This window comes from Grimontia indica, from assembly GCF_000333895.2.
In the GTDB taxonomy this organism is placed as follows: domain Bacteria; phylum Pseudomonadota; class Gammaproteobacteria; order Enterobacterales; family Vibrionaceae; genus Enterovibrio; species Enterovibrio indicus.
This window is the reverse complement of the sequence record NZ_ANFM02000032.1, coordinates 57,672-115,342: the sequence shown is the minus strand read 5'-3', so window position 1 is coordinate 115,342 and position 57,671 is coordinate 57,672. Positions and strand designations below refer to the sequence as shown.

General features: G+C 49.8%; 42 protein-coding genes and 1 other annotated feature (2 of these 43 cut by a window edge). Of the genes, 26 read left to right on the top strand and 16 right to left on the bottom strand.

Annotation, left to right across the window (positions count from 1 at the left end; all coding sequences use genetic code 11):
- The 4 genes from D515_RS17620 to gltB (D515_RS17605) form a co-directional block, all read right to left on the bottom strand.
- Positions 1–15, bottom strand: the 5' end (the start) of a protein-coding gene (locus D515_RS17620; RefSeq protein ID WP_002540424.1) for an FAD-dependent oxidoreductase. Its footprint begins 1,401 nt before the window's first position; 15 of the gene's 1,416 nt are visible here — the first part of the coding sequence; it begins with the start codon at positions 13–15; the stop codon falls past the left edge of the window.
- An 11-nt stretch (positions 16–26) separates the two neighbouring features.
- Positions 27–4,493 (bottom strand): glutamate synthase large subunit, encoded by a 4,467-nt coding sequence (gltB, locus tag D515_RS17615; RefSeq protein WP_002540422.1) that lies wholly within the window; start codon positions 4,491–4,493, stop codon positions 27–29.
- Between the two features lie 448 nt (positions 4,494–4,941).
- Positions 4,942–6,411 (bottom strand): glutamate synthase subunit beta, encoded by a 1,470-nt coding sequence (locus D515_RS17610; protein ID WP_002540420.1) that lies wholly within the window; start codon positions 6,409–6,411, stop codon positions 4,942–4,944.
- Entirely contained in the window at positions 6,404–10,951 is a 4,548-nt protein-coding gene (gene gltB, locus D515_RS17605; protein ID WP_002540419.1) for a glutamate synthase large subunit, read from the bottom strand. Before gltB (D515_RS17605) ends, D515_RS17610 begins: the two co-directional genes overlap by 8 nt.
- A gap of 573 nt (positions 10,952–11,524) precedes the next feature.
- Here gltB (D515_RS17605) and mnmL point away from each other — a divergent pair.
- The 3 genes from mnmL (at position 11,525) to arcB (ending at position 16,834) form a co-directional block, all read left to right on the top strand.
- Positions 11,525–12,451 carry a tRNA modification radical SAM protein MnmL/YtqA gene (gene mnmL / locus D515_RS17595; RefSeq protein ID WP_002540417.1) on the top strand — a complete coding sequence of 309 codons (927 nt, stop codon included), beginning with the start codon at positions 11,525–11,527 and terminating at the stop codon, positions 12,449–12,451.
- A gap of 131 nt (positions 12,452–12,582) precedes the next feature.
- Positions 12,583–14,343, top strand: coding sequence for a GGDEF domain-containing protein (locus tag D515_RS17590; protein ID WP_002540415.1), 1,761 nt, complete (start codon positions 12,583–12,585; stop codon positions 14,341–14,343).
- 139 nt (positions 14,344–14,482) lie between these two features.
- Positions 14,483–16,834 (top strand): aerobic respiration two-component sensor histidine kinase ArcB, encoded by a 2,352-nt coding sequence (gene arcB, locus D515_RS17585; protein WP_002540414.1) that lies wholly within the window; start codon positions 14,483–14,485, stop codon positions 16,832–16,834.
- 118 nt (positions 16,835–16,952) lie between these two features.
- On the opposite strand, the gene arcA is transcribed toward arcB, so the two are convergent.
- Entirely contained in the window at positions 16,953–17,672 is a 720-nt protein-coding gene (gene arcA / locus D515_RS17580) for a two-component system response regulator ArcA (RefSeq protein WP_002540413.1), read from the bottom strand.
- Positions 17,673–18,417: 745 nt separating this feature from the next.
- On the opposite strand from arcA, the gene D515_RS17570 reads away from it, so the two are divergent.
- Positions 18,418–18,912, top strand: a complete 495-nt coding sequence (locus D515_RS17570) for a putative 4-hydroxy-4-methyl-2-oxoglutarate aldolase (RefSeq protein ID WP_002540411.1) — start codon at positions 18,418–18,420, stop codon at positions 18,910–18,912.
- 66 nt (positions 18,913–18,978) lie between these two features.
- Here D515_RS17570 and D515_RS17565 read toward each other — a convergent pair whose 3' ends face one another.
- Complete coding sequence (locus tag D515_RS17565) at positions 18,979–19,452, bottom strand: hypothetical protein (protein ID WP_002540410.1); 474 nt, start codon at positions 19,450–19,452, stop codon at positions 18,979–18,981.
- A 248-nt stretch (positions 19,453–19,700) separates the two neighbouring features.
- The gene (aceK, locus tag D515_RS17560; protein WP_002540409.1) at positions 19,701–21,416 is read right to left on the bottom strand and encodes a bifunctional isocitrate dehydrogenase kinase/phosphatase; all 1,716 of its coding nucleotides are present in this window, start codon (positions 21,414–21,416) and stop codon (positions 19,701–19,703) included.
- A 242-nt stretch (positions 21,417–21,658) separates the two neighbouring features.
- Positions 21,659–21,776 (top strand) — a sequence feature (Thr leader region).
- A gap of 49 nt (positions 21,777–21,825) precedes the next feature.
- On the opposite strand from aceK, the gene thrA reads away from it, so the two are divergent.
- From thrA to thrC, 3 genes are read left to right on the top strand one after another with little or no spacing between them, the layout of a single operon-like run.
- Complete coding sequence (thrA, locus tag D515_RS17555; protein ID WP_002540408.1) at positions 21,826–24,285, top strand: bifunctional aspartate kinase/homoserine dehydrogenase I; 2,460 nt, start codon at positions 21,826–21,828, stop codon at positions 24,283–24,285.
- Position 24,286: 1 nt separating this feature from the next.
- A complete protein-coding gene (gene thrB, locus D515_RS17550) occupies positions 24,287–25,246 on the top strand; it encodes a homoserine kinase (protein WP_002540407.1) in 960 nt (319 codons plus the stop codon).
- A complete protein-coding gene (gene thrC / locus D515_RS17545) occupies positions 25,243–26,526 on the top strand; it encodes a threonine synthase (RefSeq protein WP_002540406.1) in 1,284 nt (427 codons plus the stop codon). The genes thrB and thrC overlap by 4 nt, the downstream gene beginning before the upstream one ends.
- 70 nt (positions 26,527–26,596) lie before the next feature.
- Here the strand turns inward: thrC and grcA are convergent, their stop codons facing one another.
- Complete coding sequence (gene grcA, locus D515_RS17540) at positions 26,597–26,974, bottom strand: autonomous glycyl radical cofactor GrcA (RefSeq protein ID WP_002540405.1); 378 nt, start codon at positions 26,972–26,974, stop codon at positions 26,597–26,599.
- Between the two features lie 404 nt (positions 26,975–27,378).
- On the opposite strand from grcA, the gene nfo reads away from it, so the two are divergent.
- The 3 genes from nfo (at position 27,379) to D515_RS17520 (ending at position 29,663) form a co-directional block, all read left to right on the top strand.
- Positions 27,379–28,245, top strand: a complete 867-nt coding sequence (nfo, locus tag D515_RS17530) for a deoxyribonuclease IV (RefSeq protein ID WP_002540404.1) — start codon at positions 27,379–27,381, stop codon at positions 28,243–28,245.
- Positions 28,246–28,284: 39 nt separating this feature from the next.
- Entirely contained in the window at positions 28,285–28,965 is a 681-nt protein-coding gene (ung, locus tag D515_RS17525; RefSeq protein WP_002540403.1) for a uracil-DNA glycosylase, read from the top strand.
- A 161-nt stretch (positions 28,966–29,126) separates the two neighbouring features.
- Entirely contained in the window at positions 29,127–29,663 is a 537-nt protein-coding gene (locus tag D515_RS17520; RefSeq protein ID WP_002540402.1) for a hemerythrin domain-containing protein, read from the top strand.
- Between the two features lie 100 nt (positions 29,664–29,763).
- Here D515_RS17520 and D515_RS17515 read toward each other — a convergent pair whose 3' ends face one another.
- Entirely contained in the window at positions 29,764–29,946 is a 183-nt protein-coding gene (locus D515_RS17515; RefSeq protein WP_002540400.1) for a DUF3545 family protein, read from the bottom strand.
- A 613-nt stretch (positions 29,947–30,559) separates the two neighbouring features.
- Here D515_RS17515 and D515_RS17510 point away from each other — a divergent pair.
- Positions 30,560–32,017 carry an alanine/glycine:cation symporter family protein gene (locus D515_RS17510; RefSeq protein ID WP_039850268.1) on the top strand — a complete coding sequence of 486 codons (1,458 nt, stop codon included), beginning with the start codon at positions 30,560–30,562 and terminating at the stop codon, positions 32,015–32,017.
- Between the two features lie 113 nt (positions 32,018–32,130).
- Complete coding sequence (gene yaaA, locus D515_RS17505) at positions 32,131–32,904, top strand: peroxide stress protein YaaA (protein WP_002540397.1); 774 nt, start codon at positions 32,131–32,133, stop codon at positions 32,902–32,904.
- A 70-nt stretch (positions 32,905–32,974) separates the two neighbouring features.
- On the opposite strand, the gene D515_RS17500 is transcribed toward yaaA, so the two are convergent.
- The 3 genes from D515_RS17500 to D515_RS17490 all read right to left on the bottom strand — a co-directional run bounded on the left by D515_RS17500 (position 32,975) and on the right by D515_RS17490 (position 36,800).
- Positions 32,975–34,516, bottom strand: a complete 1,542-nt coding sequence (locus D515_RS17500; RefSeq protein ID WP_002540396.1) for an alanine/glycine:cation symporter family protein — start codon at positions 34,514–34,516, stop codon at positions 32,975–32,977.
- 247 nt (positions 34,517–34,763) lie between these two features.
- On the bottom strand, positions 34,764–36,005 hold the full coding sequence (srmB, locus tag D515_RS17495) for an ATP-dependent RNA helicase SrmB (protein WP_002540395.1): 1,242 nt from the start codon (positions 36,003–36,005) through the stop codon (positions 34,764–34,766).
- Positions 36,006–36,065: 60 nt separating this feature from the next.
- Positions 36,066–36,800, bottom strand: a complete 735-nt coding sequence (locus D515_RS17490; protein WP_002540393.1) for a tRNA1(Val) (adenine(37)-N6)-methyltransferase — start codon at positions 36,798–36,800, stop codon at positions 36,066–36,068.
- Between the two features lie 279 nt (positions 36,801–37,079).
- Here D515_RS17490 and brnQ point away from each other — a divergent pair, with 279 nt between their 5' ends.
- Positions 37,080–38,384: a branched-chain amino acid transport system II carrier protein gene (gene brnQ, locus D515_RS17485; protein WP_082804422.1), complete on the top strand. Its 1,305-nt coding sequence runs from the start codon at positions 37,080–37,082 to the stop codon at positions 38,382–38,384.
- A gap of 77 nt (positions 38,385–38,461) precedes the next feature.
- On the opposite strand, the gene fldB is transcribed toward brnQ, so the two are convergent.
- Entirely contained in the window at positions 38,462–38,980 is a 519-nt protein-coding gene (gene fldB, locus D515_RS17480; RefSeq protein ID WP_002540390.1) for a flavodoxin FldB, read from the bottom strand.
- Positions 38,981–39,163: 183 nt separating this feature from the next.
- Between fldB and xerD the strand changes: the two genes are divergently transcribed.
- The 7 genes from xerD to D515_RS17445 all read left to right on the top strand — a co-directional run bounded on the left by xerD (position 39,164) and on the right by D515_RS17445 (position 49,022).
- Positions 39,164–40,060 (top strand): site-specific tyrosine recombinase XerD, encoded by an 897-nt coding sequence (gene xerD / locus D515_RS17475; RefSeq protein WP_002540388.1) that lies wholly within the window; start codon positions 39,164–39,166, stop codon positions 40,058–40,060.
- A 107-nt stretch (positions 40,061–40,167) separates the two neighbouring features.
- Positions 40,168–40,908, top strand: coding sequence for a bifunctional protein-disulfide isomerase/oxidoreductase DsbC (gene dsbC / locus D515_RS17470; protein WP_002540386.1), 741 nt, complete (start codon positions 40,168–40,170; stop codon positions 40,906–40,908).
- Between the two features lie 163 nt (positions 40,909–41,071).
- Entirely contained in the window at positions 41,072–42,799 is a 1,728-nt protein-coding gene (gene recJ, locus D515_RS17465; protein ID WP_002540385.1) for a single-stranded-DNA-specific exonuclease RecJ, read from the top strand.
- 227 nt (positions 42,800–43,026) lie between these two features.
- Positions 43,027–44,125 (top strand): peptide chain release factor 2 gene (prfB, locus tag D515_RS17460; protein ID WP_152442392.1). Its coding sequence is split into 2 segments (ribosomal slippage): positions 43,027–43,101 and positions 43,103–44,125, totalling 1,098 coding nucleotides; the frame shifts between segments, so codons are not numbered across the junction.
- A 27-nt stretch (positions 44,126–44,152) separates the two neighbouring features.
- Complete coding sequence (gene lysS / locus D515_RS17455; protein ID WP_002540382.1) at positions 44,153–45,667, top strand: lysine--tRNA ligase; 1,515 nt, start codon at positions 44,153–44,155, stop codon at positions 45,665–45,667.
- Between the two features lie 199 nt (positions 45,668–45,866).
- Positions 45,867–47,273, top strand: coding sequence for an amidohydrolase (locus D515_RS17450; RefSeq protein ID WP_002540381.1), 1,407 nt, complete (start codon positions 45,867–45,869; stop codon positions 47,271–47,273).
- A gap of 414 nt (positions 47,274–47,687) precedes the next feature.
- Positions 47,688–49,022: a sigma-54-dependent transcriptional regulator gene (locus D515_RS17445; protein ID WP_002540379.1), complete on the top strand. Its 1,335-nt coding sequence runs from the start codon at positions 47,688–47,690 to the stop codon at positions 49,020–49,022.
- Positions 49,023–49,078: 56 nt separating this feature from the next.
- On the opposite strand, the gene D515_RS17440 is transcribed toward D515_RS17445, so the two are convergent.
- The gene (locus tag D515_RS17440) at positions 49,079–49,507 is read right to left on the bottom strand and encodes a PACE efflux transporter (protein WP_002540377.1); all 429 of its coding nucleotides are present in this window, start codon (positions 49,505–49,507) and stop codon (positions 49,079–49,081) included.
- Positions 49,508–50,081: 574 nt separating this feature from the next.
- Between D515_RS17440 and D515_RS17435 the strand changes: the two genes are divergently transcribed.
- Entirely contained in the window at positions 50,082–50,333 is a 252-nt protein-coding gene (locus D515_RS17435; RefSeq protein WP_002540375.1) for a hypothetical protein, read from the top strand.
- A 107-nt stretch (positions 50,334–50,440) separates the two neighbouring features.
- On the opposite strand, the gene D515_RS17430 is transcribed toward D515_RS17435, so the two are convergent.
- On the bottom strand, positions 50,441–51,475 hold the full coding sequence (locus D515_RS17430; protein WP_002540373.1) for an NADP(H)-dependent aldo-keto reductase: 1,035 nt from the start codon (positions 51,473–51,475) through the stop codon (positions 50,441–50,443).
- Between the two features lie 256 nt (positions 51,476–51,731).
- Between D515_RS17430 and D515_RS17425 the strand changes: the two genes are divergently transcribed.
- Positions 51,732–52,031: a DUF6482 family protein gene (locus D515_RS17425; RefSeq protein WP_002540372.1), complete on the top strand. Its 300-nt coding sequence runs from the start codon at positions 51,732–51,734 to the stop codon at positions 52,029–52,031.
- Between the two features lie 18 nt (positions 52,032–52,049).
- On the opposite strand, the gene mutH is transcribed toward D515_RS17425, so the two are convergent.
- Complete coding sequence (gene mutH / locus D515_RS17420) at positions 52,050–52,733, bottom strand: DNA mismatch repair endonuclease MutH (RefSeq protein WP_039850266.1); 684 nt, start codon at positions 52,731–52,733, stop codon at positions 52,050–52,052.
- A 601-nt stretch (positions 52,734–53,334) separates the two neighbouring features.
- Here mutH and rppH point away from each other — a divergent pair.
- The 4 genes from rppH to lgt all read left to right on the top strand — a co-directional run.
- Positions 53,335–53,859, top strand: a complete 525-nt coding sequence (gene rppH / locus D515_RS17415; RefSeq protein WP_002540369.1) for an RNA pyrophosphohydrolase — start codon at positions 53,335–53,337, stop codon at positions 53,857–53,859.
- Positions 53,860–53,880: 21 nt separating this feature from the next.
- Positions 53,881–56,139 carry a phosphoenolpyruvate--protein phosphotransferase gene (gene ptsP, locus D515_RS17410; RefSeq protein ID WP_039850265.1) on the top strand — a complete coding sequence of 753 codons (2,259 nt, stop codon included), beginning with the start codon at positions 53,881–53,883 and terminating at the stop codon, positions 56,137–56,139.
- 87 nt (positions 56,140–56,226) lie between these two features.
- The gene (locus D515_RS17405; RefSeq protein ID WP_002540367.1) at positions 56,227–57,033 is read left to right on the top strand and encodes a sulfite exporter TauE/SafE family protein; all 807 of its coding nucleotides are present in this window, start codon (positions 56,227–56,229) and stop codon (positions 57,031–57,033) included.
- Between the two features lie 13 nt (positions 57,034–57,046).
- Positions 57,047–57,671: the 5' portion of a prolipoprotein diacylglyceryl transferase gene (gene lgt, locus D515_RS17400; RefSeq protein WP_002540365.1), read on the top strand. The gene runs 176 nt beyond the window's last position; only the first 625 of its 801 coding nucleotides appear in the window; its start codon is at positions 57,047–57,049; its stop codon lies off the right edge, out of view.

Here is a 57,671-nt window from a genome sequence, read left to right as displayed (position 1 = left end):
TACGTTCTGGCTCATAGGGTCCTCCGTTACTGCGCCTGAACACGCAGCTCCGCTGCGCTTCGGCTTTGGTGACCCAGCAGGGAACGCACGTCCGCTGATTTCGGTTTCACCAGATAGAATTTACTGATCCATTGTTCAAAGTCCGCGATAATTTCCTGAGCGCGGCTGGAGCCGGTCAGTTCGAGGTGTTGATCAATCAGACCACGGAGGTGTTCCTGATGGATAGCCAAATTGTCGAGTGACAAGGCTTCGACCAGTTCTGGATTGACGCGACCGGCAAAGTCTCCCGCTTCATCAAGCACATAAGCAAAACCGCCTGTCATGCCTGCGCCAAAGTTCACGCCGGTATGGCCAAGAATGGCCACGATGCCACCCGTCATGTATTCACAAGCGTTATCACCTGCGCCTTCGACGACGGCTTGAGCGCCAGAGTTACGCACCGCAAAACGCTCACCGGCTTTACCTGCTGCAAAGAGCTTGCCGCCCGTTGCGCCGTAAAGACAGGTGTTGCCTACGATGGTAGATGCGTGGCAATCGAAGGCTGAACCAACTGGCGGCTTGATCACGATATTACCGCCTGCCATACCTTTTCCGACATAGTCGTTGGCATCGCCGGTCAGGGTGAGGTTAACGCCACCGGCATTCCAGACCCCGAAGGACTGGCCAGCCGTACCCTGAAGGTTGATTTCAAGTGGTGATGCCGCCATGCCCTGGTTGCCATAACGTTTAGCAATAGCACCGGAGAGTGATGCGCCCACCGAGCGGTCAGTATTTCGGATGTCGAGATACGCGCTGGCTGAGCGGCGCTCTTCAATCGCCTTTTCAAAGGTTTCCAGCAGCTTCTGGTTAAGCTCCGCTTTATCAAACGGTGCGTTTGGCTCACTCCAGAACACGCTTTTACCCGGTTTTGGCTGCGGGCTTTCCAGAATGTCTGAAAGATCCAGCTTGAGCTGTTTGGCGGTGAAACCGTCGACCGCTTCGAGCAAGTCGGTGCGGCCAATCAGGTCAGTGAGTTTCTCAACGCCAAGCTCTGCCATCAGTTCACGCACTTCTTCGCCGAGGCCTTTGAAGAAGTTCATCACCTGCTCTGGCAAGCCTTTGAAGTATTCGCGGCGCAGGGTATCGTCCTGCGTTGCTACACCGGTCGCACAGTTGTTGAGGTGACAGATACGCAGGTACTTACAACCCAGCGCAACCATTGGTGCGGTACCAAAACCGAAGCTTTCAGCCCCCAGAATAGTCGCTTTGATGATATCCAGACCGGTTTTCAGACCGCCATCAACCTGAAGGCGGATCTTGTGGCGAAGGCCATTGGTGACCAATGCCTGCTGGGTTTCAGCAAGGCCAAGCTCCCAAGGGCTACCCGCGTATTTCACGGAAGTTAGTGGGCTTGCGCCGGTACCTCCGTCGTAACCAGAGATAGTGATAAGATCCGCATACGCTTTCGCAACACCGACTGCGATGGTGCCCACGCCAGGTTCAGAAACCAGCTTGACGGAAACCAGTGCGTCAGGGTTTACCTGCTTCAAATCGAAAATCAGCTGCGCCAAGTCTTCAATCGAATAGATGTCATGGTGCGGCGGTGGTGAAATCAGGGTCACACCTTGCACCGAGTGGCGAAGACGCGCGATTTCAGCCGTGACTTTATGGCCAGGTAGCTGTCCACCTTCACCCGGCTTCGCACCTTGTGCCACTTTAATTTGCAGCACATCAGCGTTAGTGAGGTAGTGTGGTGTCACACCGAAACGACCTGAAGCGATTTGCTTGATGCGTGAGTTACGCTCTGAGTTAAAGCGACGTGGGTCTTCACCACCTTCACCTGAGTTGGAGTTACCACCCAGACGGTTCATCGCAATCGCCAGGGCTTCGTGCGCTTCTGGACTCAATGCACCAATTGACATGGCAGCCGAGTCAAAACGTTTGAAGAGCTCGGTTGCCGCCTCCACTTTCTCGAGAGAAATAGGCTTGTCGGCAGGTTTCAACGTCATCAAGTCGCGCAGTGACGAGACTGGACGGCTGTTGACAGTTTCTGCGTAGGTTTTGTAATCCATCGCTTCGCCGGAGCGAACCGCAGATTGAAGCGTATTGACCACATCCGGGTTGTAGGCGTGGTATTCACCGCCGTGGACATATTTCAGCAAACCGCCGTGTTCGACGGGCTTACGTTTTAGCCATGCTCTGCGCGCAAGGTTGTGTAAGTCCTGCTGGAAGTCAGAAAAATCTGCGCCTTGGATGCGGCTGGCGACGCCTTTAAAGCAAAGCTCAACCACATTATTGTTCAGGCCAACAGCTTCAAACAGCTGTGCACAGCGGTAAGAGGCCATGGTCGAAATACCCATCTTCGACATGATCTTGAACAGGCCTTTGTTGATGCCGTTTCTGAAATTCAGCATTGCATCTCCCATCGATTTCTCGATGACGCCTTTCTCGACCATCTTGCCAATGGATTCGTAAGCGAGGTACGGATATACCGCTGTCGCACCGAATCCAAGCAGCACTGCAAACTGGTGTGGGTCGCGGGCAGAGGCGGTCTCAATCACGATGTTGGCATCACAGCGAAGCTGTGCGTCCACCAGACGTTTCTGAGCTGCGCCCACTGCCATTGCCGCAGGAATAGGTAATTTGTCTTTCGAAATACCGCGGTCGGACAGAACAACAAGTACAGTGCCGTCGCGTACTACGCGCTCAACCTGATCGCACAGATCGACAATCGCTTGCTTGAGATCTTTCTCATTTGGGTCGAAGTTGATGTCGATGATGCTGTTGCGATAATGCTCATCATCCAGTTCCAACAGCTGAACCATATCGGAATACAGAAGCACCGGGCTCTTGAACGCAACACGTTGGGCGTGGCCATCGGTTTCTGAGAACACGTTCATTTCACGGCCGATACAGGTCGCCAGCGACATCACGTGATTTTCGCGTAGTGGATCGATGGGTGGGTTGGTGACCTGAGCGAACTTCTGACGGAAGTAGTCAGCGACATGGCGTTCTTTCGAAGAAAGCACTGCCATTGGGGTATCGTCACCCATGGAACCTGTGGCTTCCTGACCGATGTCACCTAGTACGCGAAGTACCTGATCCTGCTCCTCGCTCGAAACGCCAAACAGTTTCTGGAATACATGCAGCTCATCGTCATCCATGCCGCGCTGGCCGGAAGAGTCTTCTGCTTGCAGTTCTTCAAACGGTGTCAGGCGCTTAACATTTTTGTCCAGCCATTCTTTGTAAGGGTGGCGGCTTTTCAGATCGTTATCGATATCGGCAGAATGCCAGATCTCACCTTCGAAGGTGTCAATAACCAGCAGTTCGCCCGGTCCAACACGACCTTTTTCCGCTACTTCATCCGGGGCGTAATCCCAGATACCGACTTCGGATGCCAGCGTAATGAGTTTGTCTTTTGTCACCACATAGCGGGCAGGGCGAAGACCATTACGATCGAGGTTACAAGCGGCATAACGTCCGTCGGACATTACGATGCCAGCAGGGCCATCCCACGGCTCCATGTGCATGGAGTTAAAGTCGTAGAATGCGCGCAGATCCGGGTCCATGTCTGGGTGGTTCTGCCATGCAGGTGGCACCAGCATTCGCATCGCGCGGAAGAGATCCATACCGCCGGCGAGGAAAACTTCCAACATGTTGTCGAGGCTGGAGCTGTCAGAGCCGGTTTCATTCACAAATGGGGCGGCCTGTTTCAGATCAGGCAGCAATGGTGAATTGAACTTGTATGCACGGGCGCGCGCCCATTGACGGTTACCTTCAATGGTATTGATTTCGCCGTTGTGGGCGAGATAACGGAAAGGCTGTGCCAGCGGCCACTTCGGGGTGGTATTGGTTGAAAAACGCTGGTGGAACAGACAGATAGACGCCTCAAGACGTAAGTCTGCCAAGTCTAAATAGAATCTCGGCAGGTCTGCTGGCATGCATAAACCTTTGTAAACAATGGTGCGCGTAGACAGACTGGTGATGTAGAAATCCGGGTCGTCTGCGAGCGCTTTCTCAGCGCGACGACGGGCGATGTAGAGACGACGCTCCAAATCGCGGGCACGCCAACCTGCTGGGCCATTGATGAACACTTGCTCGATGTTCGGTACAGAACTGGCGGCGATTTCACCCAGCACGTCTTCGTTGGTTGGCACTTCACGCCAGCCCACGATAGAAAGGGTTTCGGCTGCAATTTCCTGTTCAAAGATCTCTTTAGCGCGCTTCGCTTTAGCAGGATCTTTGCTCAGAAAAATCATGCCTACACCGTAGAGCTTACTGAGGGTCCAGTTGTTCTCTTCAGCGATGATTCGGAAAAAGTTATCGGGCTTTTGAAGTAATAAGCCGCAACCGTCACCGGTTTTCCCATCAGCGTTAATTGCGCCTCGGTGGGTCATCCGGTCCAGTGCGGAAATTGCGGTTCGGACAAGTTTGTGGCTGGCTTCACCCTCGGTATGAGCGATCAGGCCAAAGCCGCAGTTGTCTTTCTCCAGCATTGGGTCATACAGCGACATTGCAATTCTCCCTTGCGACTGCGTTACGCAGCGACTGCAGTTTTTCATGCCGTCCTGGCATCTGATTTTCAGTGGCCTCCCTTCCTGGGAGTGTGTTTTACCGAAAAATCAGTCTCGATTTTACGTATACCCATATGGCCTGAACTTTGTTGCGTCAGGTCACATGGGTATGCGAGCCAATCAACTTATCCGTTAATGATGAAGAGGTCAAATTTCGTCACATTACATTAACTTTGGCGATTAACAGCTATATATGTCGAAAGCACTGCCTACATGCAGCATTTTATGGCGGTTTTTTTAAGTCTGTCGCAGAGATTAACTTGGTCTATCTGGGGGCTTATTTATGAAAAGCTTTCAATTTTTGGTCGGTGAAGCTTTTAAGTGGGCTCAAAACGAAAAAAGCCAGCCGCAGAGGGCTGGCAAAACTGGAAGATAACACTCGTTATTTTTATGCGGAGAGCATCAGTGAGTCCGCTTTGGCCTCGAGGTTGGTGCCGCCCATCAGATATGCATCGATAGAGCGGGCACATTCACGGCCTTCATTGATACAACGTACGACCAGTGACTGGCCTGTACGCATATCGCCTGCAGCGAATACACCTTTCTGGTTGGTCTGGAAGTCCTGTGTTGCAACATTGCCGCGGTCATCCAGTGCCACATCAAGTTGTGCCAGCACGCCGTGTGGTTCTGGGTGCAAGAAGCCCATCGCCAGGAATGCCAGATCACAAGGGATTTCACGCTCAGAGCCTGCAACTTCTTCGAAGGTTGGACGCTCACCAGGTGCTGCGTCTTTCCATACGATGTCAGCCATGCGCAGTGCTTTCACGTTGCCGTTTTCGTCGCTGATAAACTCTTTGGTCAGAATGTTCCAGTGACGTTCACAGCCTTCTTCGTGAGAAGTCGACGTGCGCAGGATCATCGGGTACTGAGGCCACGGCATGTTCGCAGGGCGCTTCTCTGGTGGGATCGGCATGATTTCCACCTGCGTAATGCTTGCCGCACCATGACGGTTTGATGTGCCCACACAGTCAGAGCCTGTATCACCACCGCCGATAACCACAACGTGTTTGCCTTTGGCGTGGATTTCCTCAGTTTTCAGATCCATACCGTTTGCACGGCGGTTGTTCTGACCCAGAAATTCCATTGCAAAGTGCACGCCTTTGAGCTCACGGCCCGGGATTGGCAGGTTGCGTGGCACAGTAGAACCACCTGTCAGGAGTACTACATCGTAGTCCTGACGGATTTGCTGAGCGTTAACATCAACGCCAACATGGGCGTTGACTTTAAACTCGATACCCGCTTCTGCCATCAGGCTGATTTTACGGTCAATCACGTCCATACCCAGCTTGAAGTCTGGGATACCAAAACGCAGTAGGCCACCGACTTTTTCATCACGCTCAAACACAGTCACAGAGTGACCAGCGCTGTTGAGCTGCTCAGCCGCTGCAAGACCTGCAGGACCTGAACCGATGATCGCCACTTTCTTACCTGTGCGGGCCGTCGGGGTTTTTGGCTTGGCATAACCTTCGCGGTATGCTGTTTCCACGATGGTTTTTTCAATGTTGCAGATGGTGATTGGATCCTGGTTAATACCCAAGACACAAGAGCTTTCACATGGAGCCGGGCAAACCCGGCCAGTGAACTCTGGGAAGTTGTTCGTTGAGCTCAGGATGTTCCAGGCTTCTTCCCAGCTGTCGCGGTAAACCGCATCGTTAAACTCAGGAATAATGTTCCCGATTGGACAGCCGTTGTGACAGAAAGGCACACCACAGTCCATACAGCGGGAAGATTGCTCATTAATTTTTTCGCCAAACTCGTCGTTCAGTACAAATTCCTTATTGTCCTGAATACGAACGGCAGGGTCTTTTTTGGCCGGCAGTTCACGGCCAAATTCTAGAAATCCGGTTGGCTTACCCATTTACAGCCTCCACTTCTTCCTTGTTAGCGGCTTCTTCTTTGCGTTTTTGCAACACAGCTTTGTAGTCGCGTGGCATGACTTTGACGATAGACTTAAGGTTCTCTTCAACATTCGCAAGGAATGTTTCTGCAACCGTACTGCCTGTCAGCGCATGGTGCTTGCTGATCATTTCTTTCAGCAGTGCGATGTCTTCTTCATCCAGCGGATCCAGGTCCACCAGCTCAGGGTTGAGTTTGGATTCGAAGTCATTGAACTGATCCCAAACGTAAGCCACACCACCACTCATACCCGCAGCGAAGTTACGGCCAGTTTGACCCAGAACAATGGCAATACCGCCGGTCATGTATTCACAACCGTGGTCACCGATACCTTCGACAACCACTTTCGCGCCTGAGTTACGTACACAGAAACGCTCACCGGCTACACCGCGGATGAAGGATTCGCCCGAGGTTGCACCGTAGAAACAGACGTTACCGACAACGATGTTGTCTTCAGCAATGATGTCGCTCTTCGCGTCTGGGTAAAGTACCAGCGTACCGCCAGACAGACCTTTACCCCAGTAGTCGTTTGCATCACCTTCAACGGTGAAGTTCACGCCTTTCGCGAGGAAGGCACCGAAGCTTTGACCTGCAGAACCTTTGAACTTCACGCTCATTGCTTCCGGCAGACCCTGATCTTTGTAGACTTTCGAAATTTCATTCGACAGCATGGTACCTGCGCTGCGGTCGGTGTTCACAATCGCGAACTCGGCATCAACTTTACGACCTTCTTTCAGCGCGCTGGATGCGGCTTCAATCAGGCGGCGGTCAAGCACGGTTTCCAGACCATGGTTTTGCTCGCGCTGGCAGTACATTGCATCGCCTTCACGTGGCTCTTCTTTGTAAAGAACAACGTTGAGATCCAGATTCTGGTATTTCCAGTGACCGACATCAGAGCGGACTTTCAGGTGCTGTGACTGACCAACCATCTCGTTGATAGAGCGGTAACCCAGCTCAGCCATGATTTCTCGCAGACCTTCAGCCATGTAGGTGAAGAAGGTGACGATGTCTTCTACGCGGCCATCGAAGCGCTCACGCAGCGTCTTGTTCTGGGTAGCGATACCGACAGGACAGGTATTGAGGTGACACTTACGCATCATGATACAGCCTTCAACAACCAGTGCTGCTGTTGCCACACCCCACTCTTCAGCACCCAACAGGGTAGCTACAGCAAGGTCACGAGGGGTTTTCATCTGGCCGTCAGACTGAACAACGATGCGGTTACGCAGGCCGTTTTTCAGCAGTGTCTGGTGCGTTTCAGCCAGACCCAGTTCCCATGGCAGACCTGCGTGCTTGATTGAAGACAGTGGTGATGCACCGGTACCGCCGTCGAAGCCAGCAATCAGAACCACGTCTGCTTTTGCTTTCGCTACGCCCGAAGCGATGGTGCCGACACCCGCTTCAGAAACCAGCTTCACGTTCACACGTGCTTTACGGTTTGCATTCTTCAGGTCATAAATCAGCTGTGCCAAGTCCTCGATAGAGTAGATATCGTGGTGTGGCGGTGGCGAAATCAGACCAACCCCTGGGGTGGAGTGACGGGTGCGACCAATCCAGTCATCAACTTTGTGACCTGGAAGCTGGCCACCTTCACCTGGCTTCGCGCCTTGCGCCATCTTGATCTGAATTTCATCAGCATTGGCAAGGTAGTAAGAAGTAACACCGAAGCGGCCAGAAGCTACCTGTTTGATAGCAGAACGTTCCCAATCACCATTTTCTTTCTTGTCAAAACGGACTGGGTCTTCACCGCCTTCACCGGAGTTAGACTTAGCGCCGATACGGTTCATGGCAATCGCCAGCGTAGAGTGCGCCTCATGAGAGATAGAACCAAAGCTCATTGCACCTGTCGCGAAACGCTTCAGGATGTTCTCAACTGGCTCAACTTCGTCCAGAGGGATGCTGCCAGCAGGGTTCTTCACGAAATCAAACTGGCTACGCAGAGTTGCTGCATCATCGCCTTGGCTGTCTACTGCATGGCAGTATTCTTTAAACTGCTTTTTGTCCTTGTTGCGGGTGGAGTTTTGCAGCAAGTGGATAGTTTCAGGGTTGAACAGGTGCTTCTCACCACGTTGTTTCCACTGATAAACCCCACCTACGTCCAGCATTTGGACAGGGATTTCACGCGTTGGGTAGCCCAGACGGTGACGAACCAATACTTCTTTCGCGATATCGTCAATCGACAGACCCTGAATACGGGAGACGGTGCCGGTGAAGTATTTGTCGACCACAGCTTTGCTGATACCCAGCGCTTCAAAAATTTGCGCGCCATGGTAAGACTGCAGGGTTGAGATACCCATCTTCGAGAAGATTTTCAAAAGGCCAGCGTTGATCGCTTTGCGGTACTGTTCAAACAGCACATCCACATCCGCTTCCGGATCCAGCTTCTTCTTACGCTGCAAATCCACCAGCGTTTCGTAGACGAGGTACGGGTTAACAGCATTCGCACCGTAGCCAACGAGTGTGGCGAAGTGATGGGTTTCACGCGCGTCACCGGTTTCAATCACGATGTCGGCTTTCGCACGCAGACCTTTACGGATCAGGTGGTGGTGAACCGCACCGACAGCCAGCATCGCTGGGATAGCAGCGTGGTTAGAGTTCACTGCACGGTCAGTCAGCAGGATGATGGAGTAGCCATCAACCACGGCATCTTCTGCGTATTGACAGATGCGCTTCAACGCACGCTCAAGTTTGCCTGGCTCACCGCTGGCACGGAATACGATATCCAGTGTTTTTGCTTGCAGGTGATCGTTGTCAACCGCACGCAGTTTTTCCAATTCAGCATTGCTCAGTACTGGCGATTCCAGCTCAACTTTGCGGCAGTGAATAGGCGATTCGGTCAGCAGGTTTTGATCTTTACCCAGATACGTTTTCAGCGACATCACCATGCGCTCACGGATTGGGTCGATTGGCGGGTTCGTGACCTGCGCAAACAACTGCTTGAAGTAGTTAGATAGATGCTGTGACTGGTGTGACAGTACTGCCAGTGGCCAGTCAGCACCCATAGCGCCTAGTGCTTCTTTGCCGTCTTTTGCCATAGGAACGATGATTTCGTTCACTTCTTCAGAGGTCACACCGAATGCTTGTTGATGATGCAGCAGACGCTCAGGAGATGGCTGGTGATGCTTGGTATCTGCTTCTGGCAGCTTATCAATGTGCAGCAGGTTCTTCTCAACCCACTCCTGATATGGTTGTGCAGAAGCGATTTCGTTCTTCACTTCTTCATCAGAAATGATGCGGCCTTGCTCAAGGTCCGCCACGAAGATACGGCCAGGCTGCAGGCGACCACGGAAGTGAATGTTTTCCGGCTCAATCTCTACCACACCTGACTCGGATGCCATGATGAGGTAATCGTCTTTGGTCACGGTATAGCGGCTTGGGCGCAGACCATTACGGTCAAGGGTCGCACCTACTTTTACGCCATCAGTGAAACAAACAGACGCCGGGCCATCCCACGGTTCCATTATGTTTGCGTGGTACTGATAGAAAGCACGCAGCTTTGGATCCAGGTTCGCATTCTCTTGCCACGCTTCCGGTACCATCATCATCAGTACGTGTGGCAGGCTTCGACCACTCAGAACCAGCAGTTCCAGCGCCATATCGAAGTTTGCAGAATCCGATGCTCCTTCCTGACACACAGGCAGCAGCATTTTCAGCTCTTGGTCAGTGAACAGCTCTGATTCCAGCAGAGCTTCACGCGCCTTCATCCAGTTAAGATTACCGCGAACGGTGTTGATTTCACCGTTGTGTGCGATATAGCGGAAAGGCTGTGCCAAACGCCAGCGAGGGAAGGTGTTGGTCGAGAAGCGCGAGTGAACCAGCGCCAGCGCCGTCACCATTGACGGGTTCTGCAGATCGAGAAAGTACTGAGGTACCTGCTCGGTCGTCAGCTGGCCTTTGTAAACCAGTGTCTTTGCAGAGAAAGAGTTGATATAGAAGTCGTCGCCAATGTTTGAGACGCTCTCCAGACACACGCGCACGGTGTAGTTACGCAGTACAAACAGTTTACGCTCAAGCTCGTCCAGAGACAGGCCGACACCGCCTGTAACAAAAGCATGCTCAAACTGAGGTTCTGTGCTCAGAGGGTCTGCGCCGATCATTGAGTTGTCGGTTGGCAGAACACGGTAGCCAATCACTTCGAGATCGAGACGTTTGGCATTACGCTCGAAGATTTCACGGCACTGCTGGCGTTTGTTCTCGTCTTTCGGGAACAGCATCACACCTACACCGTATTTGTCCGATGAAGGCAGTTGAATGCCTAGCTTGCGGGTTTCTTCGAGTAAGAATTCATGGGGTTTTTGTAAAAGAATACCTGCACCGTCACCACTACATGGGTCACAGCCCTGGCCGCCACGGTGTTCCATGCGCGCCAGCATATCAAGTGCCTGAGTAACAATCGCATGAGACTTTCTGTTCTTCAGGTGGGCAACGAAGCCGATACCACAGGCGTCGTGTTCCATTTCGGGCACATAAAGTCCCTCGGTGCGTAGCACTGAATCAGTCATGTTTACGTCCTTCCAGTTGACACAAATGCAGGGGGAGCATTTGTCTTCCCTTGCTGTACCTGTTGCGGGCACAGCTGAGCGGTCGCCAAGTTTGAATCCACAAAATGTGTTTATTCGCGGCAACCAAGCCCGATTACTGCCTAAAAGCAGTAACCATCTCCTTTTGCAATTCTATGCAGAAATGCTGCGCTTTTTGTAATTACCCATATAACACACTAAAACATGGCGCTATTTGGCGAATTTTATTGCTCACAATTTGGACGCAGCTGTAGCTATCCTACATTTTCGGAAAATTAATTACCATAAAAAGTTGCACTTTGATTGCTATGCAAACGGTTCCGTTAGACTGAATTTTTATTTCAAATGAATAAAAATTCGCCATAAGGGTGATTCGATGAATATGTAGGAGGTGGGTGAGAAGTGTGACTTTTCAATGTGTAAAAGAAATGTAATAAACTTTCAGTTTGTTGATGAAAACTTAATCCAATATTGATTTGATCGAGGTTTTCTCTTTTTGTCGGATGTTAGGATCGCGCGCTTTTTACCTCTATCCAACTTTTCGGGCGGTCGACGATGGAACTTCATCAACTGGTGAATACCTTTGGTCAGGATTTACAACGCAGGTATGGCGAAAAAGTTCACAAACTCACTCTGCATGGCGGTTTCAGTTGTCCTAATCGGGACGGTACGTTAGGAAGGGGCGGATGTACCTTCTGTAATGTGGCCTCGTTTGCCGATGAAACGGCACAACAGTTGTCTGTCACCACGCAGCTTGCTCAGCGAGCAACGGAAGTAAACAGAGCTAAGCGTTATCTGGCTTACTTTCAGGCTTACACCAGTACTTATGCGGAAGTGGAAAAGCTCAAAGCTATGTATGAGGAGGCGTTGAAAAGCGCAGACATCGTTGGCCTTTGTGTAGGAACCCGACCTGACTGTGTACCAGATGCCGTGCTTGATCTTCTTGCCCACTATAAAGAACAGGGGTTCGAGATTTGGTTGGAACTTGGTCTGCAAACAGCCAACGACAACACGTTAAAGCGCATCAATAGAGGTCACGATTTTGCCTGTTACGATGCGGTAACCCGAAAGGCGCGTGCATTAGGGTTAAATGTTTGTACGCATCTGATCGTCGGTTTGCCTGGAGATACCAAAGCCGATCACATCAATACGATTGATAAGGTGATTGAGACAGGAACCGATGGCATTAAACTTCACCCACTACATATAGTAGAGGGGTCTGTGATGGCAAAGGCTTGGCGGGCAGGGCGACTTGATGCAATTTCACTTGACGATTATGTCGAGAGTGCATCTGAAATGATTTTGCGCACACCAGCAGAGGTGGTTTATCACCGCGTTTCTGCTAATGCTCGCAAGCCTACCTTGCTGGCGCCAGAATGGTGTGAAAACCGCTGGCTCGCGATGACAGGTATTGCTCGAGCGCTCAATGTGAAAGGCGTTCAGGGTAGCTTGACGAGTCGGCGATTTCATTTTCCTCAATAATGTGACCAACGTTTGATACCTCGCAAAATCAATGAGGGCTATTCGTTTTCTTTCATAACCGTGTGGCAAGATGAAGCGTGATTTTTATTCAAAAAATGCTTCTTCAGGGATGACGGGCAAGAGGTGGAAGGATGATTGAGTGGTTACCGGTAGCCTCGTTATTGCTATTGGTAGGTTTTTTATTAGGAATGGTCTGGGTTTCCCATCGCCGTGTGATGTCGATGAAAACCTGGCAACTCTATCTAGCCAATCTCCATTCTCCAAAAGCAATTATTAACCATAAAGACGGAAGCATCTTGTATGCGAACCGCAGTTTTGTGCGTCTGTTTAATGTCGAATCGCGTGGACACAAGTTCCGTATTCGTGGAGAGCGCGAACAAGAAACCATTAACGCGCTATTGGCATCGCGCCGCTGGCCCCATCCTTTTGTTGAAATGACGGCAGATTTTCGCGCCGTTTCCGATCATCGTACTCCTCGTCATGCCCGTTTCTCCGGCCTGCCCGTTTGGTGTGGCGGACAGAGGATATGGATTGTCTCGCTGGAGCCCAAATCCGAAGCTGTGTATAGCGAGCCGTTTGCTGAAAACGACAGTCAGATATTCCGAAGTGTCATTAACTCTCTGTCTGAATTGATCTGTTTTCAGGATAAAGAAGGGCGAATTGTTGGCTCAAACCTGGCTTACGACAGGTTCTGGAAAGGGCGGGAACAGGAAGGCCTGATTTTCTCCGCTGACGGTAGCACTCGAGGAAGACGTACACAGCAAAGCTGGACGACGAATCCTAATGGTGACAGTTGTCTGCTGGAATCTAATCAGACCGTACTGCTTGATGACGAAAACAGCATATTCGGTACGCTGAGCATCAGCCATGATGTGACCAACTGGCACATGATGCGACAGTCGCTGGAGCAAGAGATTGAAGCTCGTCAGGAGGTTGAGCAGCAGCTCAAAAAACACAGTAATGTGCTGACCTCCATCTTTAAGGCCAGTCTGGACCCGATTGGCATCTACAACAAAAACTATGAGTTTCTGGGGGGGAATGCAGCCTTTGCAGAAGCAATGAGCGCCCCGCATGATGATCTTGAAGGCGAGAATGCTGAAGATCTGATGGAACCGGAAGTGCTTGCGCAACACCGTAAGATTGACGTTCCTGTGCTCGAAAATGGCGACACAGTGAAATACGAAGATTTGGTGATGAAGCGTGATGGCACCATGGTGTGGTATGAACTCACCAAAACCCAGTTCTGCGACCCGACTGATGACACCATTGGTGTGCTGGTGATTGCCCGTGATGTCACAGAACGTAAAGCTACTCAGCAGCAGCTGGCGGATGCCATCATGGAGCTGGAAGAGCTGAGCTTTGTCGATGGCCTGACCAAGGTGGCAAACCGACGCAGTTTTGACGAGCAACTGGTGAAGATGTGGCACTCGCACATCCGTGAACAAGAGCCACTTTCGCTGATCCTCTGTGATATCGACTACTTTAAGCCGTACAACGATAACTATGGTCATCAGCAGGGGGATGAAGCGCTACGACGGGTGGCTGATGTTTTCCAGCGTGTTATCCGTCGTCCATTGGATGCGGTGGCCCGTTATGGTGGGGAAGAATTCGCGATTCTTCTTCCCAACACTACTGAGCATGGCGCACTGGTGGTGGCTCAAAATATTGCTGACGAACTGACAGCCGCAGGACTTCCTCACGAGTTTTCCAAAGTGGCTGACAGAATCACCCTCAGCCAGGGGATTGCGACACTATACCCGGTTGCCGGACAGGACTATGGCGACTTAGTTTCTTTGGCCGACCGAGCACTGTATAGTGCGAAAAATGCCGGGAGAAACCAAGTGGCATCCAGCCAGTCACTGCAAGAAGCGCCGTTATCGGCCAATGCATAATTCTTAATACTAAATTTGTCGAAGGGGCGGATTAATCCGCCCCTTTTTCTTTAGCTTCTCCGCCCCCAGCGTTATTATTTTCCCAAGCTGATTCAAGGCCGATTCAGCCACTTCTTATTTCTGTTGATCTGGATGTTCAATGAAGCAAATTAAACTTTTAGCGCAGTATTACGTGGATCTGCTGGTCAAGCTTGGGCTGGTCAGGTTCAGTATGTTGCTTGCGCTGGCTCTTGTGGCTCTTGCGGTGATTGTGCAAGTCGGTATTACCCTTGTTTTGAACGGCACGGTGCATGACACAGATATCGTTCGCTCCGTTTTCTTTGGCTTGCTTATCACCCCTTGGGCGGTGTATTTCCTTTCTGTTGTCGTCGATCAGCTAGAAGAATCCCGGCAACGATTATCCAAACTGGTTTCCAAGCTCGAAGAAATGCGTGCCCGTGATATGGAGCTCAACCGCCAGCTAACCGAAAATATCACCCAGCTAAACTTGGAAATAGAGGAGCGTAAACGCGCAGAGGAAGCACGCGAAGAAGCGATGCAAGATTTGGAAAACGAGGTCTATCAGCGCGAAAAGGCGCAGGTGGAATTGGCAGAGCAAACCGCGCTGCTGCGCTCGTTCATTGATGCTTCGCCGGATTTGATTTACTACCGAAATGAAAAAGGCCAGTTCTCCGGTTGTAACCGCGCGATGGAAGATTTAACCGGTAAGAAAGAAAAAGATCTGGTGGGTCTGACGCCTTGGGATGTTTACCGTGAAGACATCGCCAGCAAAGTGGTGGAAACTGACCAACAAGTGTTTGATAACAATGTGTCTCTGACTTACGAGCAGTGGCTGGAATACAAAGACGGTCGCAAAGCTTACTTTGAACTGCGCAAACTACCTTTCTACTCACGTGATGGCAGACGCCTTGGCCTGGTAGGTTTTGGTCGTGAGATCACTGAGCGTAAGCGTTATCAGGATGCTCTCGAAAAGGCGAGCCGGGACAAAACCGCGTTTATCTCCACCATCAGTCACGAACTTCGTACGCCGCTGAACGGTATTGTAGGCCTCAGCCGAATGCTGCTTGAAACCCGCTTGTCTGAAGAGCAGTTGGGGTACCTCAGAACCATTCATGTCAGTGCGATTACGTTAGGCAATATCTTTAACGACATCATTGATATGGATAAGTCTGACCGAAGCCGTCTTGAGTTGATGCCACAGCCTTTGGATTTCCCAGACTTTGTCTCAGAGATTGAAAACATCAGTGCACTGATGGCGCAGCAAAATGGCCTTCGCTTTACGCTGGACAGGCTGACGGATCTGCCACCTGCGGTGAAAGTGGATGCCACACGTCTTCGTCAGATCCTTTGGAACCTTGTCGGCAATGCGGTGAAGTTTACCAAGCAGGGCGCTGTGAATGTCACAGTCAGTTGCGATATTGAAGACGATATGGCGCACTTGCAGTTTGATGTGGAAGACAGCGGCGTCGGTATACCGCAGGAAGAACAAGACAAGATCTTCGCCATGTATTACCAGGTGAAGCAGGGTGAGGATAATCTTCATGCTGTGGGTACTGGGATTGGTTTGGCGGTTTCCCGTAAATTAGCCCGACTGATGAACGGCGATATTACTGTCGACAGTGAGGTTGGGGAAGGCAGTAACTTCACCGTGACATTGTCTGTGCCTGTGTGCGCGCCAGTGTCGAATAAAGAGAAGGTGAACGCAGAGCAAAGTCCATTGCACATTCTGCTGGTGGAAGACATTGAGCTTAACATCACGGTCGCTACCAACCTGCTGGAAAGTCTGGGTCATTCGGTGGATGTTGCAAGGAGTGGGCAGGAAGCACTGAACATGTACCCGCAATCTGAGTACGATCTCCTTCTTCTTGATATCCAACTGCCTGACATGACGGGCTTTGATATTGCCCAGACGCTGAGAAACAGTGGTGATGCATTACCCCCTTTGGTGGCGTTGACCGCGAATGTCATTAAAGACAAAACCGAATACATCCGAAATGGCATGGACGATGCGATTAGCAAGCCGATCAGTGTCTCTGCAGTAGCAGAGGTGATAGAGCGGCTCGCGCTGCAATGTCCTGTCGCGACAGAAGCCGCGGAAGTGAAAAAGCGTAAGAAGCCGGGTAATGACATGTTGGATAAGCTTCTTGATCTGGAAATGCTGACCTCCTACGTTGATATCGTAGGTCCTGAGCCTGTGTTCCAGAGCATCAAGATGTTTGAAGACTTGATGCCGGAATACATCCATATCCTCGAAAGCAATATGACGGCGAAAGATCAGGATGGTATTGCCAGTGAAGCACACAAAATCAAAGGTGCAGCTGGGTCAATCGGTCTGAAACATATCCAGAAAGTGGCGCAGAAAGCGCAATCGCCAGAGTTGCCAGCTTGGTGGGAGAATATTGCTGACTGGGTCGATGAAATCAAAGAAGGCTATGTTCAGGATCTGGAAGTGCTCAAACAGTGGCTTGAGGATTATTCTAAAGAGGTTTAGCCGCTCACAAGTTAGGAGAAGGAGCCTAAATTTCGAGGTTCCTTTTCTTTAATAAAAGACTTTCAGATAACAAAAAGGCCTGCATTGCAGGCCTTTCTTATAAGCTTTCCGGAAGAAATTAGACTTCTTCCAGCTCACCACAGAAGCGGTAACCTTCACCGTGAATCGTCGCGATGATTTCCGGTGTGTCACCGAAAGACTCAAAGTGCTTACGGATACGACGGATAGTCACGTCAACAGTACGGTCGTGTGGTTTCAACTCACGTCCGGTCATCTTCTTCAGAAGATCTGCACGGGTTTGAATCTTGCCCGGGTTTTCACAGAAGTGCAGCAGGGCACGGAACTCAGAGCGTGGCAGTTTGAACTGCTCGCTGTCTGGGCTGATCAGTGAACGGCTGTTGATGTCCAGCGTCCAGCCATTGAACACATAACGGTCAACAGAACGCTTGTCTTCTGGCAGTGCGCCTTGGCTCATCGCGCGGGTCAGCAGGTTACGTGCACGGATAGTTAGTTCGCGTGGGTTAAATGGTTTGGTGATGTAGTCATCCGCACCGATTTCCAGACCCAGGATCTTGTCAACTTCGTTGTCACGACCAGTCAGGAACATCAGCGCCATATCACCTTGCTCACGCAGTTCACGAGCGAGCAGAAGACCGTTTTTACCAGGCAGGTTGATGTCCATGATAACCAGGTGAACCTGATTGTTAGAAAGCACTTGATGCATTTCTTCGCCATCGTTGGCTTCCAGAACGGTATAACCTTCTGCTTCGAAGATGCTTTTCAGCGTATTACGAGTTACGTGTTCGTCTTCAACAATCAGAATGTGAGGGGTTTGCATTGGCGTTACCTAATTTCTTTAAGGAATCTGGTACTGGGGACAGCGAAAAGGCGTCTCCCCAATCAACCACAGTGTCTTATCGACCCTGTGAAGAAAATTTACAAACAGGAAAAGTATATCAAACCGATTGATGCGCTTTACGAGCATACTTTCCTGATACAAACGCCATCCCTAGAGAAGCTGGTTGCAGTTGCGATTTTTCGCCCTGCATACTACTGGTCAACTCATTTTGACCAGCTAATCCTTTGGATAGCGCTGATTGTATTCATTTAACAGCGTGCTAACAATATTTAGTAATAAATCAACGCAACTTTTTTCAATCTTTATTGATATACGTCAATCTCGCCCTCTGTGGTCGCATTTGGTGGAATTCTGGTTTAAAAACTCCGCGGAATTTTACAAACTCGAATTAACTTTTTCGTACTATTACCACAGGTGTGAATATTGTGTAAAAACGCTTTTATCAGACCATTTTGTTGCATACCGGTCAACTATCTCCTGTTGAGAGCACTCTGCCAGTCACGCCTAAAAAGGAGAAAATTGCGTACCGTTACACACACGCTTTTTCCCTTTATATCTAAGAGTTACTTGGAATTATGCGTAAGTTTCCGAAATTGACCACAACTCAATCCCACTTTGTCACTAACACCAAAGTTTGAGTGAGCTATGCCAGCTTTATGGAAGTTGGGAAAGGCGAAGCGGGCGGATCTTGCTAGCTTGATACAGATACTTGAGAGGAGGAAGCATGGAAGACTTACTGCCTGATATCAGTGATGCACATGGCGATGAAGTGCAATGGGTACCTGTTCAGTGGCGAGATTTTGGTGGAAAGCACGTTTTCTTTGGCCGGGTGGAAACGCTTCGTTGCTATGAAGACAACTCCAAGGTGCGTGATATTCTGGGTAAGCCCGGTGCGGGTCGCGTTTTGGTCGTGGATGGACATGGCAATCTCAATAAAGCTTTACTGGGCGACTTGCTGGCCGAGCGAGCGGTAGAAAATGGTTGGGAAGGCATAGTGATCTATGGTGCTGTCCGTGATGCTGGTGCATTAAGTGAGATGGCGCTTGGTGTAAAAGCCTTGGGCGTTTGCCCGATCAAAACCGAAAAGCGTGGTCTGGGCGATGAAGATGTTCAGCTCCGTATTGAAGGGGTTCCCATCTCTCCAGGGGATTATCTGTTTGCTGATCTTAATGGTGTGATGATCAGTCAGCACCCGCTAGAGTTTGGCGAGCCATCTTAAAAGCTGTCTAAAGCCTGAAACGAAAAAACCGCCAACAGGCGGTTTTTCTCTTTGCAGCAGGTTGGGCTAGAAACGATAACCCACGCCGAGCTGATAATTGGCAGAGGCTGCTGGTGTCTGGTTGAGGTTGTAATCGAACTTGGCTTCCAGATTGAGCTTGTCTGTCAGACGTAACTGGCTGCTCATTCCCACCACACCGATGGTTTCTTCATTGACGCGTTCAGCCTGAACGGAACTGCCGATACTTAGCTTTTCGTTAAAGTTGTATTGGATGCCACTGAGCAACCCTTTGCTGCTAGCACTGTGATCAGTTTCAGTCGTGACTTCAGTTCCCAAATACACGTTCACGTTTTTCAACACCGGATAGTGATAACCGGAACTGATGGTCCAACTGTCATAGCTTTGATTGCCAGTTGTAATGGAGCTCGAAAACCAGGCTTTCTGGTTTCCGTCATCGTATTCATACAGCGGTAACGAACCCTGCGCGAATGCAAAAAACGCCACTGATTGCAGGGTAACGGCGAGCAGGATTTTTTTCATTATGCCACCTTCCCTGATTCGTTCTTATTAGACTGAGTTTTCAGTCTAGTTCACTTGTTTTGTTTTTGATAAAGAGAGATCGGTAAATTTCGGTTCCCCTCTCACCCTGCCTGTATATTCAGTCGGTTACGCCACCACATTGTGCATGTGGCAATTTTTCGTCGAATACGTTGGGCGGTTAATTATTAAGCAAGCGGCATGCCTAAATTGTGTTCGAAAATTGACGCCGATTGCTCAGCGTCTCATTTTTACTGATTCGTGAAACGACACTCATCGCTATAAGGGAATACGTCGTTAAATTGACCTTGTTTGATGTTCTCTTGCAGGTCTTTCCAGTAGCTTGCATCAAAGAGATCAGAATGAAGCTCATCGAACAGAGCTCGGATCTTTGGATTAATGAGTAGGAAAGTACGGAATTCTTCCGGGAAAACGTCAAACTCTCCCACGCTATACCAAGGCTCCGCAGCCATTTCGTCTTCAGGAAAGCGAGGTGGCGGAATTTTGCGGAAATTCACTTCGGTCAGATAAGAAATCTCATCGTAATCGTAGAAGATCACCCGGCTGTGACGCGACACACCAAAGTTCTTGAATAGCATGTCACCGGCAAAAATATTGGCCGCAGCCAGCTGTTTGATTGCGTCGCCATATTCCTGAACAGCATTTCTCAACTCATCGTCATCTGCCTGCTCAAGGTAGATATTAAGCGGGATCATCCTGCGTTCCATATAGAGGTGGCGAATATGAACTTCATTTTTGGTCAGTTTGATCAGTGATGGTGCAACCTCAAGTAACTCTTCAATCAACTCTTCGCTAAAACGTTCTCTCGGGAAAATGAAATTGCGATAATCCAGGGTATCGGCCATGCGTCCAACCCGGTCATGCTCTTTAACCAAGCGGTATTTCTCTTTGACTACCGCGTGGGTGATGTCTTTCTGCGGGGCGAATCTGTCTTTGATGATCTTAAAGACAAAGCCATAAGATGGAAGCGTGAACACCGACATGACCATCCCTTTGATCCCCGGTGCAATAACGAACTGATCATCAGAAGATTCGATATGGTGAAGGAACTCCCTGTAGAGCTCAGTCTTGCCGTGTTTCTGACATCCAATCGCCGTGTAGAGCTGGGCTGGCGTTTTATGGGGCATCAGAAGGTTAAGAAAATCAACCAACGCAGCGGGTGCAGGGGCGAACACCATAAAGTAAGAGCGGGCGAAGCCAAAGATCACACTGAGCTCGTCAGAGTCAGTAATACAGGCATCCACATACAACTCGCCTTTTGAGTTCACCAGAATGGGCAACACCAAGGGGCGAACCTGATTCGCCATATCTATGCGGCCAATCAGGTAGGCGGCTTTATTCCGGTAAAAAGGTTCGCGCACCATGTCGATGGTGACTTCTTCAGTTAATTGCGGGCCTAGCCTGCGTTGCATGGCTTCGACTATACGGTGAATGTCCCTTGCCTTGTTGACCCACGGCAGAGTGAAAGGGGTGTCATCCAGAACACGCTCAATGGTTTGGATCAGTTTTCTGTCGGAAGAGTAACGTTTGAGTAATGGCGTTGGGTACTTTGGAATGCGGCCACCTTGAGAGCTGTTTACAAACAACTTCTCACGGCGGATGTTGCGGTGATCGAACATCCGACAATAGACAGAGTTAAAAAAACTTTCCGCGATGTCATAACGCGGGTAATCATCCAGCAAACGGCTGTATTCCGCTTTTACCGCCATCAGGAAGGAGCGGGTGGCGTGTTGGCGCCCTAGCATGGTCTTGAGCTGCTGGCTGACAAGACCCACATGGTGGTCATAAAAGTTAATGCGGGTTTTCAGGGCTTTTTGCACGCTTTTCCAGTCGCGGGCCTCAAACCTTTCCTGTGCCCCAGCTGTGACATCTAAAAATCGGCCATACATGGCATCAGAGCCTTGCAATATGGTCTGGGCGACCAATTCCTCCATCGCAACTGCCATGGTTCCCTCCTTCGCGGTTGCTGATTTTCTGTCCAATTCAACTAACTATGTCTGCCTTAATCATTCTTAGCAAGGAAGATGCTGGTAAATGGTGCGGTTTCTCATCTTTTAAATTCGTTAGAAATACTTGCGAAATGAAGCGTTTTTTTGAGAGATAACTTAAATTTTTGTTGACCTTGATACCCTTGTTCGGTAAAGGTTATAAAAACGCAGCACGGAAGGTTAAAAAGCCATGCTTAAAACAGTCGGCACTACAACCATTATCACCATTATTACCAACACCATTGGTGCGGGTGCGGGCTGACATGCACAGAATTTTAAAAAGAAGCCCGTACCCAACAAGGTACGGGCTTTTTTTTAACCCCTTTATTATTGAATTTGCGAGTTCTGGAAGGAATTGGAGGAAAGGATGCGAGTATTAAAGTTTGGTGGTACTTCGCTGGCAAATGCTGAGAGATTCAGCCGCGCAGCAGAGATCATCACCAGCAATACCTGCCAAAGTGAGGTATCGGCGGTACTGTCCGCCCCTGCTAAGATCACTAACCTGTTGGTTGATGTGATTGATAACACAGTCAAACATGGCGAAGCCGAGATCCAGGTGGCTGAGATCAGGAAGATCTTTTCTGCTTTGTTTGACGGACTGGAAGAAATGGAGCCAAGCATCGATAAAGCTTCGCTCTATGACAAGCTAGAGCGCTCTGTGAACCAGTTAAAGCAATACATCCATGGTATTGCACTGTTGGGGCTCTGTCCTGACAACATATACTCTCGCATCATCAGCAAAGGTGAACGCCTTTCTATTGCAACCATGTCTGCGTTGCTTGAAGCCCGTGGCTACAACACTTTCGTTATCGATCCAGTTAAATACCTGCTGTCCAAAGGCGACTATGTAGAAGGTATCGTTGATATTGAAGTGTCTTCTGAGCGCTTCAAAAAAGAGCCAATTCCAGCCGGACATGTCGGTTTGATGCCTGGCTTTACCGCGTCTAACGAAAAAGGTGAGTTGGTTACCCTTGGCCGTAACGGTTCTGATTACTCTGCAGCCGTGTTGGCGGCGTGTGTCCGCGCTGAATGCTGTGAGATTTGGACGGATGTGGACGGCGTTTACAGCTGTGACCCACGTTTGGTGCCAGACGCGACACTGCTTAAATCTCTGAGCTATCAGGAAGCCATGGAGCTTTCTTACTTCGGTGCAAAAGTGCTTCACCCGAAAACCATTCTTCCAATCGCACGTTTCCATATTCCTTGTCTGATCAAAAACACCGCCAACCCGCAGGGTGCAGGTACTTTGATCGGCAATGACAGCGGTGAAGACAACCTGGCAGTGAAAGGGATCACTACCCTGAGCAAACTGAGCATGGTGAATGTGTCAGGTCCTGGCATGAAAGGCATGGTCGGCATGGCTGCTCGCGTTTTTGGTGCCATGTCTGCCGCCGGTGTTTCCGTTGTCCTGATCACCCAATCTTCTTCTGAATACAGCATCAGCTTCTGTATCGAAGCGGAAGACAAGCCAATGGCACAGCGTGTGCTGCAGGAAACTTTTGAACTGGAACTGAAAGACGGCTTGCTTGAGCCGGTTGAATTTGTAGATAACGTGGCGATTGTGTCGCTGGTGGGTGATGCGATGCGCACCTCGAAAGGCGTAGCATCCCAGTTCTTTACGTCACTGGCAGAAGTGAACGTGAATATTGTAGCAATTGCCCAAGGCTCATCTGAGCGCTCAATCTCTGCGGTAATCCCGGATGACAGCGTGTCTGAAGCGGTAAAAGCGTGTCACGAGAACCTCTTTAACTCTAACCACTACCTGGATGTCTTCATTGTGGGTGTGGGTGGTGTAGGCGGTGAACTGATTGAGCAGGTGAAACGCCAGCAGGCGAAATTGGCTGATCAGGGCATTGTTATCCGCGTGTGTGGTATGGCAAACAGCCGTGGCATGGTGCTGAACAGCAAAGGGATTGATTTGAACAGCTGGCGTGATGAGCTGGCGAAAGCCGATGAGCCTTTCAGCCTGCCTCGCATGGTACGTCTGGTTCAGCAAAACCACATCATCAACCCTGTGTTTATCGATTGTACTTCAGATCAGGCGATTGCCGATCAATACGCAGATTTCCTGTCAGCGGGCTTCCACGTTATTACTCCGAACAAGAAAGCTAACACGGCGGGCATGGCGTACTACCAGCAGCTACGTAAGTCTGCACGTGCGACCCGTCGTAAGTTCATGTACGACACCACGGTGGGCGCTGGTCTGCCAGTCATCGAAAACCTCCAAAACCTGATTGCTGCAGGTGACGAGCTCGAGAAGTTCACCGGCATCCTGTCGGGCTCTCTGTCTCACATCTTCGGTAAGCTCGACGAAGGTCAGAGCTTCTGTGAAGCAACGACAGCAGCGCGTGAGAGCGGGTTCACTGAACCGGATCCACGTGACGACCTGTCTGGCATGGATGTGGCGCGTAAGCTTCTTATCCTTGCCCGTGAAGCAGGTATGCACCTTGAGCTGGAAGATGTTGAAGTTGAGCCAGCACTGCCACCGGGCTTTGATGCCTCAGGCGATGTAGAAGCCTTTATGGCAAAACTGCCTGAAGCTGACGCTTACTTCGAGAAGTTAGCGAGCGATGCGCGTGCCGAAGGTAAAGTGCTGCGTTATGTGGGTAGCATCGAGAACGGCAAGTGCTCAGTGAAAATCCAGGCGGTGGATGCTGACGACCCTATGTTCAAAATCAAGGAAGGTGAGAACGCGCTGGCTTTCTACAGCCGTTACTACCAGCCGATCCCATTGGTACTGCGAGGCTACGGTGCAGGTACTGCCGTGACAGCGGCAGGTGTGTTCGCAGACTTGATGCGTACACTTGGCTGGAAACTGGGGGTATAAGATGAGCGTTGTTGTTTACGCACCGGCTTCAATCGGTAACGTCAGTGTAGGCTTTGATGTGTTGGGCGCCGCTGTGTCGCCCATCGATGGCACTTTGCTTGGCGATCGCGTGAAAGTGGAAGATGGCGGCGATGTACCCTTTACCCTGAACTGCGTTGGTAGCTTTGTTGATAAGCTGCCGAAAGATCAGGAAGAAAACATCGTTTATCAGAGCTTCGTGGTCTTCTCCCGTGAAATGGAAAAGCTGGGACAGCCTGTTCGTCACGTCACCATGACGCTCGAAAAGAACATGCCTATCGGTTCAGGCTTGGGTTCCAGTGCCTGTTCTATCGTTGCCGCACTGGATGCCCTGAACAAGTACCATGATGAAGCGTTGGATGAAACCACTTTGCTGGCGTTGATGGGCGAGATGGAAGCGGCGATTTCCGGCAGCCTCCACTATGACAATGTGGCGCCATGTTATCTTGGTGGCCTGCAGTTGATGGTTGAACAAATGGGAATCATCAGCCAGGAAGTGCCTTGTTTTGACGAGTGGTACTGGGTGATGGCGTACCCGGGTATCAAAGTACCGACGGCTGAGGCTCGCGCGATTTTGCCTGCACAATATCGTCGTCAGGATGTGATTAATCACGGTCGCCATCTGGCAGGCTTCATCCATGGCTGTTATTCTGGCCAGCCACAGCTTGCTGCGAGCATGATCAAAGACGTGGTCGCTGAACCTTACCGCGAGAAATTGTTGCCGGGCTTCGCCGAAGCAAGACATTACGCAGAGGATGCAGGCGCACTGGCGACCGGTATCTCAGGTTCAGGCCCGACGCTGTTTAGCATCACGGATGACAAAGCCGTGGCAGAGCGCGTAGCGAAGTGGCTAGAGGAAAATTACGTTCAGAACGAAGAAGGATTTGTCCACATCTGTCGATTGGATGTGAAAGGATCGACAGTGACAGGAAGTGAACTATGAAGCTTTACAACATCAAAGAAAACGACGAGCAGGTTTCGTTCGGTCAAGCGGTAAAACAGGGTCTTGGCCGTAATCAGGGTCTGTTCTTCCCAAGCGAACTGCCAAAATTTGAAGACGTTGATGCGCTGCTGGACAAAGATTTTGTCAGCCGCAGCAGCGACATTCTCTCTGCATTCATCGGTGACGAACTGTCGCCAGAAACCGTGCGCAGCATGGTGGAAAATGCCTTCCAATTCCCGGCGCCTGTCGAGAAAGTGACTGACCAAATCAGCGCACTTGAGCTGTTCCACGGCCCGACACTGGCGTTTAAAGACTTTGGTGGCCGTTTTATGGCGCAATCGCTGGCAGCAGTGTCTGATAGCGGCAAAGTAACCATTCTGACTGCTACTTCTGGTGATACCGGTGCCGCTGTTGCCCATGCGTTCTACGGCATGGAAAACATCAATGTGGTTATCCTGTATCCGAAAGGCAAGATCAGCCCACTGCAGGAAAAACTCTTCTGTACTCTGGGTGGCAACATCCACACTGTGGCCATCAACGGTACTTTCGATGACTGTCAGGCGATGGTGAAAAATGCCTTTGATGATGCAGAGCTTCGCGCAGCGATTGGCCTGAATTCAGCAAACTCGATCAACATCAGCCGACTGATGGCGCAAATCTGTTACTACTTTGAAGCTGCGTCGCAGCTGACCAAAGCACAACGCGAAAACCTGGTGGTTGCAGTGCCAAGTGGTAACTTCGGTAACCTGACTGCGGGTCTGTTGGCGAAAGCGATTGGCCTGCCAATCAAACGTTTTATCGCTGCAACCAACGTGAATGATACCGTGCCACGTTACCTGCAAACCGGTGAGTGGACGCCAGAGCCAACCATTCCAACGCTCTCAAATGCGATGGATGTGAGCCAGCCAAACAACTGGCCGCGCATTGAAGAGCTTTGTCAGCGTCAAGGCTGGGGTTTGAACGAGCTGGGCGCAGGTGCAGTCACTGACGAGCAAACGGCAGAAACGCTGAAAGCGATGTTTGATGGCGGTTACCTGTGTGAGCCACACGGTGCCATTGCTTACCGTGTGCTGGACGAGCAACTGCAGGATGGCGAATACGGCTTGTTCCTGTGTACCGCACACCCGGCGAAATTCAAAGAGTCTGTAGACGAGATCCTGGGTCAGGATATTCCGCTGCCAGGCCCTCTGGCAAAACACGCGGCGATGGAACTGCTGTCTGTTGAGCAGGATGCGGATTTCGCTCAGCTGCGTGAATACCTGATGAAGGTCGCTGGCTAATTTCACGCGGCAGAAAACAAAAAACCGGCCAATTGGCCGGTTTTTTTTGTTTCTGCTAACGCTGTGAATATTACAGAGTGTTAGTGAAAGTACGTGCGATAACGTCGCGCTGCTGTTCAACAGTCAGAGAGTTGAAACGCACAGCGTAGCCAGATACGCGGATAGTCAGCTGTGGGTATTTTTCTGGGTGCTTAGCAGCGTCTTCCAGTGTTTCACGCTTCAGAACGTTAACATTCAGGTGCTGACCACCTTCAATCTTTGCAGGTACTTCGATAGCGATTTCACGGCTTTCGTACTCGCCCAGATCTGCTGCAGGGATAACCTGATCCGCTTCGAAACCTGCTTTTGCTGCAACGCAACGTGCTTCGTTGGTTTCGCTGTCCAGCAGCCAGATAGAGTTCAGCAGGTCGTCGTTTGCCGCTTTAGTGATTTGAATACCAGTGATCATAATCCTTCCCCTTTTGATAGGCTTGGTGGTTTTAATTTTCCATCAATTGATGAGCTGGGTACTTGTATACCTTACTTTTTGTAAGGTTATTTTGATTTTAGTCAAAATACAATCAAAATATGCGAAATTTACGCCTTGGATTTTTTGTTTTGAATCAATAAAAGATCAAATATATGGTTTAAAACAAATTTTTAACAAGATGATATTCTGTGAAAAATTACAAATGTAATTTAATTACTACATTTAGAGCGTGTGACTTGCACTGCAATACATACGGATATCGCCCTAAGTCCATGTGATGGCACAGTCGGGTGGTGCTAGAGCGTTATGCAAATCAAAACGGACTTTTACGGTATGAGTAACTTAAAATGTTGTCGGTTACGGTTTCGGCCTGGAGAGAGAAGATGAAGTTTATCGGAGCGCATGTGTCGGCATCCGGCGGCGTAGAAAATGCGCCAGTTAACGCCGCGGCAATTGGTGCCAATGCGTTTGCACTGTTTACCAAGAATCAAAGGCAGTGGCAGGCAAAGCCACTTGAAGCGAAAAATATCTCGGCATTCAAAGCAAACTGCCAAAAGCACGGCTTCGTACCTGAAGCTGTTTTGCCGCACGATTCCTACCTCATCAATTTAGGGGCGCCTGAAGAAGAAAAGCTGGAAAAGTCCCGCGCGGCATTTATTGATGAGATGGAGCGCTGTCGAATCCTTGGATTACCCTTGCTGAACTTCCACCCCGGTAGCCATTTGAAGAAAATCAGTGAGGAAGCCTGCCTTTCCCTGATTGCTGAATCTATCAATCAGGCACATCAAGCCGTGCCAGAGGTCGTTGCTGTGATTGAAAACACGGCGGGTCAGGGGACCAATCTTGGATGGTCGTTTGAGCAACTGGCGGCGATTATCTCGCAAGTGGAAGATAAATCCCGTGTGGGTGTCTGTATTGATACCTGCCACGCCTTTGCGGCAGGGTATGATCTTCGCACGCACAGTGCGGCAGAAGCGACTTTTACGGAGTTTGATAACACAGTAGGTTTTCAGTATCTGCGTGGTATGCACCTCAACGATTCTAAAACGCCTTTTGGTAGCCGGGTTGATCGTCATCAGGCACTGGGGGAGGGCGAGATTGGTTTACCGTGTTTTGAGGTCATCATGCAAGACAATCGTTTCAATGGCATTCCATTGATTCTGGAGACCATTAAACCGGAAGCGTGGGCGGATGAAATCCGTTTGTTACGTCAGTTTGAAGTCACAGCATCTGAGCGTGTTTCTGCGTAGAATAGCGGACGCTGAAAAATAGAGAGGATTGGGGAAAGCATGACACAGGCGATGACTTGGCACGATGTGATTGGCCAGGAAAAGGAACAGGACTATTTCAAACACACTATGGCTTATGTGGCGGAAGCCCGTGAGAAAGGCACAGTGATTTACCCGCCTAAGGAAGACGTATTTAATGCTTTCCGCTTTACAGAGCTGGAAGATGTGAAAGTGGTGATTCTGGGGCAGGACCCTTACCACGGTCCTAATCAGGCGCATGGTCTTTGTTTTTCAGTCCTGCCCGGTATCAAAACGCCACCCTCGCTGGTGAACATGTATAAAGAGCTGGCTCAGGATATTCCAGGTTTCACCATTCCACAGCATGGATACCTCAAAAGCTGGGCGGATCAGGGCGTGTTGCTCCTTAATACCGTTCTGACGGTCGAGCAGGGTAACGCACACTCTCATGCCCACTTAGGATGGGAAACCTTTACTGATCGCGTGATAGAAGCCGTAAACCAACATTGTGAAGGGGTCGTGTTCCTGCTTTGGGGCTCCCACGCCCGCAAGAAAGGCCGTGTGATTGATCGTAACCGTCACCATGTGTTGGAAGCGCCACACCCATCTCCACTTTCCGCGCATCGTGGATTTTTGGGCTGCAAACATTTTTCTACCACAAACACACTGCTTACCCAGTCTGGTAAAGCGCCGATTAAATGGCAGCCAGAACTCTACGGATAGATTCGTTTCATTGATTTTAGAAAGCCCGTGATTTTCATCGCGGGCTTTTTGTTTGTATGTACTGCAAAGGTGAAACTGAACAAAAAATGACCTTGCGCAATTTGTGAACAGTCCGGTTCGATAGACTGATCTCGTGGTGTGAATGAAGAAAGGGAGGAGCTATGTTAGTAACCAGCATTCATAGAGATCACCGGAACATCAGCCGACTGCTTAAACTGTTGTCGAAAAAGCTGACGGCCATTCAGCAGGAAAGGCCCGTTAACTACAGCCTGATTAAGGACACGGTTAGTTACCTGCAAGAGTACGCTGAAAAGTATCACCATCCAAAAGAAGACCTTATCTACCACTATTACTTACAGCATTACCCTGATTCAGAGGGGGTGGCCAGATTGGATGATGAGCACGAAGCACTGGCAGGTTTAACCGCTGAGTTTGCGGATACCGTCGACATGATATTGATGGACGCTGTCATTCCGCTCGATCTCTTTGCCAATAAACTCAACCGGTTTGTAGGCTGTCAGAAAGAACATCTGGACTTGGAAGAGAAAACCATCCTGCCTGTGTTGGAGCAAACCCTGACGACTGAAGATTGGGAGTACCTGCAGACACAATGGGAGGAAGAGGATATTGATCCGCTGTTTGGTGAGCAGGTGGCAGACAGGTTCAAAGAGCTTTCTGCTGCTCTCAAAGGCCCATAGTGACAAACAAAAAAAGGCACCCCTTGTCGGGTGCCTTTTCTTTAAAATTCCAATGTTATGTTGTCAGTAAATTGACGATTTAAACCAGTGAGTACGCTACTTAAAAATCGAAATCGCTGTCGTTGAAGTCACCGAGCATATCGATATCTTGCAGCTCTTTGCGCAGGCGCTGTCTGTCTTTTAACGCCTCAATTTCTCTCCACTTACGTTTTGCTTGTTTGGTTCGTCCACCGCGTTGTGGTCGCTCTTGATCGAATACATCATCAAAGGCAAAGCTATCCATAAATTCACCTCGTTTTACCGTTGCGGTCGCTAATTAAGTATCAAACCTCCGACAAAATAAAATTGAAGTGTTTCTCATTTGTTGCACCTCAGTGAAGTTTTTATGAGAACGCAATCACCTTTATTCCGTCGCTGGGCAAAATGTGTGCAGTTGCAGTGCCTTAAGTTGTCTCACAGCTACAACATCAAATTTATCTGGGGAGGTGTCCCCCAAGCCCCTGTCACAGCAAAAGACCGGGGAAATATCGAATTTGGTCACACATTGAATAAAATGCATAAAGGGTGCCAGACAAGGTGAACACGATGTTCTATTCCTGTTATGGAAAAGCAGTAACGCAAACGCTTGGTCTTGATGTGTGGGTATTTTTTGCTCATAAAATATGAAATTGAATTCATATTGATTTTTATCGTGGCTGATAGCATCATCTCGCGGCAATTTGCGGGATCTGCCGCAAAACCGACACATTTTGGGGTTCTTGTGACGCTTTCTTGCCGACGAGACCTGCATCATTATCGGCAGACGCTAGGCTTGCGTCAGTCGCATCAAATCGCATTTTCTCCGCATCGGAGAACAACGACACTGCGAATCAGTTTATGCGTACAGAGAGGTAGGCGTGGTAAGTCTCATCAACTTTTTAAACGACCTGATCTGGGGATCGGTGCTCATCTATCTTCTGATCGGTGGCGGCATTTTCTTTACGCTGCGTCTTGGGTTTATTCAAATTCGTCACTTTGGACACATGTTCAAGGTGATGAAAAACAGCCGTAAATCAGACAAAGAGGGTATCTCCTCGTTTCAGGCATTGTGTACCAGCCTTGCGGCGCGCGTGGGCACGGGCAATATGGCGGGCATTGCTGTTGCGTTAACTCTTGGTGGTCCAGGTGCGATTTTCTGGATGTGGTTGATAGCCGTGCTGGGAATGGCTACGGCTTTTGCCGAGAGCACGCTGGCGCAGCTTTACAAAACCCGTGATGACGATGGCAACTTCCGTGGTGGCCCAGCGTATTACATGGAAAAAGGCCTCGGCATGCGCTGGATGGGCGTGGTCTTCTCCGTGCTGCTTATTATCGCCTTTGGCTTAGTGTTCAACTCGGTACAGGCTAATTCCATTACTCAGGCAGCTTACGTCGCTTTTGGCTTTGATCCTCTCCATGTTGGAGCTGTGCTGGTGGTACTTGCCGCCTTTGTTATTTTTGGTGGCATTCGAAAAATTGCCCGCACCGCTGAGTTGATTGTGCCGGTGATGGCGCTGCTTTATCTGGCGCTTGCCATGTACATCATGCTGACCAATTTGGAAAAAGTGCCTGATGTGCTGTCGCTGATTTTCCGCAGTGCTTTCGGTCTGGAAGAGGCCGCTTCGGGCGCGTTGGGTTACACAGTGGCACAGGGCATGGTGCAAGGCATTAAGCGTGGCCTGTTTTCCAACGAGGCGGGCATGGGATCGGCGCCGAATGCGGCAGCCAGTGCAACGCCGTACCCGCCACACCCAGCTTCTCAGGGATATGTGCAGATGCTGGGCGTGTTTGTGGACACCATCGTTATCTGTTCAGCCACCGTGGCAATTATCCTGATGTCCGGCGAATACATGCCGGGCAGTGAAATCACCGGCATTGAACTGACCCAGCGTGCGCTTTCTAACGAAGTGGGTGACTGGGGCGGCATTTTTGTGGCGGTCGCGATTTTCTTCTTCGCGTTTACCTCGATCATTGCCAACTACTCGTACGCGGAAACTAACCTGATATTCCTTGAGCACAACCACAAGGCCGGTTTGAACCTGTTCCGTTGCGTGGTGCTTGGCATGGTGATGTTTGGTGCGATGGCGGAACTGCCTGTGGTTTGGATCATGGCGGATACCTCAATGGGCTTGATGGCGATCGTCAATATGATTGCAATCCTGCTGCTGTCCGGCACTGTGGTGACACTGGCGAAGGACTACAACCAGCAGGTGAAACAGGGCAAAGTGCCTTCGTTCAATAGCCGCAATCACCCTGACATGCTCAACCAGATTGAGCCAGGCGTTTGGGGTAAACCGCAAGTCACAGAATCGGAAAATCGCTCGTCTACGCGGTGAGTCATTCGGTTTCATCTATGGCAGTTATCGGAAAAAGCCACGCTTGATCGCGTGGCTTTTTTGATGGTCAGTGTTACTCTTTGCGCTAATAAGAGATTGAAAGGAATGACACTATGTTGATTGTGGTTTCTCCGGCAAAAACCTTGGATTACCAATCGCCGCTCGCGACGGAGCGTTATACGCAACCGATGCTGACCGAGCACTCTGAAGCGCTGATTGATGTGTGCCGTAAACTGACACCGGCGGATATCTCGAGCCTGATGAAGGTGAGTGACAAGATTGCAGGTTTGAACGCGGCACGCTTTGCTGAGTGGTCGTCGGAGTTCACGACCGACAATGCCCGCCCTGCGGTTTTGGCATTCAAAGGCGACGTGTACACAGGCCTTGAAGCGGAAACTTTCAGTGAAGAGGACTTTGATTGGGCGCAGAATCACCTGCGAATGCTGTCAGGTCTCTATGGTCTGTTGCGTCCTCTTGATTTGATGCAGCCTTACCGCTTGGAAATGGGCACGAAGCTTGCGAACCCACGCGGTACCAATCTTTATCAGTTCTGGGGCGACATCATCACGGATGAGCTGAATCAGGCACTGGCCGCGCAGGGCGACAAGGTACTGGTTAACCTCGCCTCGAACGAGTACTTCAAATCAGTCAAACCGAAGCAATTGGACGGGCAGATCATCACGCCAGTGTTCAAAGACCAGAAAAACGGCCAGTACAAAGTCATCAGCTTCTTCGCCAAGAAAGCACGCGGCATGATGGCGCGTTACATCATTGACAACCGCATTGATTCGGTTGACGCGTTGAAGCAGTTTGATACGGCGGGATACTGGTTCAGCGCAGAAGAGTCGAGCGACAAGGAACTGGTGTTTAAGCGCGAAGAGCAGTAATCGCCATTTAAAATCAGAAAAAAGAAAAGGTTAGCCGAGGCTAACCTTTTATGTATCTCAATAATCTCGATTAAGCAGTCGGATTGATCGGCTTACCGGAGACTTCATCCGAAGCTTCGCTGTCTTGGGTACGACGTGCCAGGCGACGCTCCCAATAGTCAGCATTCTTGATACCAAGCTTCACAGGATCGAAGGTGTATTCTTCCACGCCTTCTTTCTGCTGGCGCTCGTAATCGTGTAGCGCTTTAAGGGCAGGTTTGCTCAGGAAGAAGATGATCACTAGGCCTACAATATTCAGCCAAGCCATCAGACCCACACCCACGTCACCCATCGCCCACGCGAGGTTGGCGGTTTTCACGGTACCGTAGAATACCGCTGCCATCAGAATCACTTTCAGCACAAACATCATGCCTGGCAGTTTGATGGTACGGCGCAGATAGGCCACGTTGGTTTCTGCGATGTAGTAGTAAGCCAGAATCGTGGTGAACGCGAAGAAGAACAGTGCAATCGCAATGAACGGTTTGCCCCAGCCCGGCATGGTGCTTTCAATTGCCATCTGGGTGAAGACAGGACCATTCGCAGCAATGTCTGCTGCAACGTTTTGGATGATGAAGGCTTCGCCAGCACCGTGAACGTTGTAGGCGCCAGTGATAAGGATCATAAACGCGGTTGCAGAACATACCAGCAGGGTATCAATGTAGATAGAGAAGGACTGAACCAGACCCTGTTGCGCAGGGTGCTGAACGTTCGCGGCAGCCGCTGCGTGTGGGCCTGTACCCTGACCCGCTTCGTTAGAGTAAACACCACGTTTAACACCCCAGCCGATAGCCGCACCAACACCCGCCATAGGTGTGAATGCGTCGCCAATGATCATCGCAACGATACCTGGGATTTCAGTGATGTTCAGCGCAATGATAACGAATGCGATGATGATGTAAGCCAAAGCCATGAAAGGCACAACGACCTGAGTAAAGCTCGCGATTCGCTTTACGCCACCAAAAATGATGAAACCAAGCAAAATGGAGATGAGGGTGCCGGTGATGATTTTCGCCAGGCTGTAGGTGCCAATCGCGGTCTCAATCATTTCACCAGAGCCGAATGCGGCTTCAACGGCGTTACCGATACTGTTTGACTGTACGCCCGGCAGCAGAACACCACAGGCAAAAATAGTCGCGATGGCAAAAATCCATGCGTACCACTTCTGACCCATCGCTTTCTCGATGTAGTAAGCCGGGCCACCACGGAATTCGCCCTTGTCTTCTTCTTTGTAGATTTGTGCAAGGGTAGATTCAGTGTAAGCCGTTGCAGCGCCAAGGAAGGCAACAACCCACATCCAGAAAACAGCACCAGGACCACCGAAACCGATCGCTGCAGCGACACCTGCGATATTACCGGTACCAACACGGCCTGAGAGTGAAACAGCCAGCGCCTGGAAAGACGAAATACCTTTCTCAGAACTTTTGCCAGAGAACAGCAGGCGGGTCATTTCTTTGAACTGACGAACCTGAACAAAGCGCGTTACGATGGAGTAGAACAGGCCAGCACCCAAACAGGTGTAAATAAGCACTGGACTCCAGATAATGCTGTTTAAAAAATCAACAACAGATTGCATTACAAGATCCCTCTAATAAAAAATATTGGATAGATGACTTTTTATCCAACGGCAGGATAATCCGAAAATGACACAAATTGTTAACATTTTGTGTTGTCAATGTGACGGATTGTGAGCCCGATCTTTAGTCTGCATTCCATTAGCAAACTAGAATATTTCTCTGCGACTGATCGCAAACAAATAAAAAAGGAGGCTTTTCGCCTCCTTTTCTAACGTTAATCAAATTGAAAATCCAGTAAAAGCTTGGTTATGCGGATTTTTTCGCTGCTTTTTTCGCCGCTTTCTTGGCTTTTCCTTTTACTTCTTTGTTAGAAAGCTTTTTCTTTTTCTTCTTAAATTCCGGCTTCTTATGTTTTGGCTTCATGCCATCAACATAGCGTTCTTTCACGTCTTCTTTCATGTAGCGGCAGATACGATCCATCATTGGTTGGTCGTGTGCTTCCACCAGAGAAATGGCGTTACCTTTCTTACCCGCACGGGCGGTACGGCCGATACGGTGCAGGTACACGTCGGCTTTGCGTGGCAGGTCGAAGTTGATGACGTGGTCGATATCCGGCACGTCGATACCACGTGCTGCAACATCAGTCGCCAACAGAACATTAATCTCACCTGTAGTGAAGCGCTCGATAGCGTAAGTACGCTTTGCCTGAGCCATTTCACCTTGCAGCCATGCACAATTCACTTTCTCTTTAGTCAGGAATTCACGCAGTGCAGCCAGACGCTCACGGGTTTTCACAAAGATGATCGCGCGCTCAGCCTGTTCAGTCAGAATGGCTTTCAACAGGGCATTTTTATGCGCCATGTCGTCACAGCGGTAGTACCACTGGGTGATCTTCTTGCGTTCACGGCGAGGTGGCTCAGCTTCTACTTCTACCGGATCGGTCAGCAGGGTGTTCTTGAAACCTTCAATGCCTTTACCTTCCAGCGTCGCGGAGAACAGCATACTTTGTTTACGCCAGCGACATTCGGTAGAGAGTTTATCAACAGCAGGACCAAAGCCCATGTCGAGCATGCGGTCTGCTTCGTCCAAAACCAGGCTTTCAATCGCACGGCAGTCAAAGCGTTCAGCTTCGATGTATTCCATCAGACGGCCAGGCGTCGCAACCACAATGTCTTGGGTCTTACCCAGAATCTCAGCATGTTCTTGGTAAGAGATACCACCTGTGATGGTAATGATCTTTAAATCGGTATATTTCGCCAACGCGCGGGCTTGATCAGCAACCTGAATGGCCAGTTCACGGGTTGGAGTCAGGATCAGGGCGCGTGCAGGACCCGGCTTCTGACGAGGGAAGTCGATAAGGTGTTGCAGCAATGGCAATACAAAAGCAGCAGTTTTTCCTGTTCCCGTTGGCGCAGACGCCAGAATATCACGGCCATCCATACCATGAGGGATCACGCCAGCCTGGATCGCTGTTGGTCGCTCGAAGCTCATGTCATCCAGCGCTTGTAGCAGTTGAGGATCCAGTTCTAGTTCAGCAAAAGTTCGCACGCGTTGTTTCTCCACTCAAAGTTAGGGGGCGAATTATAGAGACTAATTCAAGTACGATCATCACATCTTGAGGTAAAAATCTCTTGTGAGCGAAATAAAGTCGTTTGTATAGCTTCCCGCCGCCTGGATCACCAAGGTTTTGGCATCTAAACCATGTTCTTCCTGATTCGATAGCGACATCAACTTTCGACTCACCGGTTTGTTGGCGGTTGGCTGTACGTTCAACAGCCGTTGGCAATAAAGTCCATACTCTTTGGCTTTAGCCAGCAAGGCATCAGCCTCCACTGAAGGTAAGATCAAATGCGCCTGTCCGTTGGGTAAAAGTCGAGTCTTTATCACTTTTAATAAGGTGTCGTGAGAAAGGGTATCGGTGTGGCGCGCAGTGGCTCGCCGAGAATCGCCCGCTTGCTCGCCAGAGTTAAAGTAAGGGGGATTGCAGATAATAGTATTGAACTGCGACGGGTTTTCCCACTCGTCAATATCCTGATGCAGCACAGTTATCCGATCTGCCCAAGCAGATTGTTCTGAATTGAATTTAGCTGTGTTGGCGGCGTGCTCATCGATATCCAGCGCGGAGATTTTTACTGCGGGAAATCGCTGCGCCATCATCAGTGCCAGTAAGCCAGAGCCCGTGCCAATGTCGAGCACTTCATCAGACTCTCCCGCTTCAGCCCAGGCGCCAAGCAGCACGCCATCCGTGCTGACTGGCATGCCACAGCCCTTATCTTCGACAGTAAATTGCTTGAATCTGAAGCCTTTACTCACGGTACCCTCTTGAACTCTACTTGTTGCCATTGTCGACAATTGCTTAAAAAATAGATAATTATGTTTCTGCTATGTTATGGATTATTGCAGTCAAGATCTTTAACTTCTATCGCTTAAAGATTAATGGTTGGTTATAAACGCCAATTAATGATTAAGAAATGGATTTATAATCTATTTTTTAATGTTCTATTGTCTGCGTGGTGAAACTTCGTCATTATTCTGCGTAATCGGTATTGCGCAGTAAAAATAACCAAAAGGCTAACCGGTTGATTACACAATTATTAAGCAAACACACATAGGTATTACGAAGTGAAAGAGAGTTTAAAGGTTAGCGATATACTCGCGCTAGGGTTTATGACCTTTGCATTTTTCCTCGGGGCCGGAAATATCATCTTTCCTCCTCTGGCGGGCTTTCTGGCAGGTGAACACACCTTTTCTGCAATGCTGGGCTTTTTGACCACTGCTGTAGGCCTTCCTCTTATTGGTATCGTCGCGGTTGCCGTGGCGGGTGGCGGCTGGAAAGGCCTGACCCGCGATCTGCCAGCGTCAGTCGCAACACTGATGGCAGTGCTGATTTTCATCATTATTGGTCCTGCTTTTGCAGCGCCACGTGCTGGTTTGGTGGCCTATGAGATGGGCTTTAAGCCTTTCCTGAATGCACCGGGTCAGTTCGAGTTGTCGCTTTTCTCGGTGGTGTTCTTTGCCATCGCGATGTTCTTCTCCCTGTCTCAGGGCAAGCTTATCGACACTATTGGTAAGTTGCTGACGCCTGCGCTGTTTGCGGCACTGGCAGTACTGGCGATTGCGGTTGTGGTGAACCCACAAGGCGATATCGTGGCAGCGCAGGGTGCGTATGTGGATCAGGCGTTCACGACAGGTTTCCTTGAAGGTTACAACACCATGGATACCTTCGCCGCACTAATGTTCGGTATGTTGATTGTTGATGTAATCCGCAAGAAAGGCGTGACGGATCAGGCGAAAACCTGTCAGTACCTGATTTATGCAGGTGTGATTGCGGCCGCGGGTCTGGCATTTGTTTACGTTTCTCTGTTCTATCTGGGCGCGACAGCGACGGGTGTGGCACCAGGCGCGGCAAACGGTGGTGCGATTCTGTCAGCTTACGTACTGGCGCTGTTTGGCCCTGCTGGTCAAATCATCCTGTCGACCATCATTGTACTGGCGTGTTTGACGACAGTAATCGGTCTGGTTTCAGCGTGTTCTGACTACTTCAGCACCCTAACCAAAATCACTTACCGCCAATGGGTCGTTATCCTGTCTATTGCTTGTGCAGTGGTAGCGAACGTTGGCCTGAATCAGCTGATCGCCATTTCTGTTCCTGTACTGTTTGCACTGTACCCGGTTGCGATTGCGCTGATTGCTCTGACGTTCCTGCGCCGCTTTATGCCTAACCCACAACTGGCATACCGCGTGGTACTGGGTGTGTCTTTAGTGTTCGCACTGTTGGATGCAGCGAAAGTTGCGGGCGTTGATGTGTCAGCGCTGAAAGTGCTGCCACTGTTTAACTATGGCATGGCATGGCTGCTGCCAACGGCAATTGCGCTGGTTGCAGTAAGCTTTGCGGGTAAGCGTAAAGACGAAACATCACACGCGTAAAGCAAAGTCATTGGAATACAAAAAAACCACCGGATGCGGTGGTTTTTTACGTCTGAAAGGCGGCTGAGGATCTGGGACTAGAGCGTTTCCTGAAACTCAATCAACACCTGCTCACACCAAGTCGCGATGCGCTCATCACTCAGCTCGTATTGGCTGTCTTCATCCAATGCCAGTCCGACAAACTGTTTACCATCTTCGGTCAGCGCTTTTGATGCTTCAAAGGTATAACCTTCATTTGGCCAGTAGCCGATAAACTTCAGGCCGGTTGGCAACAGCTCATCATGCAGCATGCCCATGGCATCAAGGTACCATTCGGCATACCCTTCCTGATCGCCAAGACCGAAAAGGGCGGCGACTTTGCCTTGCAGGTTCAGGCCATTAAGTTGTGACCACACCGCTTCCCAGTCTTCCTGCAACTCACCAAAGTCCCATGTAGAAATGCCCAGCAACAGCAAATCGTACTGATTCATTTGGTCAACCGGCGTTTCTTTGATGTTGTGAATATCCACCAAATCGTCACCCAGAATATCGCGGATTTTCTCTGCCGCCATTTCGGTGTAACAGGTGGTGGAGCCGTAAAACAAACCTATTTTCATGTGCTTTTCCTGCTGTTGCGTCGAGGGGATTCTACTCCTCGTGGCGTTGTATCTCCACCCTGTAAACCACGAGGATTTGGCGCATTTTGCTGCAATCGTTTTGCTTAATCAGGGTAAACCTTGCATTCATACGGGGGTGAGGTAGTTTGAGAGAAGCAACAATCGAACTTAAGTGAGTGAATCGTGGAACAAAACGCGGCGTTGGTAGAGCAGTTTTTGGATGCTATGTGGATGGAACGGGGCTTATCTGAGAACACCCTGGCCTCTTATCGAAACGATCTGACCAAACTTTGCCAGTGGCTGGATAATGACAGCGTGGCTCTGGTGAAGGTTACATCGTCAAAACTGCAGGATTACCAGCATTGGTTATTCGATCAGGATTACAAGCAAAGTAGCCGCGCCCGTATGCTCTCTGCAATGCGTCGTCTTTTCCAATACCTTTACCGCGAAAAGCAGCGTGAAGATGACCCAACGGCCACATTGATCAGCCCCAAATTGCCTAAGCGTCTGCCAAAAGATTTGTCGGAAGAGCAGGTAGAAGCGCTACTTGATGCGCCCGATGTGGAAGACACTCTCGAGCTTCGCGATAAAGCCATGATGGAGCTGCTGTACGCCACAGGTCTTCGCGTGACTGAACTTATTAGCCTGACCACTGAAAACGTCAGCCTGCGTCAGGGCGTGGTGCGTGTGATTGGTAAAGGTGGAAAAGAGCGTCTGGTGCCGATGGGAGAGGCAGCAATCGACTGGCTGGAGCGATATATGGCGCACAGCCGCCCGGCATTGCTCGGTGAGCAAAGTTCGGATGTGTTTTTCCCTAGCCGCCGCGCCCGTATGATGACCCGTCAGACTTTCTGGCACCGTATCAAGTTTTATGCGGCGCTCGCAGGCATTGATGGTGACATGCTTTCGCCACACGTTTTGCGCCATGCTTTTGCAACGCACTTGCTGAACCACGGTGCAGATTTACGAGTGGTGCAAATGTTGTTGGGGCACAGTGACCTGTCGACCACGCAAATTTATACTCACGTCGCGACTGAGCGACTAAAACAGTTGCATCAGGAGCACCATCCTCGGGCATAATGCAGCCGAACGGGTGTTTTTTTACCTCACTTGGGATTTTTTTCGTTTCTGTCCGGTCTGAGTGAGTGACAGTTTGCCCGCAAACCCATTTTCAGGATCTGAACACTATGAATTTAAAACAACTGATGGCGCGTGCTTTGATTGCCTCTGCCATGTTGTCATTCGGCACACAGGCTGCGGAAGGCGCAGACAAAGCGGCAATTGCTGATGTATTGGCGAAATACCGTCTGAATGTTGAAACTATTGAAAAAGCACCGGTTGAGGGTCTCTATGAAGTCGTGACGAATGGCGGCGTAGTTTACGCCAATAAAGATGGCTCTTACTTTATCTATGGCCAGCTTTTCCATACAACGCCAACGGAATCTATCAACCTGACTGAAATCACTCAGGCGAAGCGTAATAAAAAGCTGTTTGAAGAAGCGGATGTTGAGAAAGAACTGATCGTCTATCCGGCGAAAGACGAGAAATACGTGGTTAACGTATTTACAGATACCACTTGTGGTTACTGCATGAAGCTCCACAGTGAAATGAAGGAATACAATGATCTGGGAATTACCGTTCGCTATCTGGCATTCCCTCGCTCGGGTGAACGCTCCCCAAACATCGGCCAAATGAGTGCCATTTGGTGTGCAGATGACAAAGTGGACGCAATGAACCTGGCAAAAGCGCGCAACTTCAATGAAGAAAGCAAACAGTGCACGGATCTTGTCCGTCGCCATATGGCATTGGGCAACGCAATGGGTGTGACGGGTACACCTGCCATTATGCTTGAAGATGGCACGCTTTTGGGCGGTTATCTCCCTGCAAAGGGTTTGCTGCAGAATCTTGAACAGAAATTCAAAGGTTAAATATTTCTTCTCAAAAAGCGCCGACTTGATGGCGCTTTTTTCTTTCTGTCTTCACAGCATTCAGTTCCAAAGTCTTCCGCTTTGAAAACCACTCGCTAAAATGGAGGCTCAATCCGCATTCTTAATGCTCATCGGTATAAGCGATGACTCACAGGTTCTCTCCATGATTGAAATTAAACGTCGTCATGCGGCACAGGATGCTGCTTTTCCTGCTTCAATTCCGCCATTGCTCCAGCGTATTTACGCCAACCGTGGCATCACCTCTGAAGGTGAACTGGAGCGCAGTGCTCGCGGGCTGCTGAATTACAACGAACTACATGGCATTGAACGCGCCGTAGAATTGCTGGCAGCTGCAATGGCAGAAGGGCGACGCATTATCGTGGTGGGCGACTTTGATGCCGATGGCGCAACAAGCTCAGCCCTTTCTGTGACGGCATTTCGCATGATGGGCTGCACCAACGTTGATTACCTAGTGCCGAACCGTTTTGACGATGGTTATGGCTTGAGCCCAGACGTGGTAGAGCAAGCTGCAGCCAAAGGCGCGGAGCTTATCATGACCGTGGATAACGGTGTGTCTTCGATTGAAGGGGTTGCAGCAGCCAAAGCCCGCGATATTCAAGTCGTCGTGACCGACCACCACTTACCGGGCGAAGTGCTGCCGGATGCTGATGCCATGGTGAACCCGAACCTCAACGAGTGTGGCTTTCCGTCCAAATCGCTCGCAGGCGTCGGCGTGGCGTTTTATCTGATGTTGGCACTGCGTGCTCATCTTCGCGATAACGGCTGGTTTGCCCAGCGTGGTATCGCTGAACCGAACTTGGCGGAACTGTTGGACTTGGTCGCATTGGGTACAGTGGCCGATGTGGTATCGCTGGACACCAACAACCGCATTTTGGTGCATCAGGGTTTGATGCGAATCCGCGCGGGGAAATGTCGTCCGGGTATTCAGGCTTTGATTGAAGTAGCGAACCGCAATATGACGACGCTGGTGGCGAGTGATTTCGGCTTTGCCTTGGGGCCACGCATTAATGCTGCAGGCCGCTTGGATGATATGTCATTTGGTATTGAGCTTTTACTGTGTCAAAACCTTCAAGCCGCGCGCCAGATGGCAAGTGAGCTGGATGCCCTGAACCAAAGCCGTAAGGAAATCGAGCAGGGCATGAAAGAAGAAGCGATGGCGATTTGTGAGCGTCTTCAATTTGGTGAAGGCAGCAGTCTGCCTTGCGGCCTTGCACTGTTCCAGCGCGAATGGCATCAGGGTGTGATTGGTATCCTCGCATCACGCATTAAAGACAAATTCCACCGCCCTGTGATTGCCTTCGCTGATGGTGGTGAAGGCACTATCAAAGGCTCAGCACGTTCGATTCAGGGGCTGCATATGCGTGACACCCTGGATGTGATTGATACGCAAAACCCGGGCCTGATTAAAAAGTTTGGCGGTCACGCCATGGCAGCGGGTCTGACCATCGCCGAAGCGGACTTTGAACGTTTCTCGAAACTGTTCGACGAAGCGGTAAAAAACACCATCAGCGAAGAAGAGTTGAAAGGTGTACTGCTTTCAGACGGTGAACTCCTTTCCAATGAGATCAATTTGGATGTGGCTGAAACGCTGCGTTCTGGTGGTCCTTGGGGGCAAGGCTTTCCTGAGCCACTGTTTGATGGCAAGTTCAAGCTGCTGCATCAAAAGCTGGTGGGCGGGAAACACCTGAAAATGATGTTGGAACCAGTCATGGGCGGACAAATGGTGGACGCCATCGCCTTCAACATTGACTTGCGACGCTGGCCGGATCCCTCTGTGCAAATGGTCGAGGTCGCATATCGCCTCGATGTGAACGAGTTCCGTGGCAACCGTACGGTGCAGTTGATGGTTGAGCATATGGCGGCGGTTTAGGTAAGGAAGAGTAGGTCCTAGGGTCCTAGGAAAAGAAGGTCCTAGGAGGAGCAAGAGCCAGAGGCTCTGCTAAACAGTTCAAATACTGTAGGACCCAGGACCTTTAGCCTTTTCTCTCATTTTTCTCCGAAAATTTCTCCTTTGATCCCCATCACACTCTGTATATTCCGTCCGCAATTCTGTAGAATTCGGCGGTTAAAACTCATTCCGAACATAGAAAAGTGACCATGTTTGAAATCAATCCAATCAAAAACCGCCTAGCGGACATTGCCGAGCGTGCAAATGTCCTTAGGGGGTATCTTTGACTATGACGCCAAGAAAGAGCGTCTAGAAGAAGTTAATGCCGAACTCGAACAACCTGATGTGTGGAACGAACCTGAGCGTGCCCAAGCGCTGGGTCGTGAACGCGCGTCGCTGGAAGCGGTAGTAGAAACTATCGACCAGCTTGATCAGGGTGGCGAGTACATCACCGAACTGCTGGAACTGGCAGTAGAAGAAAACGATCAGGATACGTTCGATGAAATCGAGCCGGAGCTGAGCGATCTGGAAGAGAAGCTGTCGAAGCTGGAATTCCGCCGCATGTTCTCTGGCGATCACGACGGTTCTGATTGTTATATCGACCTGCAAGCAGGTTCAGGCGGTACTGAAGCGCAAGACTGGACATCCATGATGCTGCGCATGTACCTGCGTTGGGCTGACGCAAAAGGCTTCAAGACCGAAGTGATTGAAGTGTCTGAAGGTGATGTGGCTGGATTGAAATCAGCAACCGTTCGTATCAGCGGCGAATACGCTTACGGCTGGCTGCGTACCGAAACCGGTGTTCACCGTCTGGTTCGTAAGTCTCCGTTCGATTCAGGCGGTCGTCGTCACACCTCGTTCTCTTCTGCGTTTATTTACCCGGAAGTGGACGAAAATATCGACATCGATATCAACCCGTCTGATCTGCGTATCGACGTTTACCGTGCGTCAGGCGCGGGCGGTCAGCACGTTAACACCACCGAATCAGCGGTACGTATCACACACGTACCAACCAACACCGTGGTGCAGTGCCAGAATGACCGAAGCCAGCACAAGAACAAAGATCAGGCGATGAAGCAGCTTCGCGCAAAACTGTTTGAACTGGAACTGCAAAAGCAGAACGCAGAGAAACAGGCGAATGAAGCAGCGAAGTCTGACATCGGTTGGGGTAGCCAGATCCGCTCTTACGTTCTGGATGACTCACGCATTAAAGACCTGCGTACCGGTATCGAAAACCGTAACACCCAAGCGGTGCTTGACGGTGATCTCGACAAGTTTATTGAAGCCAGCCTGAAATCTGGTTTGTAATTTTTTAAGTTAATTCAAAGGTTCACTATGACTGACCAGTTACAAGACGAAAACAAGCTGATCGCGGAGCGTCGTGCAAAACTGAACCACATTCGTCAAAGCTGCAATGCAAACGGCCACCCAAATGAATTCCGCCGTGAGCACAAAGCGGCTGATCTTCAGGCTGAGTTTGGCGAAAAGAGCAAGGAAGAGCTGGAAGCATTGGATCATAAAGTCAGCGTTGCTGGCCGTGTGATGGCAAAGCGTGGTCCTTTCTTGGCACTTCAGGACGTGAGCGGTCGCATTCAGGCGTACGCAGCGAAAGACGTTCAGAACGTGCTGAAAGAGCAATATCAAGGTCTGGATATCGGTGACATCATCGGTGTGAAAGGCGCACTGCATAAGTCTGGCAAAGGCGACCTGTACGTGAACATGGAAGAGTACCAACTGCTGACTAAAGCACTGCGTCCTCTGCCAGAGAAATTCCACGGTCTGACTGATCAGGAAATGCGTTACCGTCAGCGTTACGTTGACCTGATCGTGAACGAAGATTCGCGCAACGCATTCAAGGTACGCTCTAAGCTGATTTCTGCGATCCGCCGTTACATGGAGTCAAAAGACTTCATGGAAGTGGAAACGCCAATGATGCAAGTGATCCCGGGTGGTGCTTCTGCACGTCCGTTTATCACGCACCACAACGCACTGGATCAGGAAATGTTCCTGCGCATCGCGCCTGAGCTTTACCTGAAGCGTCTGGTTGTGGGTGGTTTCGAGCGCGTATTCGAAATCAACCGTAACTTCCGTAACGAAGGCCTGTCTCCACGCCACAACCCAGAATTCACCATGATTGAGTTCTACATGGCGTACGCAGATTACAACGACCTGATCGACCTGACTGAAGACATGCTGCGTACCGTAGCCGTTGAAGTTCTGGGTGAAACCTCTATGCCTTACGGCGATTACACCGTGGAATTCGGTGGTAAATACGCACGTATGACCATGCTGGAAGCGATCAAGCACTACAACCCAGAGCATGCTGATATCCAAGCACTGACAGTGGAAGATGTTCAGGATCGTGAGAAGCTGGTGGCTATCGCGAAGTCTCTGGAGATCTACGTTGAGAAATTCTGGACTTGTGGTCAGCTTCTGGAAGAAATCTTCGGTGAAACCGCAGAACCTAAACTGATCCAGCCAACCTTCATCACTGGCTACCCGGCAGATATCTCTCCGCTGGCGCGCCGTAGCGATGACAATCCGTTCTTTACAGACCGCTTTGAGTTCTTCATCGGTGGCCGTGAAGTGGCGAACGGCTTCTCGGAGCTGAACGACGCAGAAGATCAGGACGCTCGTTTTAAAGCGCAGGTTGATGCGAAAGACGCAGGTGACGACGAAGCAATGTTCTACGATGCAGACTACATCACTGCACTGGAACATGGTCTGCCACCAACAGCGGGTCAGGGTATCGGTATCGATCGTCTGGCAATGCTGTTTACCAACACGCACACTATCCGTGACGTGATTCTGTTCCCGGCGATGCGTCCACAGAACCAGAAGAAAGACTAAATCTGACTGACTTCTGAGACGTCTCTGAGACACCAAAAACACTGGCTTATGCCAGTGTTTTTTTATGTGCGTATGTTAGTGTGCAAACGTTTGCTCAATGTCACAAATATTGCGATGCAATTAACGTTTTAGTTCCGGTTTGATTCATCTGCAGGGATGATGCCCGCGCAATTCCTTGCTGCTTTTATTGAAGATAACCATGCTAAAAAAATCCTTCCTTTCTGCCAGTGTTGCCCTGGCAACGTTGGCTTCATCGGCAGCGTTTGCTGTTGAACATATCGACCTGTTAATTAAAGACGCGACCGTATTGACCATGAACGCTGATAAAGCGGTTTACGATAATGGTGTGGTGGCTGTTGATGGCAACAAAATTGTGGCTGTCGGTGATGAGAGTCTGTCGGAAGCCTATCAGGCCAAAACCGTCTTGGATGTGGATGGCGACATTGTGATGCCAGGATTGATCAACACCCACACTCATGCCTCAATGACAGTGTTCCGTTCACTGGGTGATGATGTGCCAGATCGCCTGCACCGCTATATTTTCCCATTAGAAAGTCAGTTGGTGAGCAGAGATATGGTACGTATCGGCGCGCAACTGGGTAATGTGGAAATGCTGAAAGGCGGCGTGACCACTTATGCCGATATGTACTATTTCGAAGATGAAGTGGCGAAAACCGTCGACAAGATTGGTATGCGCGCGATTCTGGGGGAAACCGTCATTAAGTTTCCAGTTGCTGATGCCGCAAATGCGGAAGAAGGCATCCAATACGCCTTGAACTTTATTCAGGAATATAAAGACCATCCTCGTATTACCCCAGCTTTCGCGCCACACGCACCTTATACCAATACCACCGAAGTGCTGCAGAAAATCACCAAGCTTTCGCTGGAGCACGATGTGCCGGTGATGATCCATCTTGCAGAGTCAGAACGTGAAAATGAAGTGATTGCTGAGCGCAGTGGTGGTAAGTCTCCCGTGGAATACATGGCGGATATTGGTGCGCTGACACCGAACTTAGTTGGCGCGCACGTGATTAATGTCGATGACCATGATATTGCGCTGCTGAAAAAGCACGATGTGGGCATCGCGCATAACATGAGTGCCAACATCAAGTCTGCCAAAGGTGTGTCACCGGCATTGAAGATGTTTGATGATGGTCTTCGAATTGGTCTCGGCACTGACGGGCCAATGTCAGGTAACACACTCAGTACAGTGGATGAATTCAACCAAGTTGCTAAAGTGCACAAGCTGGTGAACAAAGATCGCGCAGCAATGCCTCCGATCAAGGTTATCGAAATGGCAACCATGGGGGCGGCACGCGCTCTCCACATGGAAGACAAAATAGGTTCTCTGGAAACGGGTAAGCTGGCAGACATCATCGTAATTGATACGAAAGCGCCAAATATGGTGCCAATGTACAATCCTTATTCAGCCTTGGTTTACTCCGCGTATGCATCGAACGTGAAACATGCCATCGTTGATGGCCAGCTCCTGATGCAGGAGAGAGACATACTGACGGTGGATGAAGACAAAGTGCGCCAGGAAGCGTTGCAGTTTGCAGACAAAGTCAGAGAAACCGTCATCGCCAGTGGCGAAGAAGTGAGATAGTTTCTCGAAGCCCTGCCTTAAATGAAAGACCGCGTCTCACTTGGACGCGGTTTTTTTGCTTTCTCTATCGATAGATAGCCTCAATAAATCGGGTCATAGTCTATGATCTAAGAAATTTTAAAGAGAATTTTAAATTTCTCAAAATTGAGAAGTGTTTGAAATGTTGGCCATTTTGATGGCTTTTTTGGGCATCATGGAATAGTCTATCCTATTAATAATACTGATAAATATGTCAGCTACTAGATGCCTATGTTGTCAGCAAATCGAACAGCAAAAGTGTCTTATCTGGGAACTGTGCTGATTTGAGAGCTACCTTGTATCTACATTGAGACAGACCTGCTTGTCTTACAAAATATAATGATACTCACAACATTTTGAACACGTGTCGTTAATGGATGACTAAAGGCAGGCGTTATGGGTATGCAATTCAGATCTGAGGCGGTTCCAAGTTCACTCGTCGTAGTAGGCGGAACTTACGAACCTTGGCTGGCAACACTGGAACAAGCAGGTTGGCGTTGTCACCGCTGTTATGACCTCAGAGCAGCACAATCTCTCCTTCAGGACATTGGTCCTTGCATTGGTATTGTGGATATCAGCCACGATGATTTCAGTCTCAACGGTGTCGCATCACTGGTAAACCGCAACAAGCAGGTTCGCTGGCTGGCGCTGATCCGCGAAGATCAACTCAACAATGATGCAATTTGTCAGTTCATTGTGAGCTTCTGCATCGACTACTTCACTTCTCCAATTCCAGATAGCCAACTGATGAGCACCATCGGTCACCAACTGGGCATGCTGAAGCTTGAGCGTCACGTATGGCCTCAACTGGGCGACCACAGTGACATGGGACTGCTGGGTAAAACCTCTGTGATGAAGAAACTGCGTGATCAGGTTCGTCGTGTCGCACCGACTGACGTATCAGTTCTGATCAACGGTGAAAGCGGTACCGGCAAAGAGCTGGTGGGTATGGCAATTCATAATGCTTCAACCCGCGCGAAAGGTCCGTTCGTTTCTGTGAAATGTAGCGCGCTACCAGAGAAGCTTATTCAAAACGAGCTGTTTGGTGATGGCACGACAGAAGGCAAAGTGCAGCAAGCGCACCAAGGCACTCTGTTCCTGGATGAAATTGGTGATTTGCCTCTGAATCTTCAGGCAAACCTTCTGCATCTTTTGCAGGACGGTACGGTAGAAACGCACGACGACAAATACTCGAAAGAGATCGACGTTCGTGTGATTGCGGCGACGCACATGGATTTGGAAAAAGCGGTTGCTGAAGGTCAGTTCCGTGAAGATCTGTTCTACCGCCTCAATGTTCTACGTATTTCTGTGCCTTCACTGAAAGAGCGAAGTGCAGACATTCCTGAGCTGGCTGAGCACTTCCTGTTGAAGTTTGCACGTCAGTACAACACGCAGGCGCGCACCTTCTCTGAAGAAGCGAACAAGATCCTGACCAACTATAGCTGGCCAGGTAACGTACGTGAGCTGATCAACCAGGTGAAACGTGCAGTACTGCTGGCGGATAATCTGGTGATTGAAGCTGAGCATCTGGATCTGCCACGTCAGGGCGATTACAAACAAAGCCTGCGTAAGATTCGTGAAGAGTCTGAGCGTGATGCACTGCTCGCTGTGCTGGAAAGCAACAATGGCCAGGTGTCTGCTGCAGCGAAAGAGCTGGGTGTGTCACGTGCAACTATGTACCGTTTGCTGAACAAGCACAGCTTGATTCCTGCACCGCGTAGCTTCCGCTAAGTAATTAGCTGAAATAAAAAAACCGCCTTATTAGGCGGTTTTTTTCGTCTATTAGATTACTGGGTGACTAGCTTCCCTTCATTAATAGGAAACACTTTATCGTACGCCAGATTGTAGACGTATGCGTAAACCAGATAGAAGGCCACCAGACCAATGTCCATCAGGAAAGCTTGCCACAGGCTGATGTTAAGCCACCATGCAATAGCAGGCAGCGTCACCCAAAGCAGTCCCAACTCAAACAGTACCGCATGAAGGATACGATGCTTTTGTTTCTTCTCGGTCCTGCCGGTCATTTTCACCATAGCTTTGTCAAACCACAGGTTATAAATGTAGTTCCAACCTGTCGCCAGAATGGAAAAAGCCACACCCAACACACCTGTGTGTGCGGCATCAAAACCAAACAGGGACAGAATGCTTACAATGAGGATAAGGCCTATCACCTCGAAGGCGATGGCGTGTCGAATACGGTCTGCTGCAGTTCTCATGGTGTGTTACCTCTCAATCAATGCCAGCATGATATCCACTAATAAGATTGAACATAGTTAATTACTATCCGTAAAAGGGATGGATTTTGGATGTTCTTTATTCGGGTTTGTAACAGTTTGATGATTTGCGGGAGTACGATTATCGGAGCGATTGATTTTAAAATTGGCTAGTGAAAAGCAATATGTCCTTTTAAATAGGCAAAACCTCGAACAGAATATGGTGAAACTTTACTCAAATTGTTTAATAAAGCACATGCCACTGAATTCATGGTTATATCAAATAACGCATTGATATATTGATCTAAATCATTAGTATTAACAGTGAATTTACAAGTGCGGAATACTCCGCAGGTTTACGCAGAAAGGAGGCAATAAGATGACAAATCAACTGTTTACATCCGTCATGACTTGCGCCACCCATCTGTGCGCAGATATGCGAAAACCTGTACACTAATCCGCACCATTTTAGCAAATGGGCCGCGGATATGACTGCGGCTCTGAGCGACACTTCCTAGTTAAGATCCCTCTCCCGCAATCTATCCAAGGCCTCCTGAAACTCAACAAGGAGTCCGTCATGAACCAATCTATGTACCTGCGCCTGGCCGTGTTTTTCGTCCGTATGGATATTAAACGTGAAGAGTCAGCCTGGAGAAAAGCCCATCGCCGAATTCGCTATGTTGGCGAGCCTTTGTCAGAGCATCTAATGCGAGATATTGGTTTCGAGAAAGATGGCTTATCTATCGGTCACACCGTTGCACCTAAATTTAAAGCCCAACGCGAAGTGGCACGAATGCGCAGAAAGTTAAGGTTGAACCTGACAACGTAATCAGAAGGGAGTCACTATCCTAGGTGACTCCCGAATTCCCTATAATCACATAATAAAAAAGCGCCTTACGGCGCTTTTTCTATTTGAAAACCCAAGGTCAATAAGCGCTATGGACAAGGATTGGAGTACTGCTGGCCAATCTTTTCAATGCGCTTCAGCAATTCTTCCGGCAATTCAACGTCTATGGAATCGATGTTGGTTTTGAGTTGCTCAAGCGTGGTGGCGCCGATGATATTACTGGCGACAAAGGAGCGGGTATTGACGTAAGCCAGTGCCATCTGTGTTGGGTCAATGGCGAATTCTTTAGCAAGATCAACATAAGCCTGCGTTGCTGCCTGCCCTTGCTCGGTGAAGTATCGGGCGAAACGCTCCCAGCGGGTGCAGCGTGCTCCTTCTGGTTTAGCGCCATTGAGGTATTTTCCGCTCAACACACCAAACGCGAGCGGTGAGTAAGCTAGTAGCTCGACGCCTTCCTGATGACTGATCTCTGACAGACCCACTTCGAAGCTGCGGTTGAGCAGATTATACGGGTTCTGGATTGACACAATACGCGGCAAGCTATGCTTTTCTGCCAAACGAAGATAGCTCATCACGCCCCATGGCGTTTCGTTCGAGACGCCGATGTGACGGATTTTGCCTTCGCGCACCAGTTCGGCGAGCGCATCCAGAGTATCCAGCAGGGTGACGCCTGAGTTTTCGTCCTGATGGTCGTAGTTCAATTGACCAAAGCTGTTCACATGGCGCTGGGGCCAGTGAACCTGATAAAGGTCGATGTAATCGGTCTGCAAACGGGCGAGACTGTCGTTGACAGCCTGACGGAGATTGCGTCTATCCAGTGACATGTTTTCACGAATGTACGGCACGCCGCGAGGACCTGCGACCTTGGTGGCGATAATCACCTTGTCGCGTTTACCCGATCTTTGCAGCCAGGTGCCAATATATTGCTCTGTCAGCCCCTGTGTTTCTGGGTTCGGTGGCACCGCATACATTTCCGCGGTATCAATAAAGTTCACGCCATGGTCGAGTGCGAAGTCCAGCTGCTGATGAGCATCTGCTTCTGTGTTCTGTTGACCAAAGGTCATAGTACCAAGACAAATCTTACTGACTTCCAGATTGGTATGGGGAAGAGTGTGGTATTGCATCCTTTCTCCTTGGGCTGCATCTCATGGACGACGAGAAACACGTTTTCGAGATGTGCGGGGTTTACCTTCCATCTTAGAAAGTTTTCTTGTCGGTACAAGCGAAAAAGTGGGGGACTTGGTGTAGATCCGGATGAAGGTTTTGAGATGTCGCAAATGGATTCCGTGGGAGCGATCAGAATTATCAGTTTTAAACCACACACACTATCCTGAGTCCTTATACTAGAATTAACATTCGATTAACAATGCGGGTAACGAAATGAAATTAAAGCAATTGAAGAGCTGGATACAGGCTCACCCGGACAACGTTCCCCATTGCTATGTGATTGCACATGCAGGTGGTGCACAGTATGTGGTGGAAGTGGAAGTCAGGCACAAGCTGGAGCCACTGAAAGACGACAATACGGATGAAGTGATGCATTTTGACAACATGGAACAGGTGTCAGAGAAGCTTCGCAAAGTGGGAGTGAAAAAAGCAACGTTACGTCTGCTGGATCCTTATGATGAGTTTGGGCCCGCGGATACTTCCTGCAATGAGGACATGGAAATTACGCTTTAAGGTCGACAGACCCTAGAGCTAACTTTCGCTTTCCGGCAGCATAAAGTGGCGGGCGAGTATCTTGCCCGTGAACTGAGTGCGAAGATAAAAGCCACGGGGCAAGGTTTTGATGGGTTGACCTTTAGCGCCATAGGCTTCAGTTTTGACTTTGCTGTTTGCCGCTTTAGGGCGAAGCTGTAAGAACTCACCGTGTCTGGCACTGATTTCATGCACTTTTCCCAGCACGATAAACTCCATCAATTCTTCCCAATCCGCTTTTAGCTGCGACTCTTCATCTTCTGAAGGCTTCCATAATAACGGCATACCTACATGACGCTCGCAAACCGGAATTTCCCTTCCACCTTCAACCGGGATCCAAAGCACTTTTGATAGCTTGTTGCGGATATGACTGTTTTCCCAGGTCAACCCCTGAACACCAGTCAGTGGCGCGACACAGACAAAAGTGGTTTCCAATGGTTTTCCTGTATGGCTGATAGGGATGGATTTCAGCTCGATCCCTAATTCCTGAAAATCCTGCTCGGGCTTGCTGCCTGCAGTCGCACCCAGACAGGTCTCAAGCAACATGCCTACCCAGCCCTTTTCTCGGCGCAGATCTACGGGGCATTCCAGTCCATGTTGTTCGGCCAGTTCACCGAGCGTAAAGCCCGCCAAAGCAAAGGCGCGTTCAAGGAGTTCAGCTTCTGAATTGGGTGCGGGGATCATCATGCCTCGGTGTCTTAGTTGTCTGCAGTGAACGCTATCAGCCTCACCATAATGGATCCACTAATTTTTGCACCCTTACGGAGTTATCCACAACGATCTAAGTGTCGGAGGTGTAAAAATGGATCATGGATGCTTATACAGTGGTTTTGGTCACATAAATAGGCGGCTTTTGGATCATTCTGATTGGAAAGTGAGCGAGTTGTGTGGGTAAGTCTTACTTTGATGGATCTTTGACCACTTTAAGATCGTTCTGTTTTTGTCCTCCGATTTTGCTTGGGAATATGAACCTAAATTTAATTATGTGTATGAAATATATAGATATAATTTAAATTTCCCGCTTGTGTGGACACTTTTCATATCGGTCAAAGAGACACTTTTGTCCCGTTTAAAGTCTGTTCTGCACAAATGTATCCACAGAAAGCGTGAATAAATGTGCGCTTAGTCTCACCGGATTGTTTATAACTTAGTGGTGACCGGGGATTTATCCATAAAGGCGGTTGAAGCCCCCAAAAAATGCGTCTCATACACAATGTTTGTTTACCACTGTGCACATAGTGTGAAAAAATCACTGGTAATAGAGATTTATATTTGAGGTCGTCCAGTGATAGATGGCGATGGCTACCGTCCCAATGTGGGGATAGTTATTTGTAACAGCCACGGTCAAGTTCTCTGGGCTCGTCGATACGGACAACACTCCTGGCAATTTCCACAAGGTGGTATTGATGACGGTGAAACACCTGAACAGGCCATGTACCGTGAGTTATACGAGGAAGTAGGGCTCACGAAGAAAGACGTAAGAATTCTGGCTACCAGTCGTCATTGGTTACGCTATAAATTACCTAAACGTCTGGTTCGCTGGGATTCCAAGCCAGTGTGTATCGGTCAGAAGCAAAAGTGGTTTTTGCTGAAGCTGGAATGTGACGAGTCAAAGGTGAACATGCAGCGCGGGGGGACACCGGAATTTGATGGCTGGCGTTGGGTCAGTTATTGGTACCCTGTGAGGCAAGTGGTGTCGTTTAAACGCGAAGTTTACCGACGCGCGATGAAAGAGTTTGCGCCAATGGCGATGCCTTTTCGCGAAAGAAAGACCAAACGAAAAGGTAAGCGGGGCACAGCAAAGAACTAAGGATGAACGTCGAGGGCGCCGATGCTGACGAAACTGAGGGATATCGTTAACAATGTAGCGTCGTCCACCGACGTCAAACAGGCGCTTAATGTCTTAGTACGTGAGACCTGTTCTGCGATGGAGACGGAGTGCTGCTCGGTTTATATCGCGGATCATGACCGTGAACAATATGATCTTATGGCGACGCAGGGACTTAATGCCCGTGCTCGCCGTGTTTCTCTCTCCTTTGATGAAGGCTTGGTGGGGTTAGTTGGCCGTCGTGCCGAACCCATCAACCTTGCACTCGCCAGTTCGCATAGCGACTTCAAACATTTTCCTGATATCGGCGAAGATATTTTCCAAGCCTTTCTTGGCACACCGATTATTTATCGCCGAAAAGTGCTGGGAGTTTTGGTTGTCCAGCAGCGCGATTCTCGCCAGTTTGATGAAAGTGAAGAATCTTTTCTGGTCACGTTGGCGGCCCAACTTGCGGTAGTTTTTGCTCACGCCAAGGCGCAAGGCTTTTGGCCCAACAACGCAAAAGGCGCCTTACTTTTAGAAGGTGCTGCTGCATCTCCTGGGGTTGCTATAGCCAAAGCCTGGTGTGATGTATCCCAGCCACGGTTGGATTTGGTCTTTCCGGCATCTTGCCTTGATACACAAAAAGAACGCGACAGATTGGATGGTGCTATCAGCGCAGCCATTACCGAATTCCGCCGTTTGCGAAAGCGGTTTGACAGTGAACTGAATCAGGACACGCTGGCGATCTTTGATCTTTTTATCCACCTTCTGAATGATCCCATGCTGCGAAAGGCGATGAATGAGCGCATTCAGAATGGCGATTTGGCAGAGTGGGCGGTAAAGCAAACCATTGACGCGTTTTCTGAGCGTTTCCAGAACATGTCAGATCCTTATCTTCGCGAACGTGCTAATGACGTGAAAGAACTGGGTCAACGCTTGCTTTATTTCCTTGAGAATCAGGAAATAAAGCAGTGGAATTTTGACGAGCCTATTGTGCTGTTTGCCCGTGAATTAACGGCAGCCATGCTGGCCGCCATCCCACGCGATCGTCTGGCGGGTGTGGTTGCAGAAGAAGGGGCAGTGAATGCGCACGCTGCCATTTTGGCAAGAGCCTTGGGTATTCCAGCTGTCATGGGCGTGGAATTCAGCCCGCAGTTGGTGCACCGCAAGCAAATCGTGCTGGATGGTTTCAAGGGGCGTTTGCTGGTTGAGCCAGCACCTCAGGTTCTTGAAGAGTATGAGCGTCTTCGTGACGAAGAATTGGAGCTTCAACAGGAAGTCGAAAGTACTTTCACGAAGAAGACAGAAACGTCTGATGGTGTGCGGGTAGAAGTCCATTTGAATGCGGGACTCAGTGCTGATACCAGCATTGCTATCAACCGTGGAGTAGATGGTGTTGGCCTCTACCGCACCGAAGTGCCGTTTCTGATGCAAAGAAGTTTCCCATCGGAAGACGATCAGGTGAATCAATACCGTGCGATTCTGGATTGCTATCCCAAGCAGCCAGTGGTCATGCGCACACTGGATATTGGCGGTGACAAACCATTGCCTTATCTCAAAATCGAAGAGGACAATCCCTTCCTTGGCTGGCGCGGGATCCGTTTTACTCTGGACCATCCAGATATCTTCCTGATTCAGGTTCGAGCTATGCTGCGTGCCAGCATCGGACGCGATAATCTCTCCATCCTGCTGCCGATGATCTCTGGTTTGTCTGAGCTGTTAGAAGCCAAAGCACTGGTAGAGAGAGCCTTTGCGGAAGTCATGGAAATGGCGGATGCGCAAGGTGAGACCTTGAAGCTGCCAAAACTTGGGATCATGGTAGAAGTTCCTTCCGTGCTCTACCAATTGGACGCCATTGCTCCTCACATCGACTTTCTCTCTGTCGGCACCAATGACCTCACACAGTATTTGCTGGCGGTGGACAGAAACAACGCCCGCGTGGCAGAGGTCTATGATACATTCCACCCTTCAGTGTTGGCGGTGCTTAGGCAAATTCTCGACAACAGCAAGCGGCTTAAATTACCTGTGAGTGTCTGTGGTGAGTTTGCTGGTGATCCTATCGGTGCATCACTGTTGGTGGGAATGGGGTACAGACAGCTCAGCATGAATACGCGGAGTGTCGCGAAAATCAAATACGTTTTGCGCCATATTCCAAGTAAGCAGCTTGAGTCGCACGCGGCGACTGTCCAACAACTGTCATTAGCGCGTGATATAAGAAATGCTTCAGAAGCCTTTTTAGAACAGTACAATCTCGGCGGTTTGATCCGGGTAGGTAAGTAGCCACAGCGATACTCGGACGTAAAGCTCAGGGCAAATAAATAAGGTGATCTGGCTATTTAAAAAGTGCAGCACCAATAGGAATATTCCATGTTAGAAGCCACATTGTGGTTGTTTGGCGTTTGTCTTGCCGTCGGGGGCGTTGTTGGTCTGTTAGCCGGGCTTTTAGGGATCGGCGGTGGCCTGATTGTCGTGCCAGCGCTTAGCGTGCTTCTGCCTTGGGCGGGGATTTCTTCCAATCTCGTGATGCCCATGGCACTCGCCACATCGCTAGCAAGCATTGTGATCACGTCATCTTCCTCCGCTTATACACACTATCGCCTGGGCAATGTTCAGCCTTCCATCATTAAAACCTTGTTACCGGGTATTTTGCTGGGCGGGCTGTTTGGCAGTGCGATTGCCGACAGAATGCCAACGGAATATTTGCCGAAAGTCTTCGGGATTATTGTGCTGTTGCTTGCTCTGCAAATGGCGCTGTCACTTCGGATAAAATCAGCCAGACCACTACCTTCTCCGCTTGGTAGCATGACCAGTGGGACTGCGATTGGTATGATAGCGAGCCTTGCGGGAATTGGTGGCGGCTCATTGACCGTGCCTTATCTTAACTATCATGGCGTCGAAATGCGCAAAGCCATTGGCAGTGCATCATTGTGCGGTGTCTTTTTGGCGCTTTCCGGTGTCATAGGTTTTATCTTTTTCGGGCTGACGCAACCCGAGACATTACCACCTTATAGTGTGGGGTATGTTTACTTGCCAGCATTGATTGGTATTGTAGTCACTTCCGTAATGACAACGCGTTACGGGGCGAGACTTGCGACCCGTTTACCGACACCCATTATAAAACGCGTATTCGCGGTATTCTTGCTCCTGGTGGGCGCAAGCATGTTTTTTAGCTAAGGAAGACGAATTCATGTCACTGACATTCCCTCAAATAGATCCTGTCCTGATTGAAATCGGGCCGCTTGCAGTACGCTGGTATGGCTTGATGTACCTCGCCGGTTTTGCCTTTGCTCTTTGGCTGGCAAACCGCCGTGCAGATAAGCCGGGCAGCGGATGGACGCGGGATGAAGTCAGTGATCTACTCTTTGCGGGCTTTCTGGGTGTGGTGTTGGGCGGCCGCATTGGCTATGTGCTTTTTTACCAATTCGACGCATTTCTTGCAGATCCGCTCTTCCTGTTCAAAGTCTGGACGGGCGGCATGTCTTTCCATGGTGGATTGCTGGGTGTGATTGCAGCCATGGCTTGGTATGCCCGAAAGACCAAGCGGACATTCTTTGCGGTATCTGATTTTATCGCGCCACTGGTGCCATTTGGTCTGGGCGCAGGTCGTCTGGGCAACTTTATCAATGGCGAACTCTGGGGACGTTCGACAGACATGCCATGGGGCATGATTTTCCCAACGGGAGGACCGATTGCCCGTCACCCTTCGCAGCTTTATGAGTTTTTGCTGGAAGGCATCGTGTTGTTCCTCATCCTGAACTGGTTTATTAAGAAGCCGCGGCCTGCCGGTGCCGTTTCCGGTCTATTCCTGATAG

Coding starts and splice junctions, on each gene's coding strand:
- gltB (WP_002540422.1), bottom strand. CDS start 4,493: ATGTCGCTGTATGACCCAATGCTGGAGAAAGACAACTGCGGCTTTGGC.
- D515_RS17610 (WP_002540420.1), bottom strand. CDS start 6,411: ATGGGTAAGCCAACCGGATTTCTAGAATTTGGCCGTGAACTGCCGGCC.
- gltB (WP_002540419.1), bottom strand. CDS start 10,951: ATGACTGATTCAGTGCTACGCACCGAGGGACTTTATGTGCCCGAAATG.
- mnmL (WP_002540417.1), top strand. CDS start 11,525: ATGGAACTTCATCAACTGGTGAATACCTTTGGTCAGGATTTACAACGC.
- D515_RS17590 (WP_002540415.1), top strand. CDS start 12,583: ATGATTGAGTGGTTACCGGTAGCCTCGTTATTGCTATTGGTAGGTTTT.
- arcB (WP_002540414.1), top strand. CDS start 14,483: ATGAAGCAAATTAAACTTTTAGCGCAGTATTACGTGGATCTGCTGGTC.
- arcA (WP_002540413.1), bottom strand. CDS start 17,672: ATGCAAACCCCTCACATTCTGATTGTTGAAGACGAACACGTAACTCGT.
- D515_RS17570 (WP_002540411.1), top strand. CDS start 18,418: ATGGAAGACTTACTGCCTGATATCAGTGATGCACATGGCGATGAAGTG.
- D515_RS17565 (WP_002540410.1), bottom strand. CDS start 19,452: ATGAAAAAAATCCTGCTCGCCGTTACCCTGCAATCAGTGGCGTTTTTT.
- aceK (WP_002540409.1), bottom strand. CDS start 21,416: ATGGCAGTTGCGATGGAGGAATTGGTCGCCCAGACCATATTGCAAGGC.
- thrA (WP_002540408.1), top strand. CDS start 21,826: ATGCGAGTATTAAAGTTTGGTGGTACTTCGCTGGCAAATGCTGAGAGA.
- thrB (WP_002540407.1), top strand. CDS start 24,287: ATGAGCGTTGTTGTTTACGCACCGGCTTCAATCGGTAACGTCAGTGTA.
- thrC (WP_002540406.1), top strand. CDS start 25,243: ATGAAGCTTTACAACATCAAAGAAAACGACGAGCAGGTTTCGTTCGGT.
- grcA (WP_002540405.1), bottom strand. CDS start 26,974: ATGATCACTGGTATTCAAATCACTAAAGCGGCAAACGACGACCTGCTG.
- nfo (WP_002540404.1), top strand. CDS start 27,379: ATGAAGTTTATCGGAGCGCATGTGTCGGCATCCGGCGGCGTAGAAAAT.
- ung (WP_002540403.1), top strand. CDS start 28,285: ATGACACAGGCGATGACTTGGCACGATGTGATTGGCCAGGAAAAGGAA.
- D515_RS17520 (WP_002540402.1), top strand. CDS start 29,127: ATGTTAGTAACCAGCATTCATAGAGATCACCGGAACATCAGCCGACTG.
- D515_RS17515 (WP_002540400.1), bottom strand. CDS start 29,946: ATGGATAGCTTTGCCTTTGATGATGTATTCGATCAAGAGCGACCACAA.
- yaaA (WP_002540397.1), top strand. CDS start 32,131: ATGTTGATTGTGGTTTCTCCGGCAAAAACCTTGGATTACCAATCGCCG.
- D515_RS17500 (WP_002540396.1), bottom strand. CDS start 34,516: ATGCAATCTGTTGTTGATTTTTTAAACAGCATTATCTGGAGTCCAGTG.
- D515_RS17490 (WP_002540393.1), bottom strand. CDS start 36,800: ATGGCAACAAGTAGAGTTCAAGAGGGTACCGTGAGTAAAGGCTTCAGA.
- fldB (WP_002540390.1), bottom strand. CDS start 38,980: ATGAAAATAGGTTTGTTTTACGGCTCCACCACCTGTTACACCGAAATG.
- dsbC (WP_002540386.1), top strand. CDS start 40,168: ATGAATTTAAAACAACTGATGGCGCGTGCTTTGATTGCCTCTGCCATG.
- recJ (WP_002540385.1), top strand. CDS start 41,072: ATGATTGAAATTAAACGTCGTCATGCGGCACAGGATGCTGCTTTTCCT.
- lysS (WP_002540382.1), top strand. CDS start 44,153: ATGACTGACCAGTTACAAGACGAAAACAAGCTGATCGCGGAGCGTCGT.
- D515_RS17450 (WP_002540381.1), top strand. CDS start 45,867: ATGCTAAAAAAATCCTTCCTTTCTGCCAGTGTTGCCCTGGCAACGTTG.
- D515_RS17445 (WP_002540379.1), top strand. CDS start 47,688: ATGGGTATGCAATTCAGATCTGAGGCGGTTCCAAGTTCACTCGTCGTA.
- D515_RS17440 (WP_002540377.1), bottom strand. CDS start 49,507: ATGAGAACTGCAGCAGACCGTATTCGACACGCCATCGCCTTCGAGGTG.
- D515_RS17435 (WP_002540375.1), top strand. CDS start 50,082: ATGAACCAATCTATGTACCTGCGCCTGGCCGTGTTTTTCGTCCGTATG.
- D515_RS17430 (WP_002540373.1), bottom strand. CDS start 51,475: ATGCAATACCACACTCTTCCCCATACCAATCTGGAAGTCAGTAAGATT.
- D515_RS17425 (WP_002540372.1), top strand. CDS start 51,732: ATGAAATTAAAGCAATTGAAGAGCTGGATACAGGCTCACCCGGACAAC.
- mutH (WP_039850266.1), bottom strand. CDS start 52,733: ATGATCCCCGCACCCAATTCAGAAGCTGAACTCCTTGAACGCGCCTTT.
- ptsP (WP_039850265.1), top strand. CDS start 53,881: ATGCTGACGAAACTGAGGGATATCGTTAACAATGTAGCGTCGTCCACC.
- D515_RS17405 (WP_002540367.1), top strand. CDS start 56,227: ATGTTAGAAGCCACATTGTGGTTGTTTGGCGTTTGTCTTGCCGTCGGG.